Source organism: Streptomyces sp. NPDC006798, from assembly GCF_040635975.1.
Lineage (GTDB): Bacteria > Actinomycetota > Actinomycetes > Streptomycetales > Streptomycetaceae > Streptomyces.
On the sequence record NZ_JBEYIS010000030.1, the window covers coordinates 57,066 to 99,085 of the forward strand.

32 protein-coding genes and 1 tRNA gene (1 of these 33 only partly in view) are annotated in these 42,020 nt (G+C 71.3%); 21 read left to right on the forward strand and 12 right to left on the reverse strand.

Annotated features, from left to right (window positions below; all coding sequences use genetic code 11):
- From ABZ714_RS21155 to ABZ714_RS21190, 8 genes are all read left to right on the forward strand, one after another.
- Nucleotides 1-1,377: the 3' portion of an acyltransferase gene (locus ABZ714_RS21155; RefSeq protein WP_358826810.1), read on the forward strand. 9 nt of this gene lie to the left of the window's left edge; only the last 1,377 of its 1,386 coding nucleotides appear in the window; its start codon lies beyond the left edge, outside the window; it ends in the stop codon at nucleotides 1,375-1,377.
- A gap of 111 nt (nucleotides 1,378-1,488) precedes the next feature.
- Entirely contained in the window at nucleotides 1,489-3,306 is a 1,818-nt protein-coding gene (locus ABZ714_RS21160; RefSeq protein ID WP_358826811.1) for an ABC-F family ATP-binding cassette domain-containing protein, read from the forward strand.
- 333 nt (nucleotides 3,307-3,639) lie between these two features.
- Nucleotides 3,640-5,694: a PQQ-binding-like beta-propeller repeat protein gene (locus ABZ714_RS21165; RefSeq protein WP_358826812.1), complete on the forward strand. Its 2,055-nt coding sequence runs from the start codon at nucleotides 3,640-3,642 to the stop codon at nucleotides 5,692-5,694.
- Between the two features lie 298 nt (nucleotides 5,695-5,992).
- Nucleotides 5,993-7,867, forward strand: coding sequence for a PQQ-binding-like beta-propeller repeat protein (locus ABZ714_RS21170; protein WP_358826813.1), 1,875 nt, complete (start codon nucleotides 5,993-5,995; stop codon nucleotides 7,865-7,867).
- 264 nt (nucleotides 7,868-8,131) lie between these two features.
- The gene (locus ABZ714_RS21175; protein ID WP_358826814.1) at nucleotides 8,132-8,845 is read left to right on the forward strand and encodes a response regulator transcription factor; all 714 of its coding nucleotides are present in this window, start codon (nucleotides 8,132-8,134) and stop codon (nucleotides 8,843-8,845) included.
- 134 nt (nucleotides 8,846-8,979) lie between these two features.
- The gene (gene galT, locus ABZ714_RS21180) at nucleotides 8,980-10,089 is read left to right on the forward strand and encodes a galactose-1-phosphate uridylyltransferase (protein ID WP_358826815.1); all 1,110 of its coding nucleotides are present in this window, start codon (nucleotides 8,980-8,982) and stop codon (nucleotides 10,087-10,089) included.
- Nucleotides 10,086-11,228 carry a galactokinase gene (galK, locus tag ABZ714_RS21185; RefSeq protein ID WP_358826816.1) on the forward strand — a complete coding sequence of 381 codons (1,143 nt, stop codon included), beginning with the start codon at nucleotides 10,086-10,088 and terminating at the stop codon, nucleotides 11,226-11,228. The genes galT and galK overlap by 4 nt, the downstream gene beginning before the upstream one ends.
- Before the next feature lie 963 nt (nucleotides 11,229-12,191).
- Nucleotides 12,192-12,995, forward strand: a complete 804-nt coding sequence (locus tag ABZ714_RS21190; RefSeq protein ID WP_358826848.1) for a response regulator transcription factor — start codon at nucleotides 12,192-12,194, stop codon at nucleotides 12,993-12,995.
- Here the strand turns inward: ABZ714_RS21190 and ABZ714_RS21195 are convergent.
- On the reverse strand, nucleotides 12,954-13,451 hold the full coding sequence (locus ABZ714_RS21195; protein WP_358826817.1) for a MarR family transcriptional regulator: 498 nt from the start codon (nucleotides 13,449-13,451) through the stop codon (nucleotides 12,954-12,956). The genes ABZ714_RS21190 and ABZ714_RS21195 overlap by 42 nt on opposite strands.
- A 130-nt stretch (nucleotides 13,452-13,581) precedes the next feature.
- Between ABZ714_RS21195 and ABZ714_RS21200 the strand changes: the two genes are divergently transcribed.
- Nucleotides 13,582-14,409 (forward strand): trans-aconitate 2-methyltransferase, encoded by an 828-nt coding sequence (locus ABZ714_RS21200; RefSeq protein ID WP_358826818.1) that lies wholly within the window; start codon nucleotides 13,582-13,584, stop codon nucleotides 14,407-14,409.
- Nucleotides 14,410-14,511: 102 nt separating this feature from the next.
- Here ABZ714_RS21200 and ABZ714_RS21205 read toward each other — a convergent pair whose 3' ends face one another.
- A complete protein-coding gene (locus ABZ714_RS21205; RefSeq protein ID WP_358826849.1) occupies nucleotides 14,512-15,261 on the reverse strand; it encodes a TetR/AcrR family transcriptional regulator in 750 nt (249 codons plus the stop codon).
- Complete coding sequence (locus ABZ714_RS21210; RefSeq protein WP_358826819.1) at nucleotides 15,261-16,313, reverse strand: fatty acid desaturase; 1,053 nt, start codon at nucleotides 16,311-16,313, stop codon at nucleotides 15,261-15,263. The genes ABZ714_RS21205 and ABZ714_RS21210 overlap by 1 nt, the downstream gene beginning before the upstream one ends.
- A 228-nt stretch (nucleotides 16,314-16,541) precedes the next feature.
- Here ABZ714_RS21210 and ppc point away from each other — a divergent pair, with 228 nt between their 5' ends.
- Both ppc and ABZ714_RS21220 read left to right on the forward strand, forming a co-directional pair.
- On the forward strand, nucleotides 16,542-19,283 hold the full coding sequence (ppc, locus tag ABZ714_RS21215; protein ID WP_358826820.1) for a phosphoenolpyruvate carboxylase: 2,742 nt from the start codon (nucleotides 16,542-16,544) through the stop codon (nucleotides 19,281-19,283).
- A gap of 123 nt (nucleotides 19,284-19,406) precedes the next feature.
- A complete protein-coding gene (locus tag ABZ714_RS21220) occupies nucleotides 19,407-20,042 on the forward strand; it encodes a Uma2 family endonuclease (RefSeq protein WP_358826821.1) in 636 nt (211 codons plus the stop codon).
- A gap of 7 nt (nucleotides 20,043-20,049) precedes the next feature.
- On the opposite strand, the gene pth is transcribed toward ABZ714_RS21220, so the two are convergent.
- From pth to ABZ714_RS21245, 5 genes are all read right to left on the reverse strand, one after another.
- Nucleotides 20,050-20,646: an aminoacyl-tRNA hydrolase gene (gene pth, locus ABZ714_RS21225; protein WP_358826822.1), complete on the reverse strand. Its 597-nt coding sequence runs from the start codon at nucleotides 20,644-20,646 to the stop codon at nucleotides 20,050-20,052.
- Nucleotides 20,647-20,777: 131 nt separating this feature from the next.
- Nucleotides 20,778-21,368, reverse strand: a complete 591-nt coding sequence (locus ABZ714_RS21230; RefSeq protein WP_358826823.1) for a 50S ribosomal protein L25/general stress protein Ctc — start codon at nucleotides 21,366-21,368, stop codon at nucleotides 20,778-20,780.
- Between the two features lie 208 nt (nucleotides 21,369-21,576).
- Nucleotides 21,577-22,554 (reverse strand): ribose-phosphate diphosphokinase, encoded by a 978-nt coding sequence (locus ABZ714_RS21235; RefSeq protein WP_358826824.1) that lies wholly within the window; start codon nucleotides 22,552-22,554, stop codon nucleotides 21,577-21,579.
- A 109-nt stretch (nucleotides 22,555-22,663) separates the two neighbouring features.
- Nucleotides 22,664-24,112: a bifunctional UDP-N-acetylglucosamine diphosphorylase/glucosamine-1-phosphate N-acetyltransferase GlmU gene (gene glmU, locus ABZ714_RS21240; protein ID WP_358826825.1), complete on the reverse strand. Its 1,449-nt coding sequence runs from the start codon at nucleotides 24,110-24,112 to the stop codon at nucleotides 22,664-22,666.
- 229 nt (nucleotides 24,113-24,341) lie between these two features.
- Nucleotides 24,342-24,412, reverse strand: a tRNA-Gln gene (locus ABZ714_RS21245).
- A gap of 385 nt (nucleotides 24,413-24,797) precedes the next feature.
- Here ABZ714_RS21245 and ABZ714_RS21250 point away from each other — a divergent pair.
- From ABZ714_RS21250 to ABZ714_RS21265, 4 genes are all read left to right on the forward strand, one after another.
- Nucleotides 24,798-26,126 carry a histidine kinase gene (locus ABZ714_RS21250; protein WP_358826826.1) on the forward strand — a complete coding sequence of 443 codons (1,329 nt, stop codon included), beginning with the start codon at nucleotides 24,798-24,800 and terminating at the stop codon, nucleotides 26,124-26,126.
- Between the two features lie 764 nt (nucleotides 26,127-26,890).
- Nucleotides 26,891-28,435: a recombinase family protein gene (locus ABZ714_RS21255; RefSeq protein ID WP_358826827.1), complete on the forward strand. Its 1,545-nt coding sequence runs from the start codon at nucleotides 26,891-26,893 to the stop codon at nucleotides 28,433-28,435.
- Nucleotides 28,436-29,752: 1,317 nt separating this feature from the next.
- Entirely contained in the window at nucleotides 29,753-30,250 is a 498-nt protein-coding gene (locus tag ABZ714_RS21260; RefSeq protein WP_358826828.1) for a phage terminase small subunit P27 family, read from the forward strand.
- Nucleotides 30,251-30,289: 39 nt separating this feature from the next.
- Nucleotides 30,290-31,225: a major capsid protein gene (locus ABZ714_RS21265; protein WP_358826829.1), complete on the forward strand. Its 936-nt coding sequence runs from the start codon at nucleotides 30,290-30,292 to the stop codon at nucleotides 31,223-31,225.
- Nucleotides 31,226-31,385: 160 nt separating this feature from the next.
- On the opposite strand, the gene ABZ714_RS21270 is transcribed toward ABZ714_RS21265, so the two are convergent.
- Both ABZ714_RS21270 and ABZ714_RS21275 read right to left on the reverse strand, forming a co-directional pair.
- Nucleotides 31,386-31,598 carry a DUF397 domain-containing protein gene (locus tag ABZ714_RS21270; RefSeq protein WP_358826830.1) on the reverse strand — a complete coding sequence of 71 codons (213 nt, stop codon included), beginning with the start codon at nucleotides 31,596-31,598 and terminating at the stop codon, nucleotides 31,386-31,388.
- Nucleotides 31,595-32,413, reverse strand: coding sequence for a helix-turn-helix transcriptional regulator (locus tag ABZ714_RS21275; RefSeq protein WP_358826831.1), 819 nt, complete (start codon nucleotides 32,411-32,413; stop codon nucleotides 31,595-31,597). Before ABZ714_RS21275 ends, ABZ714_RS21270 begins: the two co-directional genes overlap by 4 nt.
- A gap of 910 nt (nucleotides 32,414-33,323) precedes the next feature.
- Between ABZ714_RS21275 and ABZ714_RS21280 the strand changes: the two genes are divergently transcribed.
- The 3 genes from ABZ714_RS21280 (at nucleotide 33,324) to ABZ714_RS21290 (ending at nucleotide 35,260) form a co-directional block, all read left to right on the forward strand.
- Nucleotides 33,324-33,599: a hypothetical protein gene (locus ABZ714_RS21280; RefSeq protein WP_358826832.1), complete on the forward strand. Its 276-nt coding sequence runs from the start codon at nucleotides 33,324-33,326 to the stop codon at nucleotides 33,597-33,599.
- Between the two features lie 348 nt (nucleotides 33,600-33,947).
- Nucleotides 33,948-34,139, forward strand: coding sequence for a hypothetical protein (locus ABZ714_RS21285; protein ID WP_358826833.1), 192 nt, complete (start codon nucleotides 33,948-33,950; stop codon nucleotides 34,137-34,139).
- 923 nt (nucleotides 34,140-35,062) lie between these two features.
- Nucleotides 35,063-35,260, forward strand: coding sequence for a hypothetical protein (locus tag ABZ714_RS21290; RefSeq protein WP_358826834.1), 198 nt, complete (start codon nucleotides 35,063-35,065; stop codon nucleotides 35,258-35,260).
- 339 nt (nucleotides 35,261-35,599) lie between these two features.
- On the opposite strand, the gene ABZ714_RS21295 is transcribed toward ABZ714_RS21290, so the two are convergent.
- Both ABZ714_RS21295 and ABZ714_RS21300 read right to left on the reverse strand, forming a co-directional pair.
- A complete protein-coding gene (locus tag ABZ714_RS21295; protein ID WP_358826835.1) occupies nucleotides 35,600-36,121 on the reverse strand; it encodes an SUKH-3 domain-containing protein in 522 nt (173 codons plus the stop codon).
- 10 nt (nucleotides 36,122-36,131) lie between these two features.
- Nucleotides 36,132-36,647, reverse strand: coding sequence for a YwqJ-related putative deaminase (locus ABZ714_RS21300; protein ID WP_358826836.1), 516 nt, complete (start codon nucleotides 36,645-36,647; stop codon nucleotides 36,132-36,134).
- A gap of 316 nt (nucleotides 36,648-36,963) precedes the next feature.
- Here ABZ714_RS21300 and ABZ714_RS21305 point away from each other — a divergent pair, with 316 nt between their 5' ends.
- The 3 genes from ABZ714_RS21305 to ABZ714_RS21315 all read left to right on the forward strand — a co-directional run bounded on the left by ABZ714_RS21305 (nucleotide 36,964) and on the right by ABZ714_RS21315 (nucleotide 41,435).
- The gene (locus tag ABZ714_RS21305) at nucleotides 36,964-37,989 is read left to right on the forward strand and encodes an SMI1/KNR4 family protein (protein ID WP_358826837.1); all 1,026 of its coding nucleotides are present in this window, start codon (nucleotides 36,964-36,966) and stop codon (nucleotides 37,987-37,989) included.
- 7 nt (nucleotides 37,990-37,996) lie between these two features.
- Nucleotides 37,997-40,306 carry an SUKH-4 family immunity protein gene (locus ABZ714_RS21310; RefSeq protein ID WP_358826838.1) on the forward strand — a complete coding sequence of 770 codons (2,310 nt, stop codon included), beginning with the start codon at nucleotides 37,997-37,999 and terminating at the stop codon, nucleotides 40,304-40,306.
- A 148-nt stretch (nucleotides 40,307-40,454) separates the two neighbouring features.
- On the forward strand, nucleotides 40,455-41,435 hold the full coding sequence (locus tag ABZ714_RS21315) for a cellulose-binding protein (RefSeq protein ID WP_358826839.1): 981 nt from the start codon (nucleotides 40,455-40,457) through the stop codon (nucleotides 41,433-41,435).
- Nucleotides 41,436-42,020 lie beyond the last annotated feature (585 nt).

Consider the following 42,020-nt stretch of genomic DNA (forward strand, 5'->3'; position numbering starts at 1 on the left):
GAACCCGTCTCCGTTCGCGCGCTCGCCGATGCCACGCCCGCCGCGCGGGACCGGTACGCCGATCTGCTGCGGGTGCTCTCCCTCGGTGTCGTGGTGCTCGGGCACTGGCTGATGGCCGTGGTCGTGGTGACCGACGACGGCGCCCGCGAGGTGGGCAATCTGCTCGCCGTGGTGCCCGCGTTGCAGGTGTTGACCTGGGTGCTCCAGATCATGCCGGTCTTCTTCTTCGTCGGCGGGTTCGCGCACGCCCTGTCGTACCGGTCGCTGGCCCGCCGCGCCCCGGGGCGTTCCGTGTACGCGGAGTTCCTGCGGGCCCGGCTTCAGCGGCTGCTGCGGCCCACGATGGTCTTCCTCCTGGTGTGGGCGGCGCTGGCGCTGGTGATCCAGTGGGCGGGCGGCGGCGACGGGCTGACGGGGGTGGCGCTGCGGCTGGTCACGCAGCCGCTGTGGTTCATCGGGATCTATCTCGCGATGGTCGCCTTCACACCGCCGCTGCTGCGGCTGCACGAACGTCACGGCTGGGCCGTGTTCGGCGCGCTGGTGGCCGCCGCCGTCGCCGTGGACACGGCCCGGTTCGCGGCCGGGCTGCCGTACGCGGAGTTTCTGAACTTCGCCTTCGTCTGGCTGGCGATCCACCAGCTCGGTTTCCTCCGCGCCGACGGGCGGATCACCCGTCCCGGGGCGCTCGCCGCCGTCGGCCTGGTCGCCGCCACGGCCCTGGTCGCCCTGGGGCCGTACCCCTTCTCGATGGTGGGGATGCCCGGCGAGAAGGTCTCCAACATGGCTCCGCCGACGGTCGCGCTGCTGGCGCACGGGCTGTGGCTGATCGGCGCGGCCGAGGTGCTGCGGGGGCCGGGGACCCGGTTCGCCGGGCGGGCCCGGGTGTGGCGCGGGGTGATCGCCGCGAACGGGATCGCGATGACCGCGTTCCTGTGGCATCTGACGGCGTTGCTGGCCGTGTACGGCGCACTGCTCGGTGCCGGGGCCGCCCTGCCGGAGCCCGCGTCGGGCACCTGGTGGGCGCAGACCCCGGTCCGGCTGGCCGCCGCCGCTGTCGTCGGTACGGTCCTCGTCGCCGTCTTCCGCCGCTTCGAACGGCCCGCGACGCCCGCGACGCCCGCGGCACCCGCGACCGACGAGCGCCCCACCGAGACCGGCGCCGGCGGACCGCTGGCCGCCGTCGGGATCACCCTCTGTCTGCTGGGTGTCCTGGGGATCTCGATGGTCGGGTACGACGACCTGCTCGAAGGGAAGTCCGCGACGCTGATCGCGATCCCGGTGACCGCTCCCGTCGCCCTCGCCGCGGCCCTGGTGGGCTGGCTGCTGGTCGAACGCGCGGGTCGCGGGGCCGGGCGGGCCGTGGGCCGGGCGGCCTGAGCGGACGGGCCGACCCGGCCCCGGCCCGAGGGGGCGGACCGCCCCCGCCGCCGGTGGGCCGCGCGCCGACTACCCTGGGAGGCCGATCCACTCGCCCTACGCAGGAGAGAAATGGCCGTCAATCTGGTCAATGTCGAGGCCGTCAGCAAGGTGTACGGAACCCGTGCCCTGCTCGACTCCGTGTCCCTCGGCGTCTCCGAAGGCGACCGGATCGGGGTGGTGGGCCGCAACGGCGACGGCAAGACGACCCTGATCCGGCTGCTGGCGAAGCTGGAGGAGCCGGACAGCGGGCGGGTCACCCAGAGCGGCGGGCTGCGGGCCGGGGTGCTCACCCAGCACGACTCCCTCGACCCCGAGGCCACCATCCGGCACGAGGTCATCGGCGATCTCGCCGATCACGAGTGGGCGGGCAGCGCCAAGATCCGGGATGTGCTGACGGGGCTCTTCGGCGGCCTGTCGCTGCCCGGTTTCCCCGAGGGCCTGGACACCGTGATCGGCCCCCTCTCGGGCGGTGAGCGCCGCCGGATCGCCCTGGCGAAGCTGCTCATCGCCGAGCAGGACCTGATCGTGCTGGACGAGCCGACGAACCATCTGGACGTCGAGGGCATCTCCTGGCTCGCCGCCCATCTGCGGGCCCGCCGCTCGGCGCTGGTCTGCGTCACCCACGACCGCTGGTTCCTCGACCAGGTCTGTACCCGGATGTGGGACGTCCAGCGGGGCGCGGTCTACGAGTACGAGGGCGGCTACAGCGACTACGTCTTCGCCCGGGCCGAACGGGAGCGGATCGCCGCGACCGAGGAGGTGAAGCGGCAGAACCTGATGCGCAAGGAGCTGGCGTGGCTGCGCCGCGGCGCCCCGGCCCGTACCTCCAAGCCCCGCTACCGCATCGAGGCCGCCAATGAGCTGATCGCCGATGTGCCGCCGCCCCGTGACACGTCGGAGCTGATGAAGTTCGCCTCCGCGCGGCTCGGCAAGACGGTCTTCGATCTGGAGGGCGTGACGGTCCAGGCCGGTCCCAAGGTGCTGCTGCGCCATCTGACCTGGCAGCTCGGCCCCGGCGACCGGATCGGTCTGGTGGGGGTGAACGGCGCGGGGAAGACGTCCCTGCTGCGCGCGCTCGCCGAGGCCGCCGAGTCGGAGGGCGAGAAGCAGCCCGCCGCCGGTCGGGTCACCGTCGGCAAGACGGTACGTCTGGCGTATCTCTCCCAGGACGTCACGGAGCTGCCGCCGACGCTGCGGGTCCTGGAGGCCGTCCAGCAGATCCGGGACCGGGTCGACCTCGGCAAGGGCCGGGAGATGACGGCGGGGCAGCTGTGCGAGCAGTTCGGCTTCGTCAAGGAGAAGCAGTGGACCCCGGTCGGCGATCTCTCGGGCGGTGAGCGCCGCCGGCTCCAGCTGCTGCGGCTGCTGATGGACGAGCCGAATGTGCTCTTCCTCGACGAGCCCACCAACGACCTCGACATCGAGACCCTGACCCAGCTGGAGGATCTGCTCGACGGCTGGCCGGGCTCCATGGTGGTCATCTCGCACGACCGGTTCTTCGTGGAGCGGACCACGGACCGGGTGCTGGCCCTGCTGGGGGACCAGACCCTGCGGATGCTGCCGCGCGGTATCGACGAGTATCTGGAGCGGCGGCGCGACGCCGTGGAGGCGGCGGCCCCGGCGGCCCCCGCCGAGCGGAAGGACGGCCCGGCGCCGGAGACGAAGGCCAAGTCGGCCGGTGAGCTGCGGGCCGCGCAGAAGGAGTTGCAGCGGATCGAGCGGCAGCTCGACAAGCTGGCGGGGAAGGAGGCCGCGGTCCACGACGAGATCGCGGCCGACGCCACCGATTTCGCCCGGGTCGCGAAGCTGGACGCCGAGCTGCGGGAGCTGGCGGGGCAGCGGGAGGAACTGGAGGGCCGCTGGCTGGAGTTGGCCGACGAGGTCTGAGGCCGGTGCCTCGGCGGCGGCCCGGCGGCGGCCCGGCGGCGGCCCGCCGGGTCCGGGATCCGGGCCCGGCCGCCGGTCCGTGAGGGTCGGGTGCAGGCTTCATAACGGCGCCGTCACAAGCCGGTCCATGCCTGGTGACGGCGGCGGACCGGCCCTTTCACCGGCCGGTCCGGGTGATAGAAAGAAGCTCCGCTCGACTGCCGTGAGAACGCGGCTCCAGGTCCGGAACGCTCCTTTCCGGGATACGGGTACCTGCCAAGCAGCGCGCCGTGCGCGCACCGGAAAAGCGGGGGAGGCCGTCGGACCCAGGACCGTACGAAGGGGGATGCGCTGATGTCCCAGCCGCCCAGCCAACAGCCGCCGGGGGGCCATGAAGCCCCTCGGGATCCCCGTGCCGGGGATCCGCGGGGCCCCGAAGACGCCCCGGCCCCGGACCCGGTTCCGTATCAGGGGAGCCCGTACGAGACGCCCGGCCAGGGCCCGTACACCGCCCCGCCCGCCGCTTCGGACGCGCCGTACGCCCCGTACGCCCCGGAGCAGGGCGGACCGTACGCCTCCGGCCCGTACCAGAGCTCCTACCAGGGCCACCCGGTCCAGCCGCCCGCCGCCCCGCCGGGCCCGTACGGTCAGCCCGGCCAGTACGGCCACTACGGGCAGGGCGCGATACCCGGCGGCGAGCCGTACGCCTACGGCACCGGCACCGGCACCGGCCCCGGGCAGCCCTCCGGTTACGAGCAGCGGGCCCCGGGCGCGTACCAGCAGCCCGCCGCGCCCGGCGGCCCGTACGACGGCGGTCATCAGCAGCAAGGTTTCGCCCAGCCGTACCAGGGCGGCAGCCAGGCCTCGTACGCCTCCCCGTTCCCGCCCGCCGACGGCTTCGCCGGAACCCCGGGCGCCACCGGCGGCGGCCCGGCCCCCGCCGGTGGACGCAAGCGCCGTACGGTCGTCCTCGTCGCCGCGTCCGTCGCGGCGCTGCTGGTCGTCGGCGGCGGTACGTACGCCCTGCTCGGCGACGACGACGACGGCGGCGGCGGCGAGAAGAAGCCGGTCGCCGGAGCGTCGGCGACCCCCGAACCGTCCGCGTCCGAACCGTCCGCCGGTCCCGGCCGGGGCAGCGGGATCGAGAACGGCCGCGACCGGGAGAACGGCGGCAAGGACCTCAACGCGGGCCGCGCCCCCGGCGACGCCCGGGCCCTCTTCCTCACCACGAACGATGTCGACCTGCCGCGCAACGGCGCCACCGTCTTCGGCCCCTGGGTCCGCGGCGACACCGTCGTCAAGGCCATGTACAAGCAGGTCGTGGGCTATTCGGCAAGTGACGGCCGGAAGAAGTGGACCCTGCCGCTGGAGCAGGAGCTGTGCTCGGCCACACCCCGGCCCTCCGCGTCCGGCGCGATCGTCGTCGGTGTGAAGGACGGCGCCGGGGAAGGTGCCCGCTGCCGTGATCTGCGCCTGGTCGACCTGGCCACCGGCAAGGTCGGCTGGAAGACCGCGATCCCGGCCGAACGCGGCTTCCTCGCACTCTCCGACCACACCCTCACCATCAGCGGCGACACCCTCGCCGCCGGGGCCACCGGGGTGTCGTACGGCTTCTCGATGCGGACGGGGAAGCAGATCTTCGCCGGGCCGCGCAGCGGCTGCCGCCCGTTCGCCTACGCGGGCGGGCCGGAGCTGCTGGCCGCCGTGAGCTGCCCCACCTCCGACTACAAGAAGCCCAAACACCAGCTCCAGCAGATCGACCCGGCCACGGGCAAGGCGCGCTGGACGTTCGCCGTGCCCGCCGGGTGGGAGGTCGACAAGGTCTACTCCACCGCTCCGGTCGTTGTCTCCCTCATCCAGCGCGAGCCCAAGAAGTGGACCGTGGTGGCGCTGAAGGACGACGGCGAGGTCCGCTCCCAGATCGCCGGGGGCAAGGACCGCTTCCGGGTCGGCTGCGGCGGCTCGCTCGTCATCTTCGGCCAGAACCTGGAGGGCTGTACGGGCGTCGCCGCCGACGCGAGCACCCTCTACATGGCCACCGAGCCGGTCCGCGCGGGCGGCGCCAACCAGGTCGTCGCCTTCGATCTGAACACCGGCCGCGCCAAGTGGCGGGCCCCCTCCGGCGGCGACACCACCGCCGTACCGCTCCGGATGCAGGGCCGTGACGTGGTGGTCTACCGGGAGCCCTCCTACGGCACCGGGGGCGCGGTCGCCACCATCGCACCGGGCGGCGGCGCGCCGAAGACCGTACTGCGGCATCCCCGGGGCGCGTCCGAGGCCGAGAACTCCTTCTACTCGGCGCGACTCCTCTACGAAGGCGGTCGGCTCTTCATCGTGCCGGGCCGGGTCAGCGCGTCCAGCGACGAGGAGGAGCTGACGAAACCGACGATGCTGGCGTTCGGTCCCTGACACCCGGGCCCGCGCGGTATCGCCGCCGTACCGGGCGCCGGGTGATCCGGCGCCCGCCCACCGGCCGGATCCGGATCCGGAACCAGATCCGGATCCGGAACCGCCGGCCCGTGCGTCACGTCAGCCGATGAACGCGGGCCCGCTGGCCGGACGGCCGCGCCGGGCAGTCGTACGGCTCCGTACTCCGTACTCCGTAACCGGAATCCGTACGTACACGGAGTTCGCGCCTCGCCCGTCTCCGCCCCCGTCCCCTCATTTCTTCCCTCTGTCCGCTCTCCCTCTGCCGAGGTGTTCCGTCATGACACAGCCGCCGCCCCCGCCCCCGCCGTCCGGACCGCCCCCGCAGGGCGGCGGCTTCGGCGCGCCCCAGGACCCGCCGCCCGGCGGCTTCGGCCCGCCGCAGCCCCCGGCCCCCCAGGGGCACCCGGCGCCGCCGCCGGGCCCGCCCGCCCCGCCGCCCGGGCCCCCGGCCGGACCGCCGCAGAGCCCGCCGCCCGGCTACGGCTATCCGCAGCAGCCGCCCACCCAGCCCGGCTACGCGTACCCCGCCCAGCCCCCGGCCCCGGCGCCGGGACAGGCGTACGGGCAGCAGCCGCCCACCCAGCCCGGCTACGGCTATCCGGGCCAGCCCCAGCCCCAGGGCTACGGCTACCCCGGACAGCCCGCGCCCCCGGTCCCCGGCGGACCGGGCGGCCCCGGCGGCGGGAAGAAGAAGCTCAGCGCCCAGGCGAAGATCATCATCGCCGCGGCCACCTGTGTGGCGCTGATCATCGGCGGCGGCGTGATCTACGCGACCGTCGGCGACGACGGCAAGAAGGACACCAGCACCTCCCGCGGCAAGGGGGGCAAGAAGGGCGGCGACGGCAGCGACGGCGGCGACGGCCAGAGCGACGAGGACGGCGGCAAGGAGGCCGTACCGGACGATCCCCAGGCCCGGTTCGCCTTCAGCGTCGACCATCCGCCGATCACCGATGTCACCGACTTCAAGGGCTCCTGGGTCACGGACAAGGCGTATGTGAAGCCGGGTGTCGCCGAGGTCGTCGGCTACGACCGGGACAAGGGCAACGTCCTCTGGAAGATCCCGCTGCCCGGCCAGACCTGCGGCGGCTCCCGCCACCAGTCCGCCGACCACAAGGCCGCGATCCTCTTCGAGCCCGCCAGGACCACCAAGTCGGGCACCGGCCGGTACCAGCCGTGTTCCGAGGTCGGGGTGATCGACATGGCGAGCGGCAAGCTGCTCTGGCGGAAGTCCGTCAACTCCCCGCTCGGCGGCGACCGGCCGATCCGGTTCGACGAGGTCACCATCAGCGGTACGACGGTCGCCGCGGGCGGTCTGGACGGCGGCGCGGCCTTCGACCTGAACAACGGTACGGTCCGCTGGAAGCCGACGACGTCCGACGGCGACTGCGAGGACCGCGGCTACGCCGGAGGACCCGCCCTGGTCGCCGTCCGCTCCTGCGGCGGCTACAACAACGAGCAGCTCTCGGTCGAGCAGCTCGACCCGGCGACCGGCCGCCCCGTCTTCTCGTACAAGATGCCCGTCGGGGTCGACTACGCCAGTGTCGTCAGCACCAAGCCGCTGGTCGTGGCGGCGGATGTGGGCGACACCGGGAAGTTCGGCATCTCGGACTTCTTCTCCATCGACGCGCAGGGCAAGCTGCTGACGAAGGTCTCGGCGACCGGCGACCGGTTCGAGGCCCGCTGCGGCGCCACCGAGGTCGAGTCCTGCACCAAGGTCGCCGTCGGCAACGGACGGCTCTATCTGCCGACCTCGCCCCACACCGGCGGCGGTGAGAGTGTCCGCCGTACCAATGAGATCGTCTCGTACGACCTCACCACCGGTAAGCCGCTGCCGGGCCGGGCCGACGCGGGCGACGGCTACACCTCCTACCCGCTGCGGATGGACGGCGACGATGTGATCGCCTACCAGGAGGCCCCGTACGACAAGGGCGGCCAGGTCGTCAGGATCAATGGGAATACGCTGAAATCGACGGTGCTGCTGCGTAATCCGGCCGACGAGAAGTCGAAGGACCTCGAACGCTCCATGGCCATCGGGGACGGCGAGCTTCGGTTCGTCGACGGCCGGCTCTACATGAGCGAGGAGCTGATGAGCGAGCCCCGTCCGGGAGCCGACAAGGACTATCTGGCAGTTGCATTCACGCCGCAAAAGTAAAAAGGCGACCGGTTTTCGCCCCTTCGCGGCCCAGGTACTGCTGCGGTGAAAGCTGATTCGCGGAACAGTAGTGGCCCGGTGCGGGAGCTTTCCGTACCGGGCCGCCGCCTTTTGGTCATGCGGTGGTCATGCCATGGTCATAAGTGACCCTGTTGAGTGGCTCAATCGGCAGTCTTGGGTACTTCTGCCGACTCGAGGCACGCGATGTCGAACAGGCGTGTAGCTTGCCGGGGCAAGTTGCACCGGGGGGATGGGAGTTGCTCGATGGGCGTGCGGCTCATGGTGGTCGACGATCACAGACTGCACGCCGAGGCGCTCGCCTCGGCGTTGAAACTGCGCGGGCACCGCGTGCTGGCCGCGACGGCCCCCGTGACGGGCGCGGCGGACCTGGTGGTCTCCCGGGCGCCCGAGGTGTGCCTGCTGGGCACCGCGTCCCCGGCCGAACCGGGCGTCTTCGACCCGGTGGTACGGATCAAACGGGAGCGGCCCCAGGTCGCCGTGGTGGTCCTCGGCCCGGTCCCCAACCCCTGGGGCATCGCCGCGGCCTTCGCGGCCGGAGCCTCGGGCTATGTCCGCCACGACGAGCGGATCGAGGGCGTCGAACGCGCCATGATGAAGGCCAGGGCGGGTGAGGCGGTGGTCGCCCCCGGGCTGCTCCAGGGCGCCTTCGCCGAACTGCTCAACCCGGTCTCCCAGCCCGACGACGAGGGCCAGCGGCTGCTGCGGCTGCTGACCCCGCGCGAGGTGGAGGTCCTGGTCCGGGTCGCCGAGGGCGAGGACACCCGGCTGATCGCCGCCGGGATGGGGATCGCCCCGAGCACCGCGCGCACCCATGTCCAGCGGGTGCTGATGAAGCTGGGCGTCGGCTCCCGGCTGGAGGCCGCGGCCCTGGCGGCCCGTACGGGGCTGCTGGACCGCGCGGCTCCGCCCGCGCCTGCCCTGCCCGCCTTGCCGCCGCAGCCGGGCCGGATCCGCTGAGCCGTTCCCCGGGTTCCCCGGGGGAGGACCGGGGCCGGGGCCGGGGCTTCCGCCGGGATGGCACGACGGACAGGGATGTTGGATTCTGGTGAGGTATGTTGGCTTCTGTTGAGGTGGATGAGAGGGTATCCGCCGTGAGGAAGACCGCGATCCGGCTCGCCGACGGCCGTGAACTGCTCTATTACGACGCCGACGCCGACGCCGACAGGGCCCGGGCCGGGAGCGCGGACGCCCGTACCCCGGCCGGGAGCGCGGCGGGCCGTACGGACCGGGCGACCGCCGCCGACACCCGGGCCCTCGGGCCCGTCGCCACCGGCTCCGAGATCCGGTACGACCCCCTCCTCGGCGAACCCGTCGTCATCGCCTCCCACCGGCAGGCCCGTACCTACCACCCGCCGTCCGACGCCTGCCCCCTCTGCCCCTCCAGCCCCGGCCGGGCCACCGAGATCCCCGCCGACGGCTACGAGGTCGCCGTCTTCGAGAACCGCTTCCCCTCCCTCGCCGGGGAGACCGGCCGCTGCGAAGTCGTCTGCTTCACCTCCGACCACCACGCCTCCTTCGCCGACCTCGGCGAGGACCGGGCCGGACTCGTCCTCGACGTCTGGACCGACCGCACCGCCGCGCTCGCCGCCCGGCCCGGGATCGAACAGGTCTACTGCTTCGAGAACAGAGGCGCCGAGATCGGCGTGACCCTCGGCCATCCGCACGGCCAGATCTACGCGTTCCCGTTCGTGACCCCGCATACCGGGCGCATGCTCCGGGCCTCCGCCGACCACACGGCCCGGACCGGCCGCAACCTCTTCGACGACACCGTCGCCCGGGAGACCGCCGACGCCGTCCGGGTCGTCATCGCCGGGGACCACTGGACCGCCTATGTGCCGTACGCCGCGCGCTGGCCGTACCAGATCCGGCTCCACCCCCGGCGCCGCGCCCCCGATCTGCGCGAACTCGACGACGCGGCACGGGCCGAGTTCCCCGGCGTCTATCTGGAGCTGCTCCGCCGCCTCGACCGGGTCTTCGGGCCGGGGGAGCCCCCGACCCCGTACGTCTCGGCCTGGCACCAGGCGCCCTTCCGGGCGCCCGGCCGGGACGCCTTCGGACTCCACCTGGAACTCTTCACCGTGCGCCGCGCCCCCGGCAGGCTCAAGTACTTGGCCGGGACCGAGTCCGGTATGGGGTCCTTCATGAACGACGTACCGCCGGAGGCCGCGGCCCGGCGGCTGCGGGAGGTGGCGAGCGCGTGAACCGGCGCGACGGCCGCGAGGGGCGTACGAGCCGCTGGACGGCGCCCGGCCGGGTCAACCTCATCGGCGAGCACACCGACTACAACGACGGCCTCGTCCTGCCCTTCGCCCTCCCCCTCGGCGTCACCGTCACGGCCACCCGGCGCGACGACGGGATCCTGACCCTCCGCTCCGACGCCGCGCCCGCCGGCCCCGTCGCGCTCCCCGTCGCCGGACTCGCGCCCGGGTCCGGGCCGCGCGGCTGGACGGACTATCCGGCGGGCGTCGTCTGGGCGCTCCGCGCCGCCGGGCACCCCGTCGGCGGCGCGGACCTCGCCGTCACCGCCGACCTCCCGGCCGGAGCGGGCCTCTCCTCGTCCGCCGCGCTCGAAGTCGCCACCGCCCTCGCCGTCGCCGACCTGTACGGACTCGGCGAACTCGCCGCCGACCGGGCCGAACTGGCCCGCCTCTGCCAGGCAGCCGAGAACGAGTACACCGGCGCGCCCACCGGGATCATGGACCAGATGGCGTCCGCCTGCGCCGAGGCGGGACACGCGCTGCTCCTCGACACCCGCGACCTGGCCCGGCGGCACATCCCCTTCGACCCCGCCGCCGCCGGACTGACGCTCCTCGTCGTCGACACCCGGGTACGGCACGCCCACGCCGACGGCGAGTACGGCCGCCGCCGCGCGGGCTGCGAGGCGGCGGCCCGCGCGCTCGGGATCCCCACCCTGCGGGACATCCCCTACGAAGACCTCGCCCCGGCGCTCACCCGGCTGCGGGACCCCCGGGCGCGGGCGCTCGCCCGGCACGTCGTCACCGAGAACCACCGGGTCGAACGCGCGGCGGCGCTCCTCGAAGCGGGCGATTTCGCCGCCCTGGGCCCGGTCCTCACGGAGGGCCACGCGTCGCTCCGGGACGACTTCGCCGTCTCCTGCCCCGAAACGGACCTGGCCGTCGCCACGGCGGTCGGCGCGGGGGCGCTCGGCGCGCGGATGACGGGGGGAGGGTTCGGGGGAGCGGTGATCGTCCTCCTGGAGACACCGTCGGTCCCCCGGGTGTCCCGCGCCCTGACGACGGCCTTCCGAACCCATTCGCTGAAGCCGCCCCGCTTCTACCCGGCCCCTCCGTCCCGTGGCGCCCACGCGCTCTCTCCCTGACCGGCCCCGCCGTGGGTGCTCCCGGGGTCCCGCGCCCGGCGACTTGATGTTGTCGGCGGTCCGCGGCCCGCCCGTGGCTCGGCCTTGAAAAGGGCCCCGCCCTCGGTAAGAGGGGCCACCTCTTCCCAAGGGCGTTGAGGAGGGCAACCAGGGGCGCGGGGAACTGCGCGACAAGCCACCGACGGCGCGCGGTCGCCCGACGGCATTCGCCCGGCTGGACGGGTGGCGTGGGCCTCACTCGAAGAGCCAAGGCGCCGGGCGAGGCCCGGGTGGTTCGGGGCGGCAACCCGGAGGGCCCGCGGCGCGGGGTCACCGGGACGCGCGGAGCGCAGGGGGTGCCGCCCCGGGGGTGCGGCGGCGGAGGGGGTGCCGGTGACCCCGCGCCGGGATCCGCCTGGTCCGCACCCTGGGGCGGCCACGGGCCGTACGTCGGGGGACGCCGACCCGCCGGACCGGCCCCGGCGGAGGGGCTCAGGCCCCGCCGGAGTTTCCGTACAACTGGTGGATGGATACCTGGATGTGGTGATACATCAGGATCAGCCGGTCCGTGTCCACCAGCCTCGTCCCGCCGCGTCCGGCGTGTCAAGGAATCCCCGGCCCGGGACGGTGTCCGGGCCGCGCCATCACCGGGCGATCGCCCCGCCGGAGCCGGGCTCCGCGGATTCCGGATCGAGTCTCCCGTTTCCCATGCATCCCAACGAACTCATGGGTAACCTTCCAGTACAACCCATCCCCCAGAGCTGGTCATCAGTTCTGCAAATACGCTTCCGCTTCCGCCCGCCGTCCGTACTCTGATGGTCAACGCCGGTGGGGGCCGGTGTTGATCTGGGGACGAGACAGCGGGGTACGAATCCCGGGGTGGGGTAATTCAGTCACGGCGCGGCAGTGGCCGGGCGGGGCTGACGGTCCGTCTCGGGCGGCGTTTTCCGCACCGAGCCGTCCTCCGACACAGGGGGTGTGTCTGTGGTCCGTATCCGGGTCCTGGTGGTGGACGACCACCGAATCTTCGCCGAGTCGCTGGCCGCGGCCATGGCGGCGGAGCCCGATGTCGATGTGGGGGCCGCGGGCAGCGGGCCCGCGGCCCTGCGATGTCTGGAGCGTGCCGCGGCCGACGGCAGACCGTTCGACGTGATGCTGGTGGACGCCGATCTGGGCGCCGCGGCGGTACCGCCGCAGGGGGTTCGCGCCCCGGTGGCCCGGGCCGTGGCGGACGACGGCGAGGACGGTCCGGACCGGCTGGTCGACGGTCTGAGCCTGGTCTCGGGGGTGCGTTCCGGCCAGCCGGAGGTCCGTTGCGTGGTCCTCGCCGAGAAGGACGATCCGCGCCGGGCGGCCCTGGCCCTCCAGGCGGGCGCCTCGGGCTGGGTCGCCAAGGATTGTTCACTTCAGCGACTGCTGGCCGTGATCCGGGGCGTACTGCGGGAGGAGACGCATCTGCCGCCCGCTCTGCTCACGGGTGTGCTGCGGGAGCTGACGGCGGCCCGCAAGCACCGGACGGAGAGCGAGCGGCTGGTGGAGTCGCTGACCCCGCGGGAGCGCGAGGTGCTGCGGTGCATGGTCGCCGGACTGGGGCGCAAAGCGGTCGCCGAGCGCCTCTTCCTGTCGCCGCACACCGTCCGGACGCATATGCAGAACGTGCTCGGCAAGCTCGGGGTGCATTCGACGCTGGCCGCCGTCGCGCTGGCCCGCCGGGCCGGGGTCGGCCCGGCGGATCCGGCCGGGAAGCTAGCCGGGAATGTTGTCGAACGGGGCGGTCAGCTGGCGTAGCAGCGCCGCCAGTTCCGCCCGCTGGGCGTGGGAGAGTTCGGCGAGGATCGCGCGTTCCTGGGCGAGCAGCCCGGCGAGCGCGCGATCGGCGCGATCACGCCCTTCGGGGGTGAGCCGGACCAGGACTCCGCGCCGGTCGGAGGGGTCGGGCAACCGCTCGACCAGGTCTCTTTTCGCCAGCCGGTCGATCCGGTTGGTCATGGTGCCCGAGGTCACCAGGGTCTGGGTGAGCAGTTGTCCCGGGGAGAGCTGATAGGGCGCGCCCGCCCGTCGCAGCGATGTCAGGACGTCGAACTCCCACGGCTCCAGATCGTGCTCCGAGAACGCGATCCTGCGGGCCCGGTCCAGATGCCGGGCCAGCCGGGAGACGCGGCTGAGCACTTCCAGTGGTTCCACGTCGAGGTCGGGGCGCTCGCGGCGCCATGCTGCGACCAGTCGATCGACCTCGTCCTCCATGACGATCAGTGTAGAGGGTCTGTCGATATGAAGTCTCTTGACGTCAAGAGATAATGTGGCGGATGGTGGGGCAGGGACGGGCCGCGACTCGTTCCGTTTCGGCCCGATGTTCCTGCGAGGGGGCTCTACCGTGAATTCCGTACCCATTTGGGATCCGCATCAGTACCTGCGTCATTCGGGTCACCGTGCCCGGCCGTTCCTCGATCTGCTGGCCCGGCTGCCGGAGCCGCCCGCCGCCCGGCTCCGGCCGCCGCGGATCGCCGATATCGGCTGCGGTCCCGGCAATGTCACGGCCCTGCTGGCCGAGCGCTGGCCGACCGCCGTGATCACCGGCTTCGACAATTCGCCGGAGATGCTGGCACTCGCCGAGAAGGAGCACGCGGGGGCCACCCCGGGCGGCGGCCGGCTCGATTTCCGGGAGGCCGACGCCGCGTACTGGACGCCGGATGAGCCCTATGACCTGATCGTCTCCAACGCGGCCCTCCAGTGGGTGCCCGGCCATGCCGATTCCTTCGCCCGCTGGATCGACGCGCTCACCCCCGGCGGTGCCTTCGCCTTCCAGGTCCCCGGAAATTACGAGGCCCCCAGCCATGCCCTGCTGGGGACCCTGTGCGCGCTGCCGGAGTGGCGGACCCGGCTGGCGGGCCGGGGCCGGGACTTCGCCCATGTCCTCGACCCGGCCGACTACCTCGACCGGCTGACCGGTCTCGGCTGCGCCGCCGACGCCTGGGAGACCACGTACTACCAGTTGCTGCCCGGGGAGGATCCGGTCCTCGACTGGGTGAAGGGGACGGCGCTGCGGCCCGTACTGACGGAGCTGGGCGACGACGCGGATGCGGTGGACGCCTTCCTCGGGCAGTACCGCGATCTGCTGCGGAAGGCGTATCCGGCGGGGCCGCACGGCACGGTCTTCCCGTTCCGCCGGATCTTCGCGGTGGCCCGTACACCGGAGGCGTAGCGGTAGGCGGGGGTACGGGGCCGGAGCCCGCGAGGCGCGAGCCCGCCCCGTACCCGGATCCCGTACCCGGATCCCGCGCGGGGGCCGGGTACGGGTCGCCGGTCAGTTCCTGCGGTGGCCCACCAGGCGCGGCCGCTGCTCCAGGCCGTCCAGGCCGTGCCACGCCAGATTCACCAGATGCGCCGCGACCTCGGACTTCTGCGGGCGGCGGGCGTCCAGCCACCACTGGCCCGTCAGCGCCACCATCCCGACCAGAGCCTGGGCGTAGAGCGGCGCCAGCTTGGGATCGAAACCCCGGTTCTTGAACTCCATCCCCAGGATGTCCTCGACCTGGGTGGCGATATCGCTGATCAGCGAGGCGAACGTGCCCGTCGACTGGGCCACCGGCGAGTCCCGGACCAGGATCCGGAATCCGTCGGTGTACCGCTCGATGTAGTCGAGGAGGGCGAAGGCCGCCTGCTCCAGCAGCTCCCGGGGGTGCCCGGCGGTCAGCGCCCCGGTCACCATGTCCAGCAGCTGGCGCATCTCCCGGTCGACGACGACCGCGTAGAGCCCCTCCTTGCCGCCGAAGTGCTCGTAGACCACCGGCTTGGACACCCCCGCCGTGGCGGCGATCTCCTCCACCGACGTGCCTTCGAAGCCCTTCTCGGCGAAGAGCACCCGACCGATGTCCAGCAGTTGTTCCCGGCGCTCGGCGCCGGTCATCCGGACCCGGCGCCCCCGCCGCGCGGTGGTTCGGGGCTTCGCCGGGTTCACCGTGCTCGCCGTGCCCGCCGCGTTTGCTGCGTTCGCCGCGGGTGCTGCGGTTGTCTCGGTCCGGGTACTGCTGCCGTCGGTCGCCACATCGTCCATCATGCCGTGTCGGCCGCTCCGCCGGTCCGGGGGGACGTGGCGCGACGGGCCTCGACGCGTTCGGCGCTGGGCCAGCGGACGTCGTACGCCCACCCCAGCTTCTCGAACCAGCGGATCAGCCGGGCACTGGAATCGACCTGGCCACGCAGTACGCCGTGGCGGGCCGAGGTCGGATCGGCGTGGTGCAGGTTGTGCCAGGACTCGCCGCAGGAGAGCACCGCGAGCCACCACACGTTGCCCGAGCGATCACGTGATCGGAACGGCCGCTTGCCCGTGGCGTGGCAGATCGAGTTGATCGACCAGGTCACGTGGTGCAGCAGGGCGACCCGGACCAGGGACCCCCAGAAGAAGCCGGTGAAGGCGCCCCACCAGGAGAGCGTCACCAGACCGCCGATGATCGCCGGGAGCGCCAGCGAGAAGAAGGTGAGGACGACGAAGTAGCGGGAGATCGCCCGGATCGCCGGGTCCTTGATCAGATCGGGGGCGTACTTGTGCTGCGGTGTCCGCTCCTCGTCGAACATCCAGCCGATATGCGCCCACCACAGGCCCTTCATCAGGGCGGGGACCGTCTCGCCGTACCGCCACGGCGAGTGGGGGTCGCCCTCGGCGTCGGAGAACTTGTGGTGCTTGCGGTGGTCGGCGACCCAGCGGACCACCGGGCCCTCGACGGCGAGGGAGCCCGCGACGGCCAGCGCGATCCGCAGCGGGCGCTTCGCCTTGAACGAGCCGTGGGTGAAGTAGCGGTGGTAGCCGACGGTGATGCCGTGGCAGCCGATGAAGTACATCCCGACCAGCAGGCCGAGATCCAGCCAGCTCACCCCCCAGCCCCAGGCCAGCGGGACCGCCGCGGCCAGGGCGACGAAGGGGACGGCGATGAAGAGGAGCAGGGTGATCTGTTCGATCGACCCCTTCTCGTCCCCGCCGAGGGTGGCGGAGGGCGGGGTGGCGCCCCCGGCGGGCGCGCCGTCCGGGCCGGGACGGGGGCCGGGTGCCGTGCCCGGTTCCGCCTCCGGGCCCGGGGCGTCGTCGAGCAGATGGGGGCTAGTCGTCATGAAGGGTCCCCTGGGGGGTGAGGAATGGTAGGAGATGTCCGCGTCTGAGCCGTGCTACGGCTGCGTAACCTACGGCATCGTAAGTATGGCAGCGCTCAGCTCGGCGGCAAGAGCCCCACTCGATGGCACCGGGTGCCAGGGCGCCTATCCTGGGAGCTGCCGGACAGCGCGGTCCGCCGACTCCAGTACCCCTCCAGACGTGCTCGAACACCGCAAGGAGCAGCACCTGTGAGCAGTGCCGACCAGACCCCCACGGCCAGCGCAGAACTCCGGGCCGACATCCGCCGACTGGGCGACCTCCTGGGCGAGACCATCGTCCGCCAGGAGGGATCCGAACTGCTCGACCTCGTCGAGCGAGTCCGAGCCCTCACCCGCAGCGACGGCGAGTCCGCCGCTGAACTGCTGGGCGACACCGATCTGGAGACCGCGGCCAAGCTGGTCCGCGCCTTCTCCACCTACTTCCACCTGGCCAACGTCACCGAGCAGGTGCACCGTGGCCGGGAGATGCGGGAGCGGCGCGCGGCCGAGGGCGGGCTGCTGGCCCGTACCGCGGACCGGCTCAAGGACGCCGACCCCGACCATCTGCGGGCCACCGTCCGCAACCTCAACGTCCGGCCCGTCTTCACCGCCCACCCCACCGAGGCCGCCCGCCGCTCCGTCCTCAACAAGCTGCGGCGGATCGCCCAGCTCCTGGAGGGCGACGCCGCGGTCGGCTCCGGCCCGGCCGACCGGCGCCGCTGCGATCTGCGGCTGGCCGAGAACATCGACCTGATCTGGCAGACCGACGAACTGCGGGTGGTCCGCCCCGAACCCGCCGACGAGGCCCGTAACGCCATCTACTACCTCGACGAACTCCACGCCGACGCCGTCGGCGACGTCCTGGAGGACCTGGCGGCCGAGCTGGCCAGGGTCGGCGTCGAGCTGCCCGCCGGGACCCGGCCGCTGACCTTCGGCACCTGGATCGGCGGCGACCGGGACGGCAACCCCAATGTCACCCCCGACGTCACCTGGGACGTGCTGATCCTCCAGCACGAGCACGGCATCACCGACGCCCTCGCCCTGGTCGACTCGCTGCGCGGACTGCTCTCCAACTCCATCCGCTACACCGGCGCCACCGACGAACTCCTGGCGTCGCTGGAAGCCGACCTGGCGGCCCTGCCGGAGATCAGCCCCCGCTACAAGCGCCTCAACGCCGAGGAGCCGTACCGCCTCAAGGCCACCTGCGTCCAGCAGAAGCTGGAGAACACCCGCGCCAGACTCGCCAAGGGCACCGCCCACGAGCCCGGCCGGGACTACCTGGGCACCGCCCAGCTCCTCGCCGACCTCACCCTGATCCAGACCTCCCTCCGGGCCCACCGCGGCGGACTCTTCGCCGACGGCCGGATGGACCGCACCCTGCGCACCCTGGCCGCCTTCGGGCTCCAGCTCGCCACCATGGACGTCCGCGAGCACGCCGACGCCCACCACCACGCCCTCGGCCAGCTCTTCGACCGGCTCGGCGAGGAGTCCTGGCGGTATGCCGACATGCCGCGCGACTACCGGCAGAAGCTGCTCGCCAAGGAGCTGCGCTCGCGCCGGCCGCTGGCCCCGACCCCGGCACCGCTGGACGCCGCCGGGCAGAAGACCCTCGGCGTCTTCCACACCGTGAAGGAGGCGTTCGAACGGTTCGGGCCCGAGGTCATCGAGTCGTACATCATCTCGATGTGCCAGGGCGCCGACGACGTCTTCGCCGCCGCCGTCCTCGCCCGCGAGGCCGGACTGCTCGACCTGCACGGGGGCTGGGCGAAGATCGGCATCGTGCCGCTGCTGGAGACCACGGACGAGCTGCGGGCCGCCGACGTCATCCTGGACGAGATGCTCTCCGACCCGTCCTACCGGCGGCTGGTCTCCCTGCGGGGCGACGTCCAGGAGGTCATGCTCGGCTACTCCGACTCGTCGAAGTTCGGCGGCATCACCACCTCCCAGTGGGAGATCCACCGGGCCCAGCGGCGGCTCCGCGACGTCGCCCACCGGCACGGAGTACGGCTCCGCCTCTTCCACGGCCGCGGCGGCACCGTCGGCCGGGGCGGCGGCCCCACCGCCGAAGCCATCCTGGCCCAGCCGTGGGGCACCCTCGACGGCGAGATCAAGGTGACCGAGCAGGGCGAGGTGATCTCCGACAAGTACCTGATCCCGTCGCTGGCCCGGGAGAACCTGGAGCTGACGGTCGCCGCCACCCTCCAGGCGTCGGCGCTGCACACCGCGCCCCGCCAGTCCGAGGAGTCCCTGGCCCGCTGGGACGCGGCGATGGACACCGTCTCCGACGCGGCCCACTCGGCCTACCGCAGGCTGGTCGAGGACCCCGACCTGCCCGCGTACTTCTTCGCCTCCACCCCGGTCGACCAGCTCGCCGACCTCCACCTGGGCTCCCGGCCGTCCCGCCGCCCCGACTCCGGGGCCGGACTCGACGGACTGCGGGCCATCCCGTGGGTCTTCGGCTGGACCCAGTCCCGCCAGATCGTCCCCGGCTGGTTCGGAGTCGGCTCCGGCCTCAAGGCCCTCCGGGAGGCCGGACTGGACACCGTCCTGGACGAGATGCACGAGAAGTGGCACTTCTTCCGCAACTTCCTCGCCAATGTCGAGATGACGCTGGCCAAGACCGATCTGCGGATCGCCCGCCACTACGTCGACACCCTCGTCCCCGACGAGCTGAAGCACGTCTTCGCCACGATCGAGGCCGAGCACGAGCTGACCGTCCGGGAAGTCCTGCGGATCACCGGCGGTGAGCGGCTGCTCGACTCGCACCCGGTCCTCCAGCAGACCTTCGCGATCCGGGACGCCTACCTGGACCCGATCTCGTACCTCCAGGTCTCCCTGCTGGCCCGCCAGCGCCGGGCGGCGGCGGCCGGCGAGACCCCGGACCCGCTGCTGGCCCGGGCCCTCCTCCTGACGGTCAACGGCGTCGCGGCGGGCCTGCGCAACACGGGCTGACCCGTCACTTCGACCCCTCGGGGTCAACGCCACTCCGGCCCCATCACCCGATCCGGTGATGGGGCCGGATGCGTACGACTAACGTGGAAGGGGTAGGCCAGGATGCCCTCCATGGGAGGAACGATGACCGCTGAGCCGCTTCCCGGGGCCGATCTGCCGACGGGACCCACCGAGGTGACCGAACCGGGAACGCGCTGGCCTGTTCCGCCCCAAGAGGGCTGGACCGTGGACGATCTGCTGACGCTCCCCGACCTCCCGCCGCATACGGAGTTGATCGACGGGCGCCTGGTCTTCGTGAGTCCGCAGCGCTATTTCCACAGTGTGGCGATCGACCTGCTGGTCACCGGTCTGCGTGCGGCGGGGCCGCGCAGTTGGAGGGCCGTCCGTGAGATGACCGTGGTTCTCGATCGCCGTAATGCTCCCGAGCCGGATGTACTGGTGGTACGAGCCGAGGCGGTGACCGGTCCGAAGGCGACGAGGTTCGCTGCGGACGACGTCCTGCTGGCGGTCGAGGTCCTGTCGCCCGACTCTCGGGCGCGGGACACGGAGGCGAAGCCGCGGAAGTACGCCGCCGCCGGTATCGCGCACTTCTGGTTGGTCGACAGCACAGGCGACGGCTCCCGGCCAGTCGTCCGTGTCTACGAGCTGGATCCGGTCACCAAGGCGTACACGCTCTCCGGTATCCACCACGACAGGCTGAAGCTGGACAGCCCCTTCGCCCTCGATCTGGACCTGACCGCGCTCGACGACCTCATGTAGTCGTCGACTAGGAGTTGTACGCGCTCTGCGCCCGCTCCAGGCCCTCCGTGACCAGGGACTCCACCGCGTCCGCCGCGCGGTCGGTGAAGTAGTCGAGTTCCTTGCGCTCCGTGGCGGAGAAGTCCTTGAGGACGAAGTCGGCGACCGGCTGGCGGCCCGGGGGGCGGCCGATGCCGAAGCGGACCCGGTGGTAGTCGGGGCCCATCGACTTGGTGATCGACTTCAGACCGTTGTGACCGTTGTCGCCGCCGCCGAGCTTCAGCCGCAGGACGCCGTAGTCGATGTCCAGCTCGTCGTGGATCGCCACCACATGGTCGAGCGGGATCTTGTAGAAGTCGCGGAGCGCCGTCACCGGGCCGCCCGAGAGGTTCATGTACGACATCGGCTTCGCCAGCACCACCCGGCGGCTGCCGGGGCCGGGGACGCCCAGCCTGCCCTCCACGATCTGGGCCTGGGCCTTCTGGGCGCGCTTGAAGGAGCCGCCGATCCGGCCGGCCAGCAGGTCGGCGACCATGAAGCCGACATTGTGGCGGTTGGCCGCGTAGCCGGGGCCCGGGTTGCCCAGGCCCACGATCAGCCAGGGGGCGGTGGCGTCGGTCGTCATGGGGTGATCTCTCTCCGTGCGGATTCCGTGAGGAGGGGGCGGGCGGGGACACGGGCCGGAAACACGGCGCCGCCCGCGCCCGGGAAGGGGCGCGGGCGGCGGCGTACGGCGGAAAGGCGCCGGGGGCGTGCTTACGCCTCCGCGGCCTCGTCGCCCTCGGCACCCTCGGCGGCGGGCTCCTCGGCCTGGGCGGCCAGGACCTGGAGGACGACCGTGTCCTCTTCGACGGCCAGGGTCACGCCGGACGGCAGCGCGATGTCCTTGGCGAGGACGGAGGCACCGGCCTCCAGGCCCTCGACGGAGACCGTGAGGGCCTCGGGGATGTGGGTGGCCTCGGCCTCGACCGGCAGCGCGTTCAGGACGTGCTCCAGCAGGTTGCCACCGGCGGCCAGCTCGCCCTCGGCGTTCACCGGGATGTCGACGTTGACCTTCTCGCCGCGCTTGACCAGCAGCAGGTCGACGTGCTCGATGAAGCCCTTCAGCGGGTCGCGCTGCACGGCCTTCGGGATGGCCAGCTCGCCCTTGCCCTCGATGTCCAGGGACAGCAGGACGTTCGGGGTACGGAGCGCGAGCTGAAGCTCGTGGCCCGGGAGGGTCAGGTGGACCGGGTCGGTGCCGTGGCCGTACAGCACACCGGGAACACGGTTCTCACGGCGGACACGGCGGGCGGCGCCCTTGCCGAACTCGCTGCGGAGACCGGCGGAGATCTTCACCTCGGACATATGCACTCCTCGTACATCAGACGGATCGATGGTCACCCGGCCGTGAACGGCCTGCTACGCCTGATGCGAAGAGCGCGTCGATAACGGACCGCCGCACCCGATGGTGCGGCCTCCCTCGCCGAGCAACCCCAGCAGTCTACGTGAAAGGGCCGCGGGCTCCGAAACGGAGCCCGCGGCCCTTCACTCACCGCTCAGGGGCGGATGCCGGTCAGCCCTGCTCCTCGAAGAGGCTGGTGACCGAGCCGTCCTCGAAGACCTCACGGACCGCGCGGGCGATCGTCGGCGCCATCGACAGCACCGTGATCTTGTCCAGCTCCAGGTCACCCGGGGTCGGCAGGGTGTTGGTCAGGACGAACTCACTCACCTTGGAGTTCTTCAGCCGGTCCGCCGCCGGGCCGGAGAGCACCCCGTGCGTGGCCGTCACGATGACGTCCTCGGCCCCGTTGGCGTAGAGCGCGTCCGCCGCGGCGCAGATCGTGCCACCGGTGTCGATCATGTCGTCGACCAGGACACAGACCCGGCCCTCGACATTGCCGACGACCTCGTGGACGGTCACCTGGTTGGCGACGTCCTTGTCCCGGCGCTTGTGGACGATGGCCAGCGGCGCGCCCAGCCGGTCGCACCAGCGGTCGGCGACCCGGACCCGGCCCGCGTCGGGGGAGACCACGGTCAGCTTCGCCGGGTCGACCTTCGCGGCCACGTAGTCCGCCAGGATCGGCAGGGCGAACAGGTGGTCGACCGGGCCGTCGAAGAAGCCCTGGATCTGGTCGGTGTGCAGATCGACCGTGAGAATCCGGTCCGCGCCGGCGGTCTTCATCAGATCGGCGATCAGCCGGGCGGAGATGGGCTCCCGGCCGCGGTGCTTCTTGTCCTGGCGGGCATAGCCGTAGAACGGCACGATCACGGTGATGCTCCGGGCGGAGGCCCGCTTCAGAGCGTCGATCATGATCAGCTGTTCCATGACCCACTTGTTGATGGGAGCCGTGTGGCTCTGCATCAAGAAGCAGTCGGCACCGCGCGCGGACTCCTGGAAACGGACGTAGATCTCGCCGTTCGCGAAGTCGAAGGCCTTGGTCGGCACCAGGCCGACACCCAGTTGATGCGCGACTTCCTCGGCCAGCTCGGGGTGGGCGCGGCCGGAGAAGAGCATGAGCTTCTTCTCGCCGGTCGTCTTGATCCCGGTCACAGCACTGTCTCCTCAGAGGGTGTTCTCTGGCCGCGGGCATGGGGAATCGCGAGCCAGCCGAATGTGTGCACGTATCACGGTACGCCGTCTTTGGCGCACCTGTTTCCGGTCAGTTCTCGCCGGACGCCTTGTCGGTCGCCGCGGCGGCGGCCTGCGCGGCGGCGCTCCCGGGCCGCTTGCGGGCCACCCAGCCCTCGATATTCCGCTGCTGGCCCCGGGCGACGGCCAGTGAACCGGCCGGTACGTCCTTGGTGATGACCGAACCGGCCGCCGTGTAGGCGCCGTCCCCGACCGTGACCGGAGCCACAAACATGTTGTCCGAACCGGTCTTGCAGTGGGAGCCGATCGTGGTGTGGTGCTTTGCCTCTCCGTCGTAGTTCACAAAGACACTGGCCGCGCCGATATTGGTGAAATCGCCGATCGTCGCGTCACCGACATACGACAGATGGGGGACCTTCGTCCCCTCGCCCACGCTGGCGTTCTTCATCTCGACATATGTTCCGGCCTTGGCCTTCTTCCCCAGCCTGGTGCCGGGACGCAGATAGGCGAACGGGCCTACGGAGGCGCCCTCGCCGATCTCCGCCGAGTCCGCCACCGTGTTGTCCACCCGGGCGCCGGGGCCCACCACGGTGTCCCTCAGCCGGGTGTTCGGACCCACCTCGGCGCCTTCGGCGAGACGGGTGAGACCGAGGAGCTGGGTCCCCGGGTGAATGATCGCGTCCGGCTCGAAAGTGACGGTCGCGTCGACCAGGACGGACGCCGGGTCCACCACCGTCACCCCCGCCATCATCGCGCGCTCCAGCAGCCGGATGTTCAGCAGCCGGCGGGCCTCCGCGAGCTGCACCCGGTTGTTGATCCCCAGGATCTCCCGGTGGTCGCCCGCGACACAGGCGCCCACGCGATGCCCGGCCTCCCGCAGGATGCCCAGGACGTCCGTCAGATACTCCTCGCCCTGGCTGTTGTCCGTCCGCACCTTCCCGAGGGCGTCCGCCAGCAGCTGGCCGTCGAAGGCGAAGACCCCGGAGTTGATCTCCCGGATCGCCCGCTGCCCGTCCGTGGCGTCCTTGTGCTCCACGATCGCGGTGACCGCGCCGGTCCCGGCGTCCCGCACGATCCGGCCGTAGCCGGTGGAGTCCGGCACCTCGGCCGTGAGCACGGTCACGGCGTTGCCGTCGCCCGCGTGGGTCGCGGCCAGCTCGGTCAGCGTCTCGCCGGAGAGCAGCGGGGTGTCTCCGCAGACCACGACGACCGTGCCGGAGACGCTCTGCCCCAGCTCGTCGAGGGCGATCCGGACGGCGTGCCCGGTGCCGTTCTGCTCGGCCTGGAAAGCGGTGCGAGTACCGGCGTACCGCTCCGTTAGATGGCCCCTGACCTGGTCGGCGGCGTGGCCCACGACCACGACCAGATGCTCCGGATCCAGTTCGCGCGCCGCGGTGACGACATGTCCGACGAGGGACCGTCCGGAGATCTCATGGAGGACCTTGGGGGTCTTGGACTTCATGCGGGTGCCCTCACCCGCTGCGAGAACGACGACGGCGGCCGGGCGATTGGCACTCACGGGTCTGCCCTTCGGCTTCGAGTGGTGGACATCCGAAGGATACCGGGGTGTCTGACCAGGCAAATGACCAGGGAATCGGGCGGGGGAGCGGTAGGGCTCGGGGGTGGCGTGGATCACCGAAGGGGTGGGGCGGGGTGGGACGGGACGGGGGCGTGTGGGTGGAGAAACGATTCGGGCCCCGACCGGAAAACGGTCGGGACCCGAATCGGGCGGCCGGGCCGCCCCACAGCTCCCAGGGAAGGAATCGAACCCTCATTCAATGGACCAAAACCATTTGTCCTGCCATTAGACGACCTGGGATGGCATGTCCGAGGTGATCCGAGGTGAGAGGTCTCACGACCGGGGGTCACCGGGACAGCCCCTACTATGCCGTACCGCCCGCCTCCGCCGCGACGGTGTACGAGCCGGATCCGTGGCGGGTACGGGCCGGTGCGGTACGGGGGCGGTGCGAGGCGGTGGCGTACGGGCGGCGGGGCCTCCCGGTTCGGGCCCGGTCCGTGCATGGTTCGTACGTCGCCCGCGCGCCGCCCGTACGCCGTTCGTACGTCGTCCCTGCGCGGGCGCTTCCCGGCGTTCGGCGGAGCGTCACCGGGCCGTCACCCGGGCCCGGAACAGCGGCGCGATACCGCTGAATCGCGGGAAACACCCCGAGTGTTCCGCGCCCGCCGCCCGTAGGGTGGACGGCATGACCACAACGGGGGCACACCAGGAAGCCACGGGCACCGCGCCCCGCTCCTGGCTGTGGTGGGGACGGCGGCGAAGCGTCGCACTGGACGTCGGGCTGGGGATCGCCTCGGCCCTGGAATGCGCTCTGGAGGGCTGGCGCTTCGCGGAACGCACCGCGACGCCCATCGCCCTCGGAGTACTGCTCGGGCTCGTCGGCGGGGCGACACTCGTCCTGCGCCGGCGCTGGCCCATTGCGGTCGTCCTCGTCGGAATCGCGATCACACCCGCCGAGATGGGCTATCTGCTCACCATCGTCGGCCTCTACTCGCTCGCCGCGTCCGAAGTACCGCGGCGGATCACCGCGACACTCACCGGAATGTCGCTGGTGGCGACCTTCATCGTCTCCTATGTACAGATGGAGCAGGACGTCCGGGACGCGCCGGAGGACTTCGGCGACCCCGGGGCCTGGTTCGTCCCCGCGATGTCCGCGTTCGTCGCCATCGGGCTCGCCCTGCCGCCGGTCCTCTTCGGCCTCTACATAGGCGCCAGGCGGAGGCTCATGGAGAGCCTGCGGGAACGGGCCGACAGCCTGGAAGCCGAACTGTCCCTCCTCGCCGACCGGGCCGAGGAACGCGCCGAATGGGCCCGAACCGAGGAACGCACCCGGATCGCCCGCGAAATGCACGACGTCGTCGCCCACCGGGTCAGCCTCATGGTCGTCCACGCCGCCGCCCTCCAGGCCGTCGCGCTCAAGGACCCCCCGAAGGCCGTCAAGAACGCGGCCCTCGTCGGAGACATGGGGCGCCAGGCACTGACCGAACTCCGCGAGATGCTCGGCGTCCTCCGCTCCGGCGACGGCGACCGGCGGGCGGCGTCGCCCGTACCGCTAGCGGCCGTGGGCGCCGCGGCCGCCGCTGCCGCCGCGGCGGCAGCCGGGGCCGACGGCGACGGGCCCTGCCTCGCCGACCTGGAGACCCTCGTCGGCCAGTCCCGGCAGGCGGGCATGGTCGTCGAATACGCCGTCCACGGCGAGGCCCGCGACTATCCGCCGGAGGTCGAGCAGACCGCGTACCGGGTCGTCCAGGAAGCCCTGACCAACGTCCACAAGCACGCGGCGGGCGCCAAGGTCCAGGTCCGCCTCGCGCACCGGGACGCGGAGGTCGCCATGCAGGTCGAGAACGGGGCCCCCGACGCGGCGGGCGGCGGCGCGCACGACGCGGACCTCCCCAGCGGCGGCAACGGCCTCGTCGGCATGCGGGAGCGGGTCCAGGCGCTGGGCGGCGTCTTCGTCTCGGGCCCGACGGAGGCGGGCGGCTTCCGCGTCTCCGCGGTCCTCCCGGCGGGGTAGCCGGTGTGAGGTTTCCCGCCTGGTACGGGGCCGTTCGCGCCTTGCGCCCCGGGTGCCTGGTGCTGGAGGCCCCGCCTGGTGCGGGGCTGTTCGCGCCTCAGTCGCCGGCGGGGCGGGGGGCGCCTCCCGCTGTGGGGTTTCTGGTGCTGGAGGCCCTTTGTTCGCGGGTTCCTCGCGGCGGCGAGGTTGCTTGCGCCTCAGGCGCCGGCGGGGCTGAGGGAGGTGTGACCGTTGCTCCGGCGGTATGCGGGCGGTCTTGTGCGGCGTCGGGAGGGTCGGTGGCCTCCGGGCTCGCCTCCTCACGGACGGCGGAAGTGAGGGTCCTGTTTAGGAGACCCGTTCTTCTCCGCCGTCCTCCCCCAAAGCTGCCTTTGGGGGGACCCCCAGGGGGCGACCCCGCACCCCCCGACCACGCCGACTGGTCATGTCTCCTGGGGCTGGAGCCCGTCCCGGGGAGGGAAGGGTGCCACTTGATGTGGTTGGTCCACCTGCTGGCCGGTGGCTGGTTGCCCGCGCAGGTAGATCCGACACTCTGGGAACTACCCGGTACGGGCCGAACCCGCAGGTCAGAAGGGGTGGCCATGGCTACCGCTACCGTCCCCGCGCACTCTCGCAAGGCACCGGTAACACCCACCAAAGGCGTTGGACGCACGCCGAGCGGGAAACTTCCGCTCCCCCGCACCGGCATGGAAGACACCATTTCAACGGGGACGTGCCCGTGCCACGGGCGCCCCCAGGTAGACCTACTGCTGCGGAAGTCCAAGGTGGTCCGCGAGGGTGAGCGGGCTCTCAGCATCCGGGACCAGGAGGACCGGGGCCGACACTGGGCCGAAGAGAACGGCTACTGCGTCCGCAAGATCTGGAAAGAGAACCTGTCGGCCTGGTCGGACATCGAGCGGCCGAAGTACGACGCGGCCATGGCTGCTGTCCTCGCTGGTGAGGTGCCGTGCCTGTGGGTGTTCGCGCTCGACCGGTTCTCCCGCAAGGGCGCGGAAGCGGTCGTGCCGATCCTCGGCAAGGCACGCGTGATCTTCGACTACGAGCGGCTCGACTCCATGGACGAGCGGGACCGCCGGTGGATCATCGACCGTGCCGAGAACGCCCGCGAGCAATCGCAGCGGTTGAGCTACAACGTGCGGCGGACCAAGGGGACGCAGCGGCGCGAGGGCCGTTGGCTCGGGCGGGCACCCTTCGGCCTGAGGGTCGACCCCGCCACCCGGAAACTGCTCCCGAACCGCACCCCGTACCTGTGCCTGGTCGGGGGACAGCGGGAGGTAACCCCGTGGGAAGTCGTCGTCCGGATCTTCACCGAGATCAGTAAGGGCGTCTCGTCCCGCGCGTTGTCCCGTGCGTTCAACGCCGAGGGGCTGCGGACGCCGATGGGGGCGATGTGGCGGGCGGACTCCATCCGGGCCATCGTGATCCACCCGGTGTACGAGGGGTGGCTGACGCACTCCCCGGGCGGAAAGTCCCACACCGACCGGGTCCCGTTCCTGAACGAGAAGGGCGAGAAGGTCCGCGTCGTCACCGATGCCGTACTGCCCGACATGATCCCCGCCGCTCTTGCCGCGCGGGCACGGCGCGTCATGTCCGGGAACCAGATCCCCGCCATGGTCACCGCGTCCCGCGCCGTACGGCAGGGCCGGACCACCCACCCTCTGTCCCGGCGTCTGCGCTGCGCGTCATGCGGCGGGTACATGAGCCTGGACGGCCGTTCCTACGTCTGCGGGCGGCACCACGACGGACGGGAGGCGTGCCCCGCCCCGGCCATGGTGAGCCGTACCGCACTTGAGGCGTACGTGGTCCGGGAATGGTCCGAGCGGCTGCACCTGGCCGACGCACACGACCCCCTCTTGGTCGCCGTCGCCGAACGGTGGCAGGCCCTACGACAGCCGGACGAGAGCCAGGAACTCGCCGACGCACGCGCCGAAGTACAGGCAGCCAAAGCAGCGCTCGACCGATGGCACCACGATGACCGGGCAGGGTTCTACACCGGACGCTCAGCCAAGTACCGCATCCCCCACAAGACCACGGCAGAACGGCGCCTGGACACAGCGGAGGAACGCCTCACCCAGCTTGCCGGACCGGACAGGGTGGACCTGTCCCTGCTCGTCAACGGACAGGCGCACGAAATGTGGGAAGGAGCGGACCCGGTCATGCGCCGCGATCTGCTCGGACTCGCCATCGACACCGTGACGGTCCGCAAGGCACCCGGTCCCGGACACCGGTTCAACGGAGACGCCCGGGTCACCTTCGGATGGGCCGAACCCGAAGACACCGAGGCTGCCGACTACGGGCAAGCCGCGTAGCCGCTCGACCCGCCCCGGTACGCTCGGCCGTAGTCCGTGCCGACATGGGTGCGCGGATCAGGTGCGGTCCCCGGTAACGGGGCGTGTTACGGCCGTACCGCCCTGAGAACCCCCGATGGTCCCTGCGATCGTCGGGGGTTCTGTCGTGCCCGCATACGGGGCCCGGAGTGTCCTCGCCACGCTCGCTGGCTCGCCCTTGGTGCCGCGCTGCCCCTTCAGCGGGGCGAGAGCGTGTCGAGGTGACGACTTTTACCTGTTTTCTAGGTGACATAAGAAAACCTATAGAAAACCTGGAACGGCCCCAAAGTCGTCACCTCGACACCCTCTCGCTCTGGATCCGGGAAACATCCGCTCCCCTGTAGGGGCAGCAGGGAAGTTCGGACAACGGTCCCGAGGCCGCTGGAAACCTTCGCTCCCCTGTACAGAGTGAGCCCGGGGTTACCGCACACCCGCCCAACACGGGGGACACACGGTGGTCCGAGTACCCCGGGCCTCTTCTAGCTCTGCCCGTGCAGCACGCACCCGTACGGGGTGGCCGCAGTGGTCGTGTGGCAGAGCGCAGGGCCTTGTTACCGGCTGAAGAACCACGTGCCTCCGGAGCCTATGGCAGTGGTCAGGGCGATGAGCCAACCCGGGATGCGTTGCACCGTTACATGCACGCCTCCAAAGCGGAGTTCAAGCACAGGTCGGTTCTCCATCTCAGACGCCATCGGTACCTCTCATGTGTCGGTGGCCGCCATCCCACACCATCTTTCGGCTCCGAGTTTTCACAAAAGGTGAAAATCGTTGGGAGGGGGGAGCATGCCGAAACAACCCCGCCACCCCTGCACCATCCCCGGGTGCCCAGCGTTGACCCCCCGTGGTGGCCGCTGCCCGGAGCACCAGCGGGAAGCGGACCGGGCCCGTGCGGCTGGTGGTCGGACGTACGACACCCGTTGGCAGCGGACGCGGAGCGCGTACCTCTACGCGAACCCGTGGTGTGTCCTCTGCTCGGCCGCTGCAACGGTCGCCGATCACTTCCCGCTCAGTCGGCGCGAGCTGGTCGAGCGGGGCGAGCTGAACCCGCACGCGCCGAAGCATCTACGGCCGTTGTGCGCGCCGTGCCATGGCCGCGAGACAGCTCGGCACCAGCCCGGCGGTTGGGCTGCTGAACGGCGCTCAGAACGCGACTCAGAGGGGCGTCCGCCGTTCTGATGCGGGTGGCCCCCCGGGCGGGGTCCCCCTGCCCCTTGCCCAAAAGATCGACAGGGAGGGAAGAAACCCTCGCCGGGGCTGAAGGCGTTCTTGGAATCCCGGACAACGAGAGAGCGAGGCCGTATGGCAGACCGATACAGACCCAAACCCGCCCTCCAGCGGGCACGAGAAGGGAACCCGTCGAAATCGGCGATCACGGAAGGAGTGGTGGTCCCGCGCGCCATCCTGGCAGAACCGGACTGGGTTGAAGTCTTCCGGTTCTCACCCGATACCGCCGTCGAGTCCGCGAACGTCCGCTGCCGTGATGTGGCGTCGCAGGAATGGCGGCGCCTTGTTCCCGTTCTGGAAGTCGCGGCGGGTATCGGAGAGATCGACCACACCACCGTGAAAGACCTGTGCGTCTGCGTGGCACGCATCGACCAGGCCGAGCGGGACCTTTCCGAACGCGGGCTCATGGTGACCGCAGAACGCGGAACGGTGAAGAACGGGGCCGCGACGATCGCGGGGCAGTACCGGACGCAACTCGCACGCTACATCCGCGAACTGGGGCTCTCGCCGAGTTCCCGCGCGGCACTCAGCCCGCCCGAATTCGATGACGACGATGACGACATCTTCGACTGAACACCCCCGACAGCAAGACACAATCCAAAGGAGAAAATCATGGCACTGACCCTTGCCGAGTCCGCGAAGCTCACTACCGATGAACTTCAGCGGGGAGTCATCGAGACTTTCGTTCAGGAATCCCCGATCCTTGACCGTCTCCCGCTGATCACCTTTGAAGGCTCCGCCTTCGCCTACAACGAGGAATCCACCCTCCCCGGTGTCTCGTTCCGGGCCGTGAACGAGGCATACCCGGAAAGCACCGGAACGCTGAACCAGCGGATAGAGACGCTGGCCATTCTCGGTGGCGATTCGGATGTCGACCGGTTCATTGTCAAGACCCGGGGGAACCTGAACGATCAGCGGACGATACAGACCACGATGAAGATCAAGGCCGCTTCCATGCATTTCTCTGACCAGTTCTTCAACGGAGACACGATGGTGAACCCCAAGGGGTTCGACGGCTTGCGGAAGCGGCTCACCGGCCGCCAGGTCATCGACGCGAAGACAGTCGGCCCGATCGCCAACGGGCACGAGTTCTTCGACGCGCTGGACCGGCTCGCCGCATCCGTACGCGGCATCAACGGGTCGAACGGCGCCCTCTACATGAACGGCGAGCTGATCGCCCGGATCCGTTCCGGGTTCCGCCGGCTCGGCGGCGGCGAACTCCTCATGAGCGACATCGAGGGCAAGCGCACCACGACATGGAACGGCATCCCGCTCCTCGACGCCGGACAGAAGCTGGACGGCACCGATGTTCTCCCGCTCACCACCGGGACCACCGGAAAGGAAACCGGAGACATCTACGCCGTCCGCTTCGGCACCACCGAGGCAGACGCAGCCGTCACCGGCCTGACAAACGGCGGCATCCAGGCAACTGACCTCGGCGAAGCACACGACAAGCCCGTGTACCGGACCCGGGTCGAGTTCTACTGCGGCATCGCCGTCTTCGGCGGGAAGGGCGCCGCGCGCCTGATGAACGTACTGAACGGCTGACACAGAACTGACCCGTACCCCGCGTTCGCTGCCCTCCGAGGCGGCGGGCGCGGGGCTTTCTGCGGTCCGGGTCCGGACGCGAGAGAGCCCCGCCCGGTCAGTCACCGAACGGAGCCCTCGTGGTGCGTGCGGAGCCTCAGCCCACGTCTGCGTGGTGGCGTTACAGCTTGACGGACCGGGCGAGGGTGACCAGCCCGGCGAAGGCCGACGCGGACACCATCAGAACCGGGCCGTTCTCCCGCTTGGAGTCCCGCACGGGGACGGTGCCGGTAGCGGACGCAACGGCAGGCGCCCACTCGATGCACTCACCGTGGGGGTCGCTGTAAGACGACTTGATCCAGGTGGCGGCCGGGGCCGCGAACTGGGGGTTCATAGGGTGTACTCCTTGTGGATCTCTCGAAAGCGGGCGATAGATGCATCCTGCCCCAGGGCTTCCGCTCGCGAGCGATCGAAGGTAGCCAACGCGGTCTTCACAACTTGGGCTGCCTCTATCGGGCGGCCACCCTGGGGCCCCTCAACATGGAGCACGGTAGGTGCCCGCTCAAAGGTGAGCAACGTAAAAGCCGCCGCCGACGCCGGTACCACACCAAACGGGATGAGTTGGAAGGTGATGTTCGGGGCTTCCGTCACGCTCATCAAATGCTCTAACTGACGTGCCATCACTTCCCGGGATCCCGCCACGGTACGCAGAGATGCTTCACATAGGACCATCCACATGTCCGGCGGGGAGTCTCGCCTCAGGACCTCTTGCCGCCGCATCCGCGCCTTCAGGCGAGCCTCAAGGGCAGAGGCTGACAACCGAGGGGCCCCGGCGCGGTAAACGGCACGGGCATACTCCGGCGTCTGGAAGAGTCCCGGAACGAACAAGGTTGAGTAGGTGAAGATCCCCGCCGCCTTGCGCTCCTTGTTGGTGTACGGCTCGAACCAAGTCGGGTCGTCCCCATCGATGGCGCGCTGACGCTGTCGCGTCAGCATCGTGCCCGTGCCAAAGACGCGGTCACACCCCATGGCGAACTTCTCGCTTGGCGCGAGCTTGGCGTTCTCGACCTTGGACACGTACGCCCCGCTGCAACCGACCGCCGAGCCAAGCCCCCGGACGGTCATCTTGCGTGTCACGCGTAGCTCTCGAAGGTCAATCCCGAACTGCTCAACAGGAGTTAACGGGTAGTGCTCATCGTTGTGTTCCATGACCCTGACCTCTGATCTTCACTCTTCCAGCCGGATCGAACGCCGTTCTACTTGTTACCGCAATGCAGGAAACAACGCAGCGTTCAGGGCTAGTTGTGCTCATCTGGTCACGCACCGAAACCCCTAAGCGGCGAGGAGGTAGCCGGATGGGCAACAGTCACCAGTTCAGCAACGCGGGACGGCGCGCCTTACCCCTCAGCACCGGCCCCTTGCCGACACGGGTCCCCGCACTGCCGCGCGCCGAGCGACGCGCACGAACCCAAGTCCACCTTGACCGCCACACCCCGAAGCTCCGCCGCCTTGAGCACCTGGGCGCTCTCGCGGCGGATCGGCAGGCGAACCGGTGACGGGCGGGGGTGGTGCCGAACGGGCGCCGTCATCCGGTCTGGAGCCGGTACCCCACCCTGAGTGCCGTATCTGCTTCGCGGCGGACCGGGGCCGGAAGTGGACCCGCTACACCACAACCCGGGCCCGCTTCACCACGATCATCAACCAGCACCCGCACCGCCGGTCGACGGACGATCGGCGCGTCTGGTGAACGGCCAGTCGCCTACCCCCGAACCGCCCGCGTCGGTCTTCGACTGGCCACCGTGCCAGTGCGGCCAGGACACGTGCCCCGAGCGCCGGAGCGAACCGGCGGACTCCGCCCCTTCCGGCGACGACCGGTCACACAGTCCCGTAATAGAGCGAATTCGAACCCAACTGGCGGCGGCTAACCGGCGCGCGGGAGGTTTGCTATGAAGCCTGTGAAACCCAGGATCATTCCCTGTGGCATCTGCGACGACTTGTTCGCCGAACTGCAACGGGCGGAGGAGCGCGGAGATGAGACCCGGGCGATCGACTGCCGTGTGCTCCTGCGTCGACATCCGCAGCACGACAGCATCCCCGTGGAGTACCAGGAGGCGACGCCATGAAGCGGCACTTCCGTCATATTGACTGGACGCTGAAGGAAGTTCCCTCCGCAGACGTGCGCGTCCACGTCGTGTGCGTTTCCGGAATTCCGCAGTGCACGGAAGAGCTTCCCCGGAGCCCCGACCCGGTTACCCGGGAAGACGCGGATGCGTGGAAGCTTTCCCACTTCACGGCCACTGGGCATCGGCGCTTCGAGGAACTGTCTTCTCGCGTCGTCCAGTGGGATCCGGACGACGACGTTGACCCACGCACCATTCTGGGTGTGACGACGTGAAGAAGTTATGGAGCCGATTGCCCGAAGGGTTCCGCGCGCGTGCCGTTGCCGGTGTCTTTTTCGCCTCGTATGCCGGTGCGGGATTCGCACTCGTTGTGCTGATCCTCAGCGGCTGAAAGTGTCCGCCCCCTGAATACCCGCCCACCTCCCTAACGGGTTCATCAGGGGGGCGGCAACCGGTCCGCCCGCCCCCTTCCGGACAGCAACGGGCGGGCGGACCACTCCAGACCCTCCCGGTCCAACACCGGGAGGTTAGGGGGTGCGTGCGGCGCCCCCGGCCCCGGTCGCCTCTTCCTCCCCCACGTTGGCGACCGGGGCCACCCGCACCAGCCGCCGCGAAAGAGGGACATGGAGAAGAAGGCATTCCGAGTGCTCGGAATCGTGACCCGCCCCGACAAGTCAGACCATGGAGTCCTCGAAACCGTCAATGCCGAGACCCCCGCAGAAGCTGCGGAAATGGCCAGGCAGCGTATGAGAGAGGCACACCCGGACTGCGGCGTGTACGCCTATTTTGCAACACCTGTTGACCAGTGGACGTAGGGACACGGCACATGGAGAGCGCGCAGGAAAAGGCGGAACTCTTGAAGCGGTTCGCACTCATGCACAAAGAAGAAGTAATCAAGCGGTACAGGGGTGGTGATTCCCTGTACAAACTCTCAAGAGAGTACTCCGTTAACGCAAAATGGCTCAGGAGTTACTTAATCGAATGGGGCGTCAAGGTGCGGACCTATGTCGAGGCTCAAAAACTGAGGCAGGGAGTACCGATGCCGCCATACAGGCGACGGAAGCGCAGCTAAAGCTTGAGCCGGAACTCACCGGTTCAAGACCATCGGAAGTTTGGGGATTCCCGATGGCGCTGGGCCCTCTCGCGTCGACGCTTGGCGCTCAGCGGAGAGGATGAGGCACGGCCGTGCCGATGCCCCGTCCGGATGCCGATACCGGGCGGGGCATTCACACCCCAACTCGCACCGTGCTACGGTCCGTTACTCACAACAAAACAAAGTGGCCCCACCAGGGTTCGGAGTGCTGGTAACACTCCGCTGGCGGGGCCGGACGACACCCGATCTGAGGAGATCTGTCGCCGTGCGCCACTCTATCGCGCGCGCCGTTCTGGCGTGCCTTCGCACCCTGCTGTCCCTGTGCCTGCCCGCGAGGGGCCGACACCGCTCGACACCCAAGTGCCAGCGCATCAACGCCCCGAAGCGGATCACAGTGGACCTTGCGGGGCTGAAGGACCCTTTCGAGCGCACCCCCGGACACGCACCAGGACACCCGCCGATCCCCCCGTACCGCCCCCGGTTCGTAGAACTTGCCGAGCGGTTCAAAGCGGAGCGATGGGAAGAGACACAACAGCAGGAACGGCGACTCGCGGCAGCAGCAGCGACCACAGATGCCGAGTACCCGTACAGCTACCCCGACGCGCTGATGGTCCCCGCCACGGTCGCCGAAATGGGGGTGTCGGCATGACCGCCGCGACTCAGACCGGAACCCCGGAAGAGGGCTTCACCGCCGTCTGTGTCCACTGCAAGCGCATCTCCGCAGGGGCAGTGGTCGTCGGCTCCATCGAACGCGCGAGTGGCCCCCCGCTGGTCCAGTACGCGTGCCCCGACTGCGCCCCCAAGCACGGCGCGGAGCCGACCCCGTACGACGTGATCCACTAGCAGTTCCCAGGCAGCAGAACGCCCCGCCCAGCCATCGCGCCGGGCGGGGCTTTTCTACGTCTGACCTGCTGCTTTTCGACCTACCAGGGTGTAGGGTCTGCGCAGTTCCCCGCGCCCCTGACGGGGCCCGTCCTCCTTACGTGGTCGGCGAGGGGGAGAGCATTTAGGGGCGCGGGGAACTGCGCGAACGGCCACGGGCGGGCCGCAGGCCGCCGACAACATCAGGTCGCCGGGCGCGGCCCGGGTTGTGGCGCTCACCCGGAGGGCCAAGGTGCTGAAGGTCCCCGATTGCCGGAGGCACGCGGCGCGCGGGCGGAACACCACCAGGGCCGGGAACCCCTAGCGGGAGGCGGTGAGGCGGTGGGGGGTGCGGCCGAGGAGGAGGTGGGTGAGGGCCGCGTCGAGGGTCGCGCCCACGTACCAGTCGCCCGTGTGGTCGACGCTGAACACCCGGCCCGCCGTGTCGATCGCGAGCACCGCCTGGTCGTCGCCTTCGACGCCGAGGGGCGCCAGCTCCGTGTCGAGGGCGCGGCCGAGGTCCGCGAGGGTGCGGGCGAGGTGGAGCCCGTACAGCGGGTCTATTCGCAGTTCGGGCGGTGCGATCTGGCGCCCGGCTTCGAGTGCCGTGACGCGGAGTCCGCCGAATTCCGCCCAGCTCTCGACGGCCGCGGGGAAGACCGTGTGCCGGTGTCCGCCGGGTGAGGTGTGGGCGCGGAGTATGTCGGCCCAGTGCTCGGCGAGTTTGATGTCCCAGCGGCCGGGCCGCCAGCCCGCTTCGCGGAGGGCGGCGTCGACGCCGACGGGGAAGCGGGTGGTGCTGAGGTTGTCGGGGTTGGAGGGGGTGGAAGGTGTGGAGGACATGGGGATGCGGTCAGCCGTTCTCGGGTGCGCCGGGGTCGACGGCGCGGACGCCGAAGTGGTCGAGCATGGCGGTACAGGAGCGGCAGGGCGGCGCGTAGCCGCCGTGCAGCGGGTCGCCGTCCTCCCGGATCCGGCGGGCCGTCAGTTTGGCGCCTTTCAGGGCGCGTTTGGCCTCGCCGTAGGTCATGGGTCGGCGCTGGGCCCGTCTGGAGCGGTTGCCGTCGGCGGTGGTGAGGTGCCGGGAGAGGACGAGGGCTTCGGCGCAGCGGCCGGTGAACCGTTCGCGGTCGCCGCTGGTGAGGGTGGCGAGGAAGTCCTGGACGAGGGGGTGGAGGGCCGGTGGCCGGTCGGCTTTGGCGGCGGTGGAGGTGTGGACGGTTCCGCGCACGGAGAGCGCCGCCGCGACTGTCGGCAGGATGCCGTCGCGGCGGTGGCCGAGCGTCGGCGGGCGTATCGCCTCGTCGCTGCTCCAGCTGAGACGGGGATCACCCGTGTCGCTCTGTGTACGTGGTTGCGCTGTGTGCATGGTGCTGTTGTCCCCTCCCCTGCACTCCCCCCGGGCGGGAACAGCCTGCCAAACGCTGTGCTTTCTGGGGAAGCTGGGGCGAAAAAACGTGTCTTCCCGTCGGCGTTCGGTCACTCGGTCGTGACACTTGGTGAGCATCGACGCCCGGCCGGGGGAGCCCGGGAAGGGGCGTACGAATACGGGGCGCGGCGGCGCGGACACGGGGCGCTCCGGCGGCGCGCGGGCCCGGTTCGGGCGGGGAAAGGCCTGGGCGACGGCGCTCACCCCACCGCATAGGCTGTCCCGAACAGTCAGTAGCCAGCAGGGGGCAGAACCCATGACGACAGGTCGGCAGGGGCTGGGAGCCCCGCCTCCCGGTGCCGGTGTCCAGCCGCCCGCCGGGCCGCCGAACGCGGCCTACGCCGGTCAGGTCGTGCACTTCCCGGATCCGGTCCGGGCCGCCCGCCACCCCCGTGGGGTGCGGGTGGACGCCGACGGCTACCCGGACTTCTCGCCGTACGCCCGCGCCGCCGCCGAGATCGCCGAGCCGCCCGAGGGCTTCGGTATCGACGAACTGCGGCTCACGGACTACGTCTCGGCCAACGCCGCCCTGCACGCCGACGGCCACGAGCTGTGGGAGTCCCTGCCCCCGGTCGCCACTCCGCACGGCTGGACCTGGCACCACGTCCGGGGCGCCCGCCGGATGGAGTTGGTCCCGGTGGAGGTGAAGGCCCTGCTGCGGCATCACGGCGGTCTCGCCACCGCCGCGGCCGACCAGGGCAAACGCGGTACCCGCCCGCTTCAGGAGGCCCGGCCCGCCCATATCGGGCTGCCCCGGCGGGGTCTTGCGGTCACCGAGCCGCAGCTTCTCGGGGTGGAGGAGGACCTCGGCTATCGGCTGCCCGGCGCCTACCGCGACTTCCTGAAGGCCGCGGGCGGCTGCGCGCCGGTCGGCGCCGCGCTCGATCCCCGGCTGGGGCTGCTGGTGGACCAGCCGTTCTTCACGGTCCGGGACGAGGCCGCCGTCGACGACCTGGTCTATGCCAACAAGTGTCTGCGCGACCATCTCACCAAGGACTATCTGGGCGTCGGTTATGTCCAGGGCGGCCTGCTGGCGGTGAAGGTCCGGGGCGGTTCGACCGGTTCCGTCTGGTTCTGTTCCTATGACGACGCCCGGGACCGGGACGGCTGGTCCGCCCAGGAGCGGGCGGAGGCCCTGCTGCTGCCCTGCGGCGACGACTTCGACGACTTCCTCGGGCGGCTGGCGGGCAATCCGCCGGAGCTGGACACCGTGGCGGGGCTGATGGTCGAGGGCGGCTTCGCCCGTCCCGTACCCGTGACCGACGCGCCGGATGGGGAGTGACGCGACGATGGTGACTTTCGCGCAGGCGCAGGAGCGCGCCGAGGAGTGGATCAACGGCGAGCTGCCCGCGTACCAGCATCGTGAGGTGCGGGTCCGGGAGTTCGGCCTGGGGTTCGTGGTGTGGGCGGAGGACCGCGAGGGCGGTGTCCGGTCCGGCGGCGGTACGCAGCGGCTGGTGATCGCCCGCGACGGCGGCGAGGCCACGCTCTGGCCGGGGCTGCCGGTGGGCGAGGTGATCCGGCGGTACGAGGAGGAGTACGGCGGCTCCGCCGGTGCCCCGGCGCCCGCCGCGCCCGAGAAGCCGAAGCGGATCGACCTCCATCAGACGTCGTTCCTGATCACTCCGCCCGAATGGCTCCAGGAGGCGGCGAACCGGCGGGGCGACGAAGCCGATGCCGATACGGACGGCGCCGGGCCGCAGGACGCGGCTCCGGCCGCCGCTTCCGAGGACGCCGTACCGAGGGATGCCGTACCGCCGCGTGACGCCGAACCGGAGGACGCGCCTCCGGCCGATGCGGAGCGCGCCGACGGCGCCTGGCCCACACCCAGCCACGGTACGGCCGCCGGGGTCGACGACGGCTCCGTACCGCTGCCCGTGACCGTGCTCGAAGCGCCTGCCGCCAGGGGGCCGGTAGCGGCGGACGCCGATCTGCCGACCGCGTTGATGGACGGCGGCAGCCAGTTGCCGCCGACGGCCGTGGAGGGCGCGCTGCGCCCCGCGCCCGCGACGCCCGTACCCACCCCGCCGCAGGCGTCGGCACCCGTGGCGCCCCCGCAGGGCGCGACCCCGCCGCCGTTCGCCCCGCCCGCGCCGACGCCCCCGCCGCCGGTCGGCGCGACGCCCCCGCCCGCCTCGCCCCCGCCGGTGACGGCCACCCCGCCGTCCGGGGCCGCCGACATCGCCGACGCGGCCACCGCGAAGGCCCCGCCGCCGCGCAGGCCCGCCCCGCCGGCCGGTGCGGCGACCCCGCCGCCGCCCGGACCGCCCGCGCCTCCCGGCGGGACCGGCGGAATCGGCTACGTACCGACGCAACTCGTCTCCCAGGTCGGCCCCGAGCCCACCCCGGCACCCGGCCCGCCCGCGCCCCCCGGCCCGCCCGGACCCCCGAGCCCGCCGAACCAGGTGCACCACGCGGCGACCATGCTCGCCGGACCCAACCCGCTCGGCCCCGGCGCGCCCCCGCCCCCCGGCGCCACGCCCCCGCCGCCGGGACCCCCCGGCGTACCCGCGTCCGGTGGCGTACCGCGCCCCAACTCCGGTCCGCCCGCCCCGCCCGGACCCCCGCCGCCGGTCGGCGGGCCCGGGGCACCGGCCGGGTACGGCTACCCCCAGCAGTCGGGCGTGCCCACCGTCGGCCCCGGCTACCAGGCCGTACTGCGCTACCGCGCGCCCGACGGCTCCGAGGCGCAGATCATCCGCCGCAGCGCACCCGGCACACCCCACCCCGAGTGGCAGATCTTCCACGAGCTGCGGGCCATGAACATCCCCTCCGACCAGGTGCTGGGCCTCCACACCGAACTGGAGTCGTGCGACCTGCCCGGCGGTTACTGCGCCCGGATGATCCGCGAGCAGTGGCCGCAGGCGCGGATCACCAGCATCGCGCCGTACGGCCGCGACCACGCCGGACGCCAGGACGGCATGCGGCAGCTCATCACCCACCAGGGCGAGCTGCACCAGGTCGCCGACGGGCCCGCCAGGCCCGCCCCGGTCCGGGTACCGCTGCCGCAGGTCCAGCCCGCGCCGCCGGTGCCGCCGCAGGGCGTGGCGCAGGAACTCCTCAACGCCTTCGGGCCGCAGGGCATCCTCCGCTTCGACCAGCGGGCCGTCTCCCGGCAGGGCGTCCCGGACGTGGTCGCCGCCACCCTCGTCTACGCCGGGCTGCCCGGGGACTTCAACCCGTTCTTCTGGGCCCAGCCCGCGCAGCCCGTGATCCCGACCCTGGCCGAACTCGCCGCCCAGCGGCAGGTCCGGGCCGCCGCCGACGCCTCCTCGTACCTGGTCGTCGGCAGCGACTTCGGCCGGGCGATCTGTGTGCAGTACGGCACCGCGAACATCGTCGCCGTCCCCGTCGAAGCCGGCCCCGGCGGGGCTCCCACGACCCCGCAGTTCGTCAATACCGGGCTGCCGGAGTTCCTGCGCTGTCTGGCCCTGCTCGGCCAGATGTGGCGACTGCGGTACGGGCTCACACCCGAGCAGGCGGGCCGCTGGACCGCCGACTTCCAGGGCTATCTCGCCGCCCTCGACCCGGCGGCGCTGGCCTCGCCGGAGAGCTGGTGGTCCGTACTCCTCGAACAGATGTGGGACGGGCTGCTGTAACTGCTTCGCAGGACACCCCGGGGCGTCGGTTCGGAAGAACCGGCGCCCCGTTCGTCTGCTTTTTCAGGTGCTAACCAGGTGTGTCGCCCACCGGTCGCTTCCTCCGCATCACGGATGATATGAGCACTGTTCGTCATGTCATCCGGTCATGGAAGACGAAGGGGCCCGCGAGATGACCGTCGCCGCAGCACCCGAACCGACCGCCGCCGACCCCGGGCCCGACCCGTCGGCCGAGCTGCCCACGGCGCTTCCCGGCCCCGATGGGACGTCCGGCCCCGAATCCGGCTTCACCGTCGTACGCCGCGGCTACCGCGCCGACCAGGTCCACGACCGGCTCGCCGCACTCTCCCGCGAACGCGACCAGGCATGGGAACGGGCCGCCAGACTCACCGTCCTCGCCAAAGAGATGACGGCCGAGGCCGCCCGGCTGAAGGAAGCGGTCCAAGGGCTCGGACCCCAGACGTACGAATCCCTCGGCACCCCCGCCCGCCAGCTCCTCGCCACCGCCTGGGAGACCGCCGACCACATCCGCACCAGCGCCCGCGACGGCGCCCGCGACGACGCCGCCCTCGCCGACACCGAGGCCCGGCGGCTCACCGCCGAATCGGGCGCGGCGGCCGGCGCGGCTCTCGCCGACGCCGAGGAACACACCCGGCGCCTGGTCACCTCCGCCCGGGTCGCGGGCGGCCGCCTCCTCATGGACGCCCGCCGCGACGCGAGCGCCTACCGCGCCGAGGCCACCGTCGTCTGGGACGGCATGCGACGCCGCGCCGAGGACATGCTCGCCGCCCTGGAATCCGAACAGGCCGCCCGCTGGGCCGAGGTCGAACGCGACGCGGAACGCCGGACCCGCGCGGCGGACGAACTCCGGGCGGGCGCGGAAGGACGCGCCGAGGCGCTGCTGCGGGAAGCCGAACGGGAGATGACCGCGGCGGAGGAACACACCCGCCGCGTCGACGAGGCCGCCGCCGCCCGAGCCGAGACGGTCCTCGCGGGCGCGCGCGAGGAGGCGGAGGCGGTGGCGCGCGAAACGGACCGCGTGCTGGAGACACATGCGGCGGCCCGCGCGGAGACGATGGCGCCGCTCCAGCTCCTCCACGACTCCCTCCAGCCGGACGAGTCCCCTTGACCGGGAGCCCCACACGCTCCTGAAACCGCGCCGCGCCCGGCGCCCTGATGCTGTCGGCCCTCTGCGGCCCGTTGGTGGCTTGTCTCGCAGTTCCCCGAGCCCCTGGATCCCCCGCTTGCCGCCCTCGCGATGAGGGCGCCCTCCGGGCGGGATAGGTAGTGCCTCCTCCGGAGGAGTTCCGACCGCGGACCGTCGTGGGCCGTTCGCGCAGTTCCGCCCCCTATGCCTTCGGCAATGGGGGGACCCCCAGCGCCTTGGCCCTCCGGGTGAGCTCCACGACCCGGGCAGGCCCGGCGACTAATTCTTGTTTGCGGTCTGCGGTCTGCGGTCTGCGGACCGTGGCCGGCTGGTCGCGCAGTTCCCCCGCGCCCCTGAACACCTCCCCCTCGCCGCCCTCGTAAAGGGGGACGGGTCCCGTCAGGGGCGCGGGGAACTGCGCGGGCAACCCTCCACCGGGCAGCGGGTGGACCACCAACCCCAGGCGGCACCCTCCCCTCCCCCGGGACGGGCTCCAGCCCCGAGCGGCATGTGCGGTCGGCGTGGTCGGGGGGTGCGGGGTCGCCCCCTGGGGGTCCCCCCAAAGGC

Excerpts from the sequence above, each read along its gene's own strand:
- ABZ714_RS21160 (WP_358826811.1), top strand. The coding sequence starts at position 1,489 with ATGGCCGTCAATCTGGTCAATGTCGAGGCCGTCAGCAAGGTGTACGGA.
- ABZ714_RS21165 (WP_358826812.1), top strand. The coding sequence starts at position 3,640 with ATGTCCCAGCCGCCCAGCCAACAGCCGCCGGGGGGCCATGAAGCCCCT.
- ABZ714_RS21170 (WP_358826813.1), top strand. The coding sequence starts at position 5,993 with ATGACACAGCCGCCGCCCCCGCCCCCGCCGTCCGGACCGCCCCCGCAG.
- ABZ714_RS21175 (WP_358826814.1), top strand. The coding sequence starts at position 8,132 with ATGGGCGTGCGGCTCATGGTGGTCGACGATCACAGACTGCACGCCGAG.
- ABZ714_RS21195 (WP_358826817.1), bottom strand. The coding sequence starts at position 13,451 with ATGGAGGACGAGGTCGATCGACTGGTCGCAGCATGGCGCCGCGAGCGC.
- ABZ714_RS21205 (WP_358826849.1), bottom strand. The coding sequence starts at position 15,261 with ATGGACGATGTGGCGACCGACGGCAGCAGTACCCGGACCGAGACAACC.
- ABZ714_RS21210 (WP_358826819.1), bottom strand. The coding sequence starts at position 16,313 with ATGACGACTAGCCCCCATCTGCTCGACGACGCCCCGGGCCCGGAGGCG.
- ABZ714_RS21220 (WP_358826821.1), top strand. The coding sequence starts at position 19,407 with ATGACCGCTGAGCCGCTTCCCGGGGCCGATCTGCCGACGGGACCCACC.
- pth (WP_358826822.1), bottom strand. The coding sequence starts at position 20,646 with ATGACGACCGACGCCACCGCCCCCTGGCTGATCGTGGGCCTGGGCAAC.
- ABZ714_RS21230 (WP_358826823.1), bottom strand. The coding sequence starts at position 21,368 with ATGTCCGAGGTGAAGATCTCCGCCGGTCTCCGCAGCGAGTTCGGCAAG.
- ABZ714_RS21250 (WP_358826826.1), top strand. The coding sequence starts at position 24,798 with ATGACCACAACGGGGGCACACCAGGAAGCCACGGGCACCGCGCCCCGC.
- ABZ714_RS21260 (WP_358826828.1), top strand. The coding sequence starts at position 29,753 with ATGGCAGACCGATACAGACCCAAACCCGCCCTCCAGCGGGCACGAGAA.
- ABZ714_RS21265 (WP_358826829.1), top strand. The coding sequence starts at position 30,290 with ATGGCACTGACCCTTGCCGAGTCCGCGAAGCTCACTACCGATGAACTT.
- ABZ714_RS21270 (WP_358826830.1), bottom strand. The coding sequence starts at position 31,598 with ATGAACCCCCAGTTCGCGGCCCCGGCCGCCACCTGGATCAAGTCGTCT.
- ABZ714_RS21275 (WP_358826831.1), bottom strand. The coding sequence starts at position 32,413 with ATGGAACACAACGATGAGCACTACCCGTTAACTCCTGTTGAGCAGTTC.
- ABZ714_RS21280 (WP_358826832.1), top strand. The coding sequence starts at position 33,324 with ATGAAGCGGCACTTCCGTCATATTGACTGGACGCTGAAGGAAGTTCCC.
- ABZ714_RS21285 (WP_358826833.1), top strand. The coding sequence starts at position 33,948 with ATGGAGAAGAAGGCATTCCGAGTGCTCGGAATCGTGACCCGCCCCGAC.
- ABZ714_RS21290 (WP_358826834.1), top strand. The coding sequence starts at position 35,063 with ATGACCGCCGCGACTCAGACCGGAACCCCGGAAGAGGGCTTCACCGCC.
- ABZ714_RS21295 (WP_358826835.1), bottom strand. The coding sequence starts at position 36,121 with ATGTCCTCCACACCTTCCACCCCCTCCAACCCCGACAACCTCAGCACC.
- ABZ714_RS21300 (WP_358826836.1), bottom strand. The coding sequence starts at position 36,647 with ATGCACACAGCGCAACCACGTACACAGAGCGACACGGGTGATCCCCGT.
- ABZ714_RS21305 (WP_358826837.1), top strand. The coding sequence starts at position 36,964 with ATGACGACAGGTCGGCAGGGGCTGGGAGCCCCGCCTCCCGGTGCCGGT.
- ABZ714_RS21310 (WP_358826838.1), top strand. The coding sequence starts at position 37,997 with ATGGTGACTTTCGCGCAGGCGCAGGAGCGCGCCGAGGAGTGGATCAAC.
- ABZ714_RS21315 (WP_358826839.1), top strand. The coding sequence starts at position 40,455 with ATGGAAGACGAAGGGGCCCGCGAGATGACCGTCGCCGCAGCACCCGAA.